General features: G+C 68.2%; 54 protein-coding genes (2 of these 54 only partly in view). 27 read left to right on the plus strand and 27 right to left on the minus strand.

What is annotated here, in order from left to right; genetic code table 11:
- The 13 genes from E0H50_RS36845 to E0H50_RS36905 all read left to right on the plus strand — a co-directional run.
- Positions 1-978: the 3' portion of an extracellular solute-binding protein gene (locus E0H50_RS36845; RefSeq protein ID WP_131295683.1), read on the plus strand. 282 nt of this gene lie to the left of the window's left edge; only the last 978 of its 1,260 coding nucleotides appear in the window; the start codon falls outside the window, past its left edge; it ends in the stop codon at positions 976-978.
- A complete protein-coding gene (locus tag E0H50_RS36850) occupies positions 975-1,871 on the plus strand; it encodes a carbohydrate ABC transporter permease (protein WP_131295685.1) in 897 nt (298 codons plus the stop codon). The genes E0H50_RS36845 and E0H50_RS36850 overlap by 4 nt, the downstream gene beginning before the upstream one ends.
- Positions 1,868-2,686: a carbohydrate ABC transporter permease gene (locus E0H50_RS36855; protein ID WP_131295686.1), complete on the plus strand. Its 819-nt coding sequence runs from the start codon at positions 1,868-1,870 to the stop codon at positions 2,684-2,686. The genes E0H50_RS36850 and E0H50_RS36855 overlap by 4 nt, the downstream gene beginning before the upstream one ends.
- 13 nt (positions 2,687-2,699) lie before the next feature.
- Positions 2,700-3,698 (plus strand): LacI family DNA-binding transcriptional regulator, encoded by a 999-nt coding sequence (locus E0H50_RS36860; protein WP_131295688.1) that lies wholly within the window; start codon positions 2,700-2,702, stop codon positions 3,696-3,698.
- Positions 3,699-3,736: 38 nt separating this feature from the next.
- Complete coding sequence (locus E0H50_RS36865; protein ID WP_131295690.1) at positions 3,737-6,265, plus strand: ATP-binding protein; 2,529 nt, start codon at positions 3,737-3,739, stop codon at positions 6,263-6,265.
- Positions 6,266-6,457: 192 nt separating this feature from the next.
- Positions 6,458-7,306: a DUF11 domain-containing protein gene (locus E0H50_RS36870; RefSeq protein WP_131295692.1), complete on the plus strand. Its 849-nt coding sequence runs from the start codon at positions 6,458-6,460 to the stop codon at positions 7,304-7,306.
- 166 nt (positions 7,307-7,472) lie between these two features.
- A complete protein-coding gene (locus E0H50_RS36875) occupies positions 7,473-9,095 on the plus strand; it encodes a type 2 periplasmic-binding domain-containing protein (RefSeq protein WP_131295694.1) in 1,623 nt (540 codons plus the stop codon).
- A gap of 3 nt (positions 9,096-9,098) precedes the next feature.
- Positions 9,099-10,058 (plus strand): ABC transporter permease, encoded by a 960-nt coding sequence (locus E0H50_RS36880; protein ID WP_238151610.1) that lies wholly within the window; start codon positions 9,099-9,101, stop codon positions 10,056-10,058.
- Entirely contained in the window at positions 10,055-10,930 is an 876-nt protein-coding gene (locus E0H50_RS36885) for a carbohydrate ABC transporter permease (RefSeq protein ID WP_131295696.1), read from the plus strand. Before E0H50_RS36880 ends, E0H50_RS36885 begins: the two co-directional genes overlap by 4 nt.
- A 28-nt stretch (positions 10,931-10,958) precedes the next feature.
- A complete protein-coding gene (locus E0H50_RS36890) occupies positions 10,959-11,951 on the plus strand; it encodes a LacI family DNA-binding transcriptional regulator (protein ID WP_202868497.1) in 993 nt (330 codons plus the stop codon).
- Positions 11,948-13,414: an arylsulfatase gene (locus tag E0H50_RS36895; RefSeq protein ID WP_131295697.1), complete on the plus strand. Its 1,467-nt coding sequence runs from the start codon at positions 11,948-11,950 to the stop codon at positions 13,412-13,414. Before E0H50_RS36890 ends, E0H50_RS36895 begins: the two co-directional genes overlap by 4 nt.
- The gene (locus E0H50_RS36900; RefSeq protein ID WP_131295699.1) at positions 13,395-14,147 is read left to right on the plus strand and encodes an aminoglycoside 3'-phosphotransferase; all 753 of its coding nucleotides are present in this window, start codon (positions 13,395-13,397) and stop codon (positions 14,145-14,147) included. Before E0H50_RS36895 ends, E0H50_RS36900 begins: the two co-directional genes overlap by 20 nt.
- A 534-nt stretch (positions 14,148-14,681) precedes the next feature.
- Positions 14,682-15,170, plus strand: a complete 489-nt coding sequence (locus tag E0H50_RS36905) for a class E sortase (RefSeq protein WP_131295790.1) — start codon at positions 14,682-14,684, stop codon at positions 15,168-15,170.
- 31 nt (positions 15,171-15,201) lie between these two features.
- Here the strand turns inward: E0H50_RS36905 and E0H50_RS36910 are convergent, their stop codons facing one another.
- The gene (locus E0H50_RS36910; RefSeq protein WP_131295701.1) at positions 15,202-15,624 is read right to left on the minus strand and encodes a hypothetical protein; all 423 of its coding nucleotides are present in this window, start codon (positions 15,622-15,624) and stop codon (positions 15,202-15,204) included.
- Positions 15,625-15,644: 20 nt separating this feature from the next.
- Positions 15,645-16,373 carry an SAM-dependent methyltransferase gene (locus tag E0H50_RS36915; RefSeq protein WP_238151611.1) on the minus strand — a complete coding sequence of 243 codons (729 nt, stop codon included), beginning with the start codon at positions 16,371-16,373 and terminating at the stop codon, positions 15,645-15,647.
- Between the two features lie 63 nt (positions 16,374-16,436).
- On the opposite strand from E0H50_RS36915, the gene E0H50_RS36920 reads away from it, so the two are divergent.
- The 4 genes from E0H50_RS36920 (at position 16,437) to E0H50_RS36935 (ending at position 20,729) form a co-directional block, all read left to right on the plus strand.
- Positions 16,437-17,228, plus strand: coding sequence for a class I SAM-dependent methyltransferase (locus tag E0H50_RS36920; RefSeq protein ID WP_131295703.1), 792 nt, complete (start codon positions 16,437-16,439; stop codon positions 17,226-17,228).
- 172 nt (positions 17,229-17,400) lie between these two features.
- Positions 17,401-18,597: a neutral zinc metallopeptidase gene (locus E0H50_RS36925; RefSeq protein ID WP_131295705.1), complete on the plus strand. Its 1,197-nt coding sequence runs from the start codon at positions 17,401-17,403 to the stop codon at positions 18,595-18,597.
- Positions 18,598-18,615: 18 nt separating this feature from the next.
- Positions 18,616-19,872 carry a neutral zinc metallopeptidase gene (locus tag E0H50_RS36930; protein ID WP_131295706.1) on the plus strand — a complete coding sequence of 419 codons (1,257 nt, stop codon included), beginning with the start codon at positions 18,616-18,618 and terminating at the stop codon, positions 19,870-19,872.
- A gap of 2 nt (positions 19,873-19,874) precedes the next feature.
- A complete protein-coding gene (locus E0H50_RS36935) occupies positions 19,875-20,729 on the plus strand; it encodes a neutral zinc metallopeptidase (RefSeq protein ID WP_131295708.1) in 855 nt (284 codons plus the stop codon).
- On the opposite strand, the gene E0H50_RS36940 is transcribed toward E0H50_RS36935, so the two are convergent.
- On the minus strand, positions 20,722-21,177 hold the full coding sequence (locus E0H50_RS36940) for a GNAT family N-acetyltransferase (protein WP_131295710.1): 456 nt from the start codon (positions 21,175-21,177) through the stop codon (positions 20,722-20,724). The two genes, E0H50_RS36935 and E0H50_RS36940, sit on opposite strands and share 8 nt — an antisense overlap.
- 233 nt (positions 21,178-21,410) lie before the next feature.
- On the opposite strand from E0H50_RS36940, the gene E0H50_RS36945 reads away from it, so the two are divergent.
- Positions 21,411-22,265 carry a mechanosensitive ion channel family protein gene (locus E0H50_RS36945; protein ID WP_131295712.1) on the plus strand — a complete coding sequence of 285 codons (855 nt, stop codon included), beginning with the start codon at positions 21,411-21,413 and terminating at the stop codon, positions 22,263-22,265.
- A gap of 197 nt (positions 22,266-22,462) precedes the next feature.
- Here E0H50_RS36945 and E0H50_RS36950 read toward each other — a convergent pair whose 3' ends face one another.
- From E0H50_RS36950 to E0H50_RS36985, 8 genes are all read right to left on the minus strand, one after another.
- Complete coding sequence (locus E0H50_RS36950; protein WP_131295714.1) at positions 22,463-22,987, minus strand: hypothetical protein; 525 nt, start codon at positions 22,985-22,987, stop codon at positions 22,463-22,465.
- Between the two features lie 39 nt (positions 22,988-23,026).
- Positions 23,027-23,737 (minus strand): hypothetical protein, encoded by a 711-nt coding sequence (locus E0H50_RS36955; RefSeq protein ID WP_131295716.1) that lies wholly within the window; start codon positions 23,735-23,737, stop codon positions 23,027-23,029.
- A gap of 90 nt (positions 23,738-23,827) precedes the next feature.
- A complete protein-coding gene (locus E0H50_RS36960) occupies positions 23,828-24,832 on the minus strand; it encodes an N-acetylglucosamine kinase (RefSeq protein ID WP_131295718.1) in 1,005 nt (334 codons plus the stop codon).
- Positions 24,820-26,076, minus strand: a complete 1,257-nt coding sequence (locus tag E0H50_RS36965; protein WP_131295720.1) for a 6-phospho-beta-glucosidase — start codon at positions 26,074-26,076, stop codon at positions 24,820-24,822. The genes E0H50_RS36960 and E0H50_RS36965 overlap by 13 nt, the downstream gene beginning before the upstream one ends.
- Positions 26,073-26,957, minus strand: coding sequence for a carbohydrate ABC transporter permease (locus tag E0H50_RS36970; RefSeq protein WP_131295722.1), 885 nt, complete (start codon positions 26,955-26,957; stop codon positions 26,073-26,075). The genes E0H50_RS36965 and E0H50_RS36970 overlap by 4 nt, the downstream gene beginning before the upstream one ends.
- The gene (locus E0H50_RS36975; RefSeq protein ID WP_131295724.1) at positions 26,954-27,883 is read right to left on the minus strand and encodes a carbohydrate ABC transporter permease; all 930 of its coding nucleotides are present in this window, start codon (positions 27,881-27,883) and stop codon (positions 26,954-26,956) included. Before E0H50_RS36975 ends, E0H50_RS36970 begins: the two co-directional genes overlap by 4 nt.
- On the minus strand, positions 27,880-29,202 hold the full coding sequence (locus E0H50_RS36980; RefSeq protein WP_131295726.1) for an ABC transporter substrate-binding protein: 1,323 nt from the start codon (positions 29,200-29,202) through the stop codon (positions 27,880-27,882). Before E0H50_RS36980 ends, E0H50_RS36975 begins: the two co-directional genes overlap by 4 nt.
- An 11-nt stretch (positions 29,203-29,213) precedes the next feature.
- Positions 29,214-30,401 carry an ROK family transcriptional regulator gene (locus E0H50_RS36985; protein WP_131295728.1) on the minus strand — a complete coding sequence of 396 codons (1,188 nt, stop codon included), beginning with the start codon at positions 30,399-30,401 and terminating at the stop codon, positions 29,214-29,216.
- Positions 30,402-30,597: 196 nt separating this feature from the next.
- Here E0H50_RS36985 and E0H50_RS36990 point away from each other — a divergent pair, with 196 nt between their 5' ends.
- Both E0H50_RS36990 and E0H50_RS36995 read left to right on the plus strand, forming a co-directional pair.
- Positions 30,598-32,199: an ABC transporter ATP-binding protein gene (locus E0H50_RS36990; RefSeq protein ID WP_238151612.1), complete on the plus strand. Its 1,602-nt coding sequence runs from the start codon at positions 30,598-30,600 to the stop codon at positions 32,197-32,199.
- The gene (locus E0H50_RS36995) at positions 32,196-33,983 is read left to right on the plus strand and encodes an ABC transporter ATP-binding protein (protein WP_131295731.1); all 1,788 of its coding nucleotides are present in this window, start codon (positions 32,196-32,198) and stop codon (positions 33,981-33,983) included. Before E0H50_RS36990 ends, E0H50_RS36995 begins: the two co-directional genes overlap by 4 nt.
- Here the strand turns inward: E0H50_RS36995 and E0H50_RS37000 are convergent.
- The 8 genes from E0H50_RS37000 to E0H50_RS37035 form a co-directional block, all read right to left on the minus strand.
- On the minus strand, positions 33,931-34,896 hold the full coding sequence (locus tag E0H50_RS37000) for a DUF2891 domain-containing protein (RefSeq protein WP_131295733.1): 966 nt from the start codon (positions 34,894-34,896) through the stop codon (positions 33,931-33,933). The genes E0H50_RS36995 and E0H50_RS37000 overlap by 53 nt on opposite strands.
- A gap of 8 nt (positions 34,897-34,904) precedes the next feature.
- Entirely contained in the window at positions 34,905-35,876 is a 972-nt protein-coding gene (locus E0H50_RS37005; RefSeq protein ID WP_131295735.1) for a DUF979 domain-containing protein, read from the minus strand.
- Complete coding sequence (locus tag E0H50_RS37010) at positions 35,873-36,574, minus strand: DUF969 domain-containing protein (protein ID WP_131295737.1); 702 nt, start codon at positions 36,572-36,574, stop codon at positions 35,873-35,875. Before E0H50_RS37010 ends, E0H50_RS37005 begins: the two co-directional genes overlap by 4 nt.
- 152 nt (positions 36,575-36,726) lie before the next feature.
- Entirely contained in the window at positions 36,727-37,404 is a 678-nt protein-coding gene (locus E0H50_RS37015) for a uracil-DNA glycosylase (RefSeq protein ID WP_131295739.1), read from the minus strand.
- 141 nt (positions 37,405-37,545) lie between these two features.
- Positions 37,546-38,091 (minus strand): DUF1990 family protein, encoded by a 546-nt coding sequence (locus E0H50_RS37020; protein WP_131295741.1) that lies wholly within the window; start codon positions 38,089-38,091, stop codon positions 37,546-37,548.
- A complete protein-coding gene (locus E0H50_RS37025; RefSeq protein WP_131295743.1) occupies positions 38,091-38,867 on the minus strand; it encodes a YndJ family protein in 777 nt (258 codons plus the stop codon). The genes E0H50_RS37020 and E0H50_RS37025 overlap by 1 nt, the downstream gene beginning before the upstream one ends.
- Complete coding sequence (locus E0H50_RS37030; RefSeq protein ID WP_131295745.1) at positions 38,864-39,880, minus strand: LCP family protein; 1,017 nt, start codon at positions 39,878-39,880, stop codon at positions 38,864-38,866. Before E0H50_RS37030 ends, E0H50_RS37025 begins: the two co-directional genes overlap by 4 nt.
- Before the next feature lie 84 nt (positions 39,881-39,964).
- Entirely contained in the window at positions 39,965-40,768 is an 804-nt protein-coding gene (locus tag E0H50_RS37035) for a helix-turn-helix domain-containing protein (protein ID WP_131295747.1), read from the minus strand.
- A 71-nt stretch (positions 40,769-40,839) separates the two neighbouring features.
- Between E0H50_RS37035 and E0H50_RS37040 the strand changes: the two genes are divergently transcribed.
- Both E0H50_RS37040 and E0H50_RS37045 read left to right on the plus strand, forming a co-directional pair.
- Complete coding sequence (locus E0H50_RS37040; protein ID WP_131295749.1) at positions 40,840-41,625, plus strand: phytanoyl-CoA dioxygenase family protein; 786 nt, start codon at positions 40,840-40,842, stop codon at positions 41,623-41,625.
- Between the two features lie 90 nt (positions 41,626-41,715).
- Entirely contained in the window at positions 41,716-42,009 is a 294-nt protein-coding gene (locus E0H50_RS37045; RefSeq protein ID WP_130383055.1) for an HU family DNA-binding protein, read from the plus strand.
- Between the two features lie 3 nt (positions 42,010-42,012).
- On the opposite strand, the gene E0H50_RS37050 is transcribed toward E0H50_RS37045, so the two are convergent.
- A complete protein-coding gene (locus tag E0H50_RS37050) occupies positions 42,013-42,957 on the minus strand; it encodes an SMP-30/gluconolactonase/LRE family protein (RefSeq protein ID WP_131295751.1) in 945 nt (314 codons plus the stop codon).
- Between the two features lie 52 nt (positions 42,958-43,009).
- Positions 43,010-43,924: an SMP-30/gluconolactonase/LRE family protein gene (locus E0H50_RS37055; RefSeq protein ID WP_131295753.1), complete on the minus strand. Its 915-nt coding sequence runs from the start codon at positions 43,922-43,924 to the stop codon at positions 43,010-43,012.
- Positions 43,925-44,054: 130 nt separating this feature from the next.
- Here E0H50_RS37055 and E0H50_RS37060 point away from each other — a divergent pair, with 130 nt between their 5' ends.
- Positions 44,055-46,001: a M13 family metallopeptidase gene (locus E0H50_RS37060; RefSeq protein WP_131295754.1), complete on the plus strand. Its 1,947-nt coding sequence runs from the start codon at positions 44,055-44,057 to the stop codon at positions 45,999-46,001.
- Between the two features lie 9 nt (positions 46,002-46,010).
- Here E0H50_RS37060 and E0H50_RS37065 read toward each other — a convergent pair whose 3' ends face one another.
- Positions 46,011-46,823, minus strand: coding sequence for a class I SAM-dependent methyltransferase (locus E0H50_RS37065; RefSeq protein WP_131295756.1), 813 nt, complete (start codon positions 46,821-46,823; stop codon positions 46,011-46,013).
- An 85-nt stretch (positions 46,824-46,908) separates the two neighbouring features.
- On the opposite strand from E0H50_RS37065, the gene E0H50_RS37070 reads away from it, so the two are divergent.
- The 4 genes from E0H50_RS37070 (at position 46,909) to E0H50_RS37085 (ending at position 50,608) form a co-directional block, all read left to right on the plus strand.
- Complete coding sequence (locus E0H50_RS37070) at positions 46,909-47,541, plus strand: TetR/AcrR family transcriptional regulator (protein ID WP_202868498.1); 633 nt, start codon at positions 46,909-46,911, stop codon at positions 47,539-47,541.
- Between the two features lie 43 nt (positions 47,542-47,584).
- The gene (locus tag E0H50_RS37075) at positions 47,585-48,289 is read left to right on the plus strand and encodes a GntR family transcriptional regulator (protein WP_131295760.1); all 705 of its coding nucleotides are present in this window, start codon (positions 47,585-47,587) and stop codon (positions 48,287-48,289) included.
- Positions 48,290-48,437: 148 nt separating this feature from the next.
- Positions 48,438-49,895, plus strand: a complete 1,458-nt coding sequence (locus tag E0H50_RS37080; RefSeq protein ID WP_131295762.1) for an NCS1 family nucleobase:cation symporter-1 — start codon at positions 48,438-48,440, stop codon at positions 49,893-49,895.
- A gap of 5 nt (positions 49,896-49,900) precedes the next feature.
- Complete coding sequence (locus tag E0H50_RS37085) at positions 49,901-50,608, plus strand: aspartate/glutamate racemase family protein (RefSeq protein ID WP_131295792.1); 708 nt, start codon at positions 49,901-49,903, stop codon at positions 50,606-50,608.
- Here the strand turns inward: E0H50_RS37085 and E0H50_RS37090 are convergent.
- From E0H50_RS37090 to E0H50_RS44100, 5 genes are all read right to left on the minus strand, one after another.
- Positions 50,605-52,041, minus strand: coding sequence for an aminopeptidase P family protein (locus tag E0H50_RS37090; protein ID WP_131295764.1), 1,437 nt, complete (start codon positions 52,039-52,041; stop codon positions 50,605-50,607). The genes E0H50_RS37085 and E0H50_RS37090 overlap by 4 nt on opposite strands.
- A gap of 48 nt (positions 52,042-52,089) precedes the next feature.
- Positions 52,090-52,518, minus strand: a complete 429-nt coding sequence (gene panD / locus E0H50_RS37095; RefSeq protein ID WP_131295765.1) for an aspartate 1-decarboxylase — start codon at positions 52,516-52,518, stop codon at positions 52,090-52,092.
- Between the two features lie 495 nt (positions 52,519-53,013).
- On the minus strand, positions 53,014-55,197 hold the full coding sequence (locus E0H50_RS37100; RefSeq protein ID WP_131295766.1) for an MMPL family transporter: 2,184 nt from the start codon (positions 55,195-55,197) through the stop codon (positions 53,014-53,016).
- An 84-nt stretch (positions 55,198-55,281) separates the two neighbouring features.
- A complete protein-coding gene (locus tag E0H50_RS37105; protein WP_131295767.1) occupies positions 55,282-55,959 on the minus strand; it encodes a response regulator transcription factor in 678 nt (225 codons plus the stop codon).
- On the minus strand, positions 55,862-56,581 hold the 3' portion of the coding sequence (locus tag E0H50_RS44100; protein WP_131295768.1) for a sensor histidine kinase. Its footprint extends 558 nt past the window's final position; only the last 720 of its 1,278 coding nucleotides appear in the window; the start codon falls outside the window, past its right edge; it ends in the stop codon at positions 55,862-55,864. The genes E0H50_RS37105 and E0H50_RS44100 overlap by 98 nt, the downstream gene beginning before the upstream one ends.

Raw genomic sequence — 56,581 nt, forward strand, 5'->3', positions numbered from 1 at the left:
TTCAGCGACTACGCGGGCCGGAGTGCGCTGAAGGACCTTGGTTCGCTGGGGATCGACACGTCGGGTCTGGACAAGGACGTCGCCGCCAGCGGTGTTGCCGACGGCAAGGACTATGGGATCGGCCAGAGCTCGATCAGCTACTCGATGTACGTCGACGAGGGCGCGATCAAGAAGGCCGGCGGGACCGTGCCGGCGGCGGGTTGGACCTGGGAGAAGTTCGCCGAGTTCGCCCGCGACTACGCGGGGTCGGTACCGGGCTCGTTCGGGTCGAGCGATCAGGCCGGAAACTTCCAGCTGTTCGAGGTGTACGCGCGTCAGCACGGCACGGAAATGTTTTCCGACGACGGCGGAAAACTGCTCACCACCAAGGACACCGTCCAGGAATGGTTCCAGTACTGGGCCGACCTGCGGACCGCGAAGGCCGCGCCGCCGCAGAATGTCAGCGGTGAGACGACGGCGATCGAGAAGTCGCTGATCGCCACCGGAAAGTCTCCGCTGCAGTTCGGCTGGGTCCAGCAGGTCACGTTCTACCAGCCGCTGGTGAAGAGCCCGCTGGCCGTGCTCCCCGTCCCGCAGGGCAAGGCCGGAGATCTGAGCGGTCAGTTCGTCAAGGGCCTCGACCTGTGGTGCGTCTCGGCCGCCAGCAAACACCCCGAGGACGCGGCGAAACTGATCGGGTTCCTGCTGAACGACGAGAAGGCGATCAAGGCGATCGGCATCCTGCTCGGCGTACCGCCGTCGAAGAAGGCGCGGGACCTGGTGTCCGCGGACGCGGGGTCGGCCGGTGCGCGGGCGATCAAGTACGTCGAGGACCTGGCCGGCAAGGTCGGTCCGTCGCCGAAACCGTGGCCGAAGGGGTACGGCGAGCTGCTGACCGGGTTCGGCCGGATCGCGGAGAACATCGGCCTCGGCAAGAGCAACCCGGCCGCGGGCGCCCAGGAGTTCACGGAAATGGCCGGAAAGACTCTGGGACAGTGATCGGCCGACTTCGGCAGAGCGTTCCGGCGTACCTGTTTCTGCTGCCCTGGTTCGTCGGCATCGTCGGGCTGACGATCGGCCCGATGCTGCTGTCGCTCTACTACTCGTTCACCGACTACGCGCTGCTGAACACCCCCGAGTGGACCGGTCTGCACAACTACACGGCGCTCTTCCAGGACTCGCGATACCTGCAGTCGCTCAAGGTCACGTTCATCTATGTCGGCGTCTCGGTCCCGCTCGAGATGGCGTTCGCGCTCGCCGTCGCCGTACTCCTGAACCGAGGGCTCAAAGGTCTCGCCGTCTACCGAGCGCTGTACTACGTCCCGAGCCTGCTCGGCGGAAGTGTCGCGATCGCCCTGCTGTGGCAGCAGATCTTCGGCAGCGACGGTCTGCTGAACGACGTCCTCGGCCTGTTCGGCATCCATGGCCGCGGTTGGATCTCCGAGCCGGGTACGGCGTTGTGGACCCTGATCCTGCTCCGGGTCTGGCAGTTCGGCGCCCCGATGGTGATCTTCCTGGCCGGCCTCCGGCAGATCCCCGACGAGGTGCTCGAAGCCGCCGAGGTGGACGGTGCGGGCCGATGGCAACGATTCTGGCGGGTGACGCTGCCGCTGCTGTCGCCGGTGGTGTTCTTCAACCTGGTGCTGCAGATCATCGGCGCGTTCCAGGCGTTCACACCGGCGTTCGTGATCAGCGGCGGCAAGGGCGGCCCGTCGGACTCGACGCTGTTCTACACGCTGTACCTGTACCAGCAGGCCTTCGGGAACTTCCGGATGGGGTACGCCGCCGCGATGGCCTGGGTACTGCTGCTGATCATCGCGGTCTTCACCGGACTGAACTTCGTCCTCGGCCGCACCTGGGTGTTCTACGGAGACGAAGGGGTACGTCGATGAGACGCGTACTGGCCCACGCCGGCCTGACCGCGGGCGCGCTGATCATGCTCTACCCGCTGCTCTGGATGATCACCGCGTCGCTGCGGCCGAACACCGAGATCTTCCGGCATCCCGGCCTGATCCCGGAGCACCCGACGCTCGCGAACTACGCGCTCGGCTGGTCGTCTACCGGGACCAGCTTCGGCATCTACCTGATGAACTCACTGATCATCTGCGCGGCGGTGGTGATCGGCAACCTGCTGACCTGCTCGCTGACCGCCTACGCGTTCGCGCGGCTCACCTTCGTGGGCCGGAAAACGTTGTTCGCGCTGATGCTGGCGACGATCATGCTGCCTGGTCACGTGACCCTGATCGCGCAGTACTCGATTTTCCGGAAGCTGAACTGGATCGACACGTTCTGGCCGATGATCGTGCCGAGTTTCCTGGCCACGGACGCGTTCTTCGTGTTCCTGATGGTGCAGTTCATCCGCTCGATCCCGGTCGAGCTGGACGACGCGGCCCGGATCGACGGCTGCGGGGCGTGGGGCATCTACCGGCGGATCATCCTGCCGCTGCTGTCGCCGGCGCTGGTGACGACGGCGATCTTCTCGTTCATCTGGACCTGGAACAACTTCTTCAGCCAGCTGATCTACCTGTCGACCAGAACCCGGCTGACGGTGCCGGTGGCCCTGCGCGGCTTCCTGGACGCGACCGGCAGCTCGGAGTGGGGCGCGCTGTTCGCGATGAGCGTTGTCACGCTGGTGCCGGTCGTGGTGGTGTTCGTGGTCTTCCAGCGCCGCATCCTGGCCGGAATGGCCCACACCGGCCTCAAATGAGATCCTGCCATCCATGAGGCCGCGCCTGACCGATGTCGCCGAGGCGGCCGGGGTGTCGATGAAGACGGTGTCGAACGTCGTCAACGGCGCCGAGCACGTCCGCGAGGAGACCCGGCAGCGGGTGCTGGCCGCGATCGACAAGCTCGGGTACCGGCCGAACATCGCGGCCCGCAACCTGGCCCAGGGACGCAGCGGGGTGATCGCGCTCGCCGTACCGCAGCTCGACCGCCCGTACTTCGCCTCGCTCGCGGCCCGGATGCTAGACGAGGCCGAGGCGTTCGGGTGGATCGTGCAGTTCCACCAGACCGGCGGCCGCCGCGAGGCCGAGCTGGCGCTGCTCACCGAGCGGCATCCGGCCCGCCTCGACGGCATCGTGATGAGCCCGCTCGGGCTCACCGCGGAGGACGTGCGGAACCGCGATCCGGCGCTGCCGCTGGTCCTGCTGGGTGAGAAGGCCGGCACGGAGCACCACGCCGATCACGTCGGGATCGACAACCGGGAGGCCGGCAAGGTCGCGACCGAGCATCTGCTCGAACTCGGCCGGCGCCACGTGATGGCGCTGGCGCCCGGGCCGCGGATGGACGACGAGCGGATCAACGGGTACCGCGACGCCCTCGTCGCGGCCGGCCTACCGGTGGACGAGGACATCGTGCTCGCGACCGGCGGCCTCCGCGGCCAGGACGCCGAGCGCACTCTCGGTGACTGGCTGGACTCGGGGAACCCGGCGCCGGACGCGGTCTTCGCGGCCACCGACTGGCTGGCGATGGGCGCGATCCGCGCGCTGGTCCTGCGCGGCCTGCGGGTGCCGCAGGACGTGGCCGTGGTCGGTTTCGACGACATTCCGTACGACCTCGCCACCCTCCCGACGCTCACCACCGTCGCGCCCGATCGGGTCGCGATCGCCCGCCTGGCGCTGCAGGCCCTCCGCGACCAGCGCCCACAAAGCGAACCCCAGCGACTGCAGGCCCCCTTCAGCCTCGTCGTCCGCGAGAGCACGACCGGCATCGGCTGACACTGGCGCATCACCCGTACGCATCCCAGACTGGCGGCATGGGTGGGGGAATGGTGGCGATGCTGTTCTCGGACATCGAAGGGTCGACGCAGCTGCTGCGCCGGTTGGGGGACCGTTACCTGGAGGCGCTGGAAGATCACCGGCGGATCCTGCGGGCGGTCTGGACGGCGTACGGCGGGACCGAGATGGGGACCGAGGGCGACAGCTTCTTCGTGGTGTTCGGGACGGCCGGCGAGGCGGTCCGGGCGGCCGTCGACGGGCAGCGCCGGCTGGCAGCGCATCGATGGCCGGACGACGAGCGGCTGCGGGTGCGGATGGGGATCCACACCGGTACGCCGGGTGTGTTCGACGACGACTACTGGGGCATGGACGTCCATCTCGCGGCGCGGATCGGGGCCAGCGCCCACGGTGGGCAGATCGTGGTGTCGGCCGTCACCGGCCAGCTGACGCATCTGCCCGACGGGGTCACGCTGCGCGATCTCGGGACGCACCACCTCAAGGACATCCCGGAACCCGAGCACCTGCTCCAGGTCATCGTCGACGGGTTGAAGGCCGACTTCCCGCCACCACGCACTGTCGGCACGTCGACGAGCCTGCCCTCGCCCGCGACGCCGCTGCTCGGGCGCGCACCGGATCTCGGCCGCGTCACCGGTCTGCTCGAGCGGCCCGACGTACGGCTCGTCACGCTGACCGGACCGGGCGGGGCGGGCAAGACCCGCCTGGCGATCGGCGTCGCCGCGGAGCTGACCTCGAAGTTCCCGGGCGGGGTGTACTTCGTTCCGCTCGCGGCCGTCACGTCCGCGCCGGTGCTGTGGACGACGATCGCCGAGGCCCTCGACATCCCGCCGCGGGAGCGCGGCCGGATCGTCGCCTACCTCGCGCAGCGGACCCTGCTACTCGTCCTCGACAACCTCGAGCAGCTCGCGGACGCCGGCAAGGTCGTCGCCGAGATCCTCGAAGGCGCGCCGCACGTGAAGCTCGTCGCGACCTCCAGGCGAGCGCTCGGCCTCACCGGCGAGTACCAGCACCCGGTGCTGCCGCTCCCGATCGCGGATGCCGCCGTGGAACTCTTCGTCCAGCGCGCCCAGGCCGTCCGGCCGGCGTTCGCGCTGACCGACGAGAACACCGCTGACGTGGTCGCGATCTGCCGGCGGCTGGACGGACTGCCGCTGGCGATCGAGTTGTGCGCGCCGCGGATCCGGCTGCTCAGCGTCAAGGAACTGCTGGCCCGGATCGACCAGTCGCTCGACATCGCGTCGACCAGTACGGTGACCCCGGAACGCCAGCGAACGCTGCGGGACACGATCGCGTGGTCGTACGAGCTCCTCGGTCCCGAGCACCGCCGTACGTTCCGGTGTCTTGCGGTCTTCGCGGGCGGCGCCGACCTGGCCGCCGTCGAGAAGGTTGCCACGGGCATCGACCCGCTCGACGCGCTCGCCGAGTTGCACGACGCCAACCTGATCACGGTGTTCGACGGACCCGACGGCACCCGCGTCCGGCTGCTGGAGACCATCCGCCGGTACGCCGCTGACGAGCTGCACGCCACGGACGAGGACGCCGCCGTCCGCGGCCGCCACGCCGGCTACTACGCCGACCTTGCCGAGATGATCGAGGACACCAAGAAGACCACGTCCGACCTGCCGGTCGATCGCGCCGAGATCGACCTGGACAACTTCCGCACCGCTCTCGGCTGGGCGACCGCCCACGACCTACCGACCGCTCTCCGGCTGTGTTCGGCCCTGGCCTGGGTCTGGATCGTCGGCGGCTACCTGGCCGAGAGCCGCGCCTGGCACGAGCAGATCGTCGCCGCCGCCGGTACGACGTGCTCGCCGGAGCTGGCCGCGTGTCTGCGCGGATTCAGCAACGTCCTGTTCATCCAGGGGGAGGCGGAGCACGCCGAAGAGGTGGCGGCCCGCAGTGTCGAGATGGCCCGGGAGCTCGGCGATCCGGCCGGCATCGCCTACGGAATGACCGTGCTCGGCTCGATGCAAGGCCAGCGAGGGAACGCACCTGCGGCGCGGGCGACGCTGACCGAGGCCGTCGAGCGGCTCCGGTCCTTGGACGACGAGTGGCGGTTGGCCCGCGTGCTCAACCACCTGGGCGGGATCGAGGAGGAGCTCGGCAACTTCGAGCACGCGGAGAAGCTGCTCCGGGAGTCGCTGAGGATCACCGAGTCGCACGGGGACGCGTACGAGCTCGCCATCGTGGGGCAGAACCTCGCCTACCTGCTGACCCTCGCCGGCCGGCTCGACGAGGCCGGCGAGCTGGCCCGTGGGCTGGTTCCTACCGTGCTGGCGATCGGCAGCCCGACGCTCACGATGGCGTTCTCGAACACGGTGATGAACATTCTGCTGCGCCGCGGGGATCCCGTTCGCGCCGCGCACCTGTTCGGGGCGGAGGAGGCGATGGGGGAACGGCTCGAGATCCCCAACCCCCATCTGGACGAGGAACTCGCGGAAGCCCTCGAACTCGTCGGCGACACGCTGTCCGGCGAGGACTGGGAACGTCACCGGCAGGCGGGGAGGACGGAGCGCGTCGAGGAGCTGCTCGACCGCTTGGCACTCTGACCGTACGCCGGCCCCGCGCCGTCGCGACGCTCGCCGCAGCAAGATCTCCAACAGTCATGACGAAAGGTTGAGTACAGACTTCAAACGGTTGACCACGAACAGTGGCAACTACATACTGCTTGCACCGCCGTCGGCGGAGCTGTGGGGGCAGTTGGGGGCTGGGGTTCATGGAAGGAACAAGGGGGGCACGTCATGCATGCCTGGAAGTTGATTCGTGCTGCGCTGGGGACTGCAATCGTCGGCGCGACTTTGGCGGCGGTTCCGGTGACCGCCGATGCCGTACCACCGACCAGTGCGATCGAAGTGAACACGACGTCGGTCGCTCGTGGGCAGACGTTCACGATCACACAGACCGTGTACAACGATCGGGACTTCACGATCACCGGCGGGAAGGCCGGGCTGTACGCCAAGGAGACGTCGCTGCCGGCCATGGTGGAGTTGGTGTCGTGTCCGGGGGCGTTCGCCTGTGACACGCTCGGCACCAGTGTTCGTGGCGGGGTCGCGGACGTTCCGCCGGGTGAGTCCCGCACGGTCGTCTTCACGCTCCGGGTCAAGGCGGATGCTCCGCTCGGAACGATCACGCTGCAGCACCAGTTCATCGGAGAGAACTACGCGTTCGACGTCTTCGACGGACCGGCGCTCACGATCGTGCAGCAGCCGGCGGACGTTGCGGTGACGATGACCGCGGCGGTGAAGATGGTGACGACGGCGCGGATCACGTACACGATCACGGTGAAGAACAACGGTCCGGATCCGGCGACCGACGTACGCGTCGTCGCGACCGGTCCGGCGGCGACGGCGTACTACGCGTCGACCTGTACCCGGGTCGGCACCACGCGGACGGTGAACTGCGACATCGCCTCGCTGGCCAATGGCGCCAGCGTGACCCGGACGCTCACGGTGAACACCGGGATGCTCACGGCCGGCACGCTGACGGCTACTGCACAGCGGACGGCGAGTTCGCCGAACGACCCGGTGGCGACGAACGACAAGGCGACGCGCTCCTGCACGGCCGTCACCGGGCTGCTTGTGCGCTGCTGACAACACACTGAGGTAGTACGACGGCCGGCGGCCGCGGGTTCTCGAGTCCCCGCGGCCGCTGGTTCTTTTGTGTCTACGCCTTGCATCGAGGGGTGGGTCAGGTTTACGGTCCGGGTTAACGTTTAAGTGAGTGTTAGTGAGCACTTCTTCGAAACTTGGAGCAACTATGATCAGTCGGCGACGGTTCCTGCAGGTGACCGGTGCGGCGATTGCCACCTCCACGCTGGCGGCCTGTGGCGACGGCGGGGCGGGCGGAGGGGGCGCGAAGGCGTCGGGCGAGCTCACGCTGCCGACGTACAAGCCGTTCGAGGGTCTGCACCCGGACTTCCCGGGGGCCGAGTCCGGCCTCGAGCCCGGGTTCCTGAAGTTCCCGGCGGACGCGGTCTCGAGCGTGAAGGCGCCGCCGCTGAAGAGCGCGGTCACCGCGCTGACCGAGACGTTCGCGACGCCGCCGCCGCCGATGGGCAGCAACCCGATGTGGCAGGCGCTGAACTCCGCGCTCGGCGGTGAGCTCCGGCTGACCATCGGCACCGACCCGGGCTACCCGGAGAAGTTCGCGACGCTGCTGGCCAGCGACTCGCTGCCGGACCTGATGTGGCTGCCGCCGAACCAGGGCATCCCGAACGTCGGACCGATGCTCGAGGCGAAGTTCCAGGACCTGACCAAGTACCTGTCCGGCGACGCCGTCCTGGAGTACCCGAACCTGGCCGCGCTGAAGCCGGCCTCCTGGCGGACCGCCGTGGTGAACGGGAAGATCTGGGGCGCTCCGATCCCGTCCACGCCGTTCGGCCAGGTGATGATGGGCAACCCGAAGACCTGGGCGAAGGTCGGCGGTCTGCAGTGCACCACCGCGGACGAGTTCTTCGCCAAGTGCAAGGAGCTCACCAACGGTACGAACTACGCGCTCGAGCCGGCGATCATCAACATGCTGCACATGTTCGGCGAGTGGTTCGGTGCCCCGAACGGCTGGCGTGTGAACCAGGACCGGTCGCTGACGCACCTCTACGAGACCGACAACTACAAGGCCGCCGTCGAGTACGCCGCCAAGCTCTGGGCCGCGAAGGTGTTCTACCCGGACCTCAACCTGGCCGACGCCACGCCGAAGACCGTGAACGGCCAGATCGCCGCGCAGGTCGTCGTCGGCCCGCGTGCGACCGCCGACTTCCGGACCCTGGACCCGACGCTGTTCGTGGACACGATGATCCCGTTCGGCCACGACGGCAAGGCGAAGCCGGTCTACGACATGGGCTACGGCACCGTCGGGTTCACGCCGTTCAAGAAGACCGACGAGGGCCGGATCCGCGAGCTGCTCGCCTTGATGGACTACCTGTCGGCGCCGTTCGGCACCAAGGAGTACCTGGTCAAGAACTTCGGCGTCGAGGGGCAGCAGTACCAGCTCGACGCGCAGAAGAACCCGGTGCTGACGAAGGCCGGTCAGCAGCAGGCGCCCGGTCTGGTCAGTGCGCTGCAGATCATGAACTCTCCGGAGAGCGTGATCTTCAACCCGGCGAACCCGGACGACACGCGCAAGATCTACGAGACCGAGCAGAAGCTGCTAAAGTTCGCGATGCGCAACCCGACCGCGGGCACGTACTCCGACACGTCGAGCAAGGTCGGTCCGAAGCTGACCGCGGCGTTCCGGGACACGATCGTCGACATCGTCACGGGCCGGCAGAAGATGGACGCGTACGACGCGGCGCTCAAGCGCTGGAAGTCCGGCGGCGGTGACAAGATGCGCGGCGAGTTCGCGGCCGTCCTGCCGTCGAGCGTTCCGGTGACCGGGTCCTGATCGATGCTGAAGGCCAACTCGGAGAAGCGGCAGGCCAGGAACGGCCTGCCGCTGAAGGCGAAGTGGCGCCGGGACTGGCAGATGGTGCTGCTGATGATCCCCGGCGTCGTCTTCCTGCTGGTGTTCTTCTACCTGCCGGTGCTCGGAAACGTCGTCGCTTTCCAGGATTTCCAGCCGTTCCTCGGCATCATGCACAGCGAGTGGAACGGCCTGCAGAACTTCGTCAACCTGTACGCCAACCCGGACTTCTGGGACGCGTTGCGGAACACGCTGGTGCTGGCCGGCGTCCAGTTGCTGCTGTTCTTCCCGGTGCCGATCGGGCTGGCGCTGATCGTCGACTCGCTGGTCAGCAACCGTTTTCGGCGCTGGTTCCAGACGATCGCGTACCTGCCGCACTTCCTGTCCTGGGTGCTGGTCGTGACGCTGTTCCAGCAGTCGCTGGGCGGTGCCGGGTTCGTCAACAACCTCCTCCGGCAGGCGGGTCTGGACCCGATCCCGTTCATGACCAACCCGGACACCTTCCCGCTGCTCGTCGTCGCGCAGCTGATCTGGAAGGACGCCGGCTGGGCGATGATCATCTTCCTCGCGGCACTGACCACGGTCGACGTGTCGTTGTACGAGGCCGCCGCGGCGGACGGAGCGGGCCGGTGGCGGCGGTTGTGGCACATCACGCTGCCGTCGCTGCGGACCGTCATCGTGCTGCTGCTGATCCTGCGGATCGGCGACATCCTCAGCGTCGGGTTCGAGCAGTTCATCCTGCAACGCGATTCGGTCGGCTCGGGCGCGGCCGAAGTACTGGACACGTTCACGTACTACGCGGGTGTTGTCGGTGGTGACTGGAGTAGTGGCGCCGCCGCCGGACTGGCCAAGGGCGTGGTCGGTGCTCTGCTGCTGTGGGGCGCCAACTCCCTCGCCCATCGCCTGGGCGAGCCGGGGATCTTCCAGAAACGAGGGGCCTCATGAGACCGGTCTGGAAGGAGAACCCTTCTCCTGGGTACCAGGCGATCAAAGCAGTCGTGCTGGGCGGCTTCGCGCTCGCCATCGTCATCCCGATCCTGGTCGTGATCTCGACGTCGCTGGCCAGTGACGAGGACATCATCGACGCGGGCGGGTACGTGCTGTGGCCGTCGCATCCGACGTTCAAGGCGTACCAGACGCTCTTCTCCGGCGGGCTGATGGGCCGAGCGATCCTGGTCAGCGTGTTCGTGACGCTGGTCGGTACGGCGATCGCGCTCGCGGTCACCATCGCGCTGGCGTACGCGACGTCGCGGCCGGTGCTGTTCGGGCGGCCGGTGCTGCTGATGGTGCTGTTCACGTTGCTGTTCGCGCCGGGCATCATCCCGATGTTCCTGGTGGTGAAGCAGCTCGGGCTGCTCGACAGCCTGTGGTCGCTGATCCTGCCGGGCGCGCTGGGCGCCTTCAACTTCGTGGTGCTGCGGACGTTCTTCATGAACGTGCCGGGCGAGTTGCTGGAGAGCGCCCGGATCGACGGCGCCAGCGACTTCACCATCCTGCGCCGGATCATCATGCCGTTGTCGAAGGCGGTGATCGCGGTCGTCGGGCTGTTCTACGCGGTCGGGTTCTGGAACGCGTTCTTCAACGCGCTGCTGTACCTGAACGACACGTCGAAGTGGCCGGTCCAGGTGATCCTGCGGACCTACGTCCTGCAGGGCAAGTCCCTGTCCGCCGACCAGCTCGGCGTCCATCCGCCGCCGCAACCCCAGTCCCTGCAGATGGCCGTCGTCGTGGTCGCTCTGGTCCCGATCGCCATGGTGTACCCGTTCCTCCAACGGCACTTCACCAAGGGCGTCATCACCGGCGCCGTCAAAGGTTAGGCCGTGCCTGATCTGCAAGAATCGATATATGTCCTCACCTTTGGCTGAGCGGCCGACACTGCGGATGGTGGCGAAGGAGGCCGGCGTCTCCGTCGCAACCGTGTCCTACGTGCTGTCCGGACGGCACCGCAGCCACACGATCAAGGACTCGACCGCGGACCGGGTCCGCGAGGCCGCGTCGCGCCTGGGGTATCGGCGCAACGACGCGGCCCGCGCGATCCGGACCGGCAAGTCCGATCTCGTGCTGCTGTCGCTGAACGTGCTCGCGGACCCGTGGTCGCAGGCCGTCGCGGCCACGGTCAGTACGGCGGTGTCGCCGCTGGGGAAGACCGCGCTGATCGTCGCGGACGGGGACTGGCGGACCGTGCTGTCCAATCGGACACCGGACGTGATCTTCATCGACAGCATCACACCGGACCCGGAGCAGATCGCCGAACTGGAGGCGTTCGCGGCGCAGGGCGTGCAGATCGTGGCGTTCAGCGAAACCCTGGAACCGCAGGGCTTCGACGTGATCCGGTCGGGCGCCGAGCCGCGCTGCCACCTCGCGGTCGAGCACCTGCTGGAGCACCACGACCGCGTCGGCGCACTCACCTCCCGGACCAAGGGGTTCGCCCGCTTCGACGCGTACGTGAACACGTTGCGCGCAGCCGGAAAGCCGATCAGCAGTGACCAGATCGAGGTTTTCGAGCAGCACCCCGAAGGCGCGTACCGGGCCGCGATGGCGCTGCTGTCCAAGCCGGATCGGCCCACCGCGCTGTACTGCACCACCGACTTCGCCGCGATCGCCGCTGTCCGGGCGGCGCACCGGTTGCGGATCGACGTACCGGGCGATCTGGCGATCGTCGGCGTCGGCAACACGCCCGAGGGCGAGCATCTCGACCCGTCGCTGTCCACCGTCGGCCCGGTCGGGTTCAACGAGGCGCTCGCCCGGATCATCGTGAGCAGATTGACCGACCGGGAAGGCGCACCCGGTGAGGTGTTCGACTTCCCCTGGCAACTGATCGTCCGGGAGTCTTCTTGAGGCCGAACGTCGTACTGATCTGTGTCGACGAGTGGCGGGGCGATGCGATGTCGTGCGCCGGCCACCCGTACGTCGAGACTCCGCATCTGGACGAGCTGGCGCGGAACGGGGTGCGGTTCAGCCGCGGGTACTCCGCGACGCCGACATGCGTGCCGGCCCGGGTGGCGCTGTTCACCGGGCAGTCGCAGGAGCGGCACGGGCGCGTCGGGTACACCGACGGCGTACCGTTCGACGCCGCGCATCCGGTGACGGTGCAGGGCGAGTTCCGGCGCGCCGGGTACCACACGCAGGCGATCGGGAAGATGCACGTGTGGCCGGAGCGGGCCCGGCTCGGGTTCGACGACGTGATCCTGCACGACGGGTTCCTGCACCACTCGCGGCGTACCCACCGGCAGCAGTTCGGCTTCTTCGACGACTACGTGCCCTGGCTGCGACGACAGCCGGGTGTGTCGCCGGACGCGGAGTACTTCGACCACGGGGTGAACTGCAACTCGGTCGTCGCCCGTCCGTGGGACAAGGCGGAAGAGTTGCACCCGACGCACTGGATCGGCACGCAGACGATCGACTGGCTGTACCGGCGGGATCCGACGAAGCCGTTCTTCCTGTACCTGTCGTTCCATCGGCCGCATCCGCCGTACGATCCGCCGGCGTGGGCGTACGACCGGTACGACGCGCTGCCGCCGTACTCCCGGACGCTGGGTGACTGGGAGGACGACTGGGACGAGTTCCGGCAGGACGGGGACTATCAGGCGGCGATCGGGGACCTGCCGGATCGCGTCGTGCATCGCGCGCGGGCCGGGTACTACGGGCTGATGGCGCAGATCGACCTGCAGCTCAACCGGATCCGTGAGGCGCTGGTCGACTTCGGGGTGTACGACGACACGATCATCGCGTTCACGTCCGACCACGGCGAGATGATGGGCGACCACCGGATGTTCCGGAAGTCGGTGCCGTACGAAGGGTCCGCGCGGGTGCCCCTCCTTGTCGCGGACCGGGCTTCGGCCCCTTCGGTGCGCGGTGGCGTTGTGGACCAGGTGGTCGAGCTGCGGGACGTGATGCCGACGTTGCTCGATCTGGCCGGGGTGCCGATTCCGTCGTCGGTGGACGGGGTGTCGCTGGCGCCGTTCCTGCGCGGGGAGCCGGTGCCGGTGCGGGAGTGGTTGCACGGTGAGCATCTGCATTTCGGGCAGTCGATCCAGTGGGTGACGGACGGGAAGATCAAGTACGTCTGGGGTTCTGCGCTCGGAGTGGAGCAGTTGTTCGATCTCGTCGAGGATCCGGGGGAGTTGCGGAATCTGGTGAAGACGGAGCCCGAGCTGCGGGAGTTGTGGCGGTCGCGGCTGATCCAGGACCTGACCGGGCGTGCGGAAGGTTTCGTTGCCGACGGCAATCTGGTGACCGGGCGTCCGGTGACCGCGATCCTCGAGCACACCAGGGAACGCGTTGCACGCGCCGCCGGCTGACGACTGGGAGCCGGTCGACATCGGCGAGTCCGACACGTCCGTCTACCACCGAGGCAACCTCTTCGCCAAGTGCTGCGGCCCCTCAGGCGTCGCCGACCTGACCGCCGAACGCGACCGCATCACCTGGCTCACCGGAACAGGCTTGCCCGGGGCAACGGTTGTGGACTGGATCGAGTTGTCCTCGGATGGTGCTTGTCTGGTGACTTCCGCGGTGCCAGGTGTTCCCGGCGACACGCTTCCGCCGGCGTCGTACGAGCGTGCTATGCGGAGCCTCGGCGTGGTTCTTCGTGAGTTGCATTCGCTGACCGACTGCCCGTTCGAGCGGCCGCTGGCCGACGTGATCGCGAAGGCGACCGACGTCGTACGGCGTGGTGCCGTGAACCCGGCGTACCTGACCGACGAATGGCGCCGGCTGCACCCGACCGAGCTGCTCGACCAGGTGGTTGCCGAGCGCCCCTATGTCGAGAGCGTCCTGGAACCGGTCGTCTGTCACGGCGACGCCTGCCTGCCGAACATCTTCTTCGACCCCGAGACCCTAGAGGTCACCGGCCTCATCGACCTCGGACGCCTCGGCGTCGCCGACCGGTACACCGACCTCGCCCTCGCCACGATCCAGCTCCACGACGAGTGGTCCGCCGACCCGGCGCCGTTCCACGAGGCGTACGGCGTACCGGACCCGGACCCGCGCCGCCTGCACTTCTTCCGCCTCCTCGACCCACTCACCTGGGGCTGACCCTGAGAGTCGAGCGCGTCCTCACTCTGGACACGCCTCTCGACCCGCACCTCACCCGCACACAGCTCGGGCAGCACCCACCCCCATTTGCCTGGCTGACCCATGAATTTGCCTGGTCTGCCAGGCAAATGAGGGGTTCTACACCGTGGAAGTGGGTGTGGAACCCCTGAGCTGGTGGGTGGACCAGGCAAATGCAGCCGGGGAGGGGACGTTCTGCGCGGAGACGCGCGCCGGTGTCCGCCGAGGTGTGGGCGGCGCGGGACTTTCGGAGGGTTTTCGGTGGGAAGTGGTTAGCGTTGAGGGGTGAGGCTGGTGGGCGCCCTTGTCGTGTTGGCGGTGCTGGCCGGATGCAGCGACACGGCTCCGTCCGGTAACTCGACCCTGCCGCCAACCACCCCGACCGTCACGCCAACCACACCAACCGTCACGCCCAGCTCACCGGCAGGTCCCGCCACGACCCCCTCGCCCACGCCGGCCCCGACGCCCACCCGCACCACGCCCAGTCCGGCACCCACCGTGTCGGGGCCTGTGAGTATGTCGATCCCCGCGATCGGCGTACGCAACCTGCGGGTCGTCGCCTACACCGGCACCGCCGACGACCGCCCGGGCACCCGGATCCAGGACCGCGGCATCGCCGCCAGCCCCCGCGGCCGAGCCGGCGGGGTCGGCCCCGGCGAGATCGGGAACTTCATCGTGACCGGCCACCGCGTCAGCCACGGACGACCGCTGGAGCGAGCGCCGGAGCTGAGGAACGGCGACCACGTCCTGATCAGAGTCGGCAGCACGGTGTACGACTACGTGATCACCCGGACGATGACGATCTCGTTCCGCAAGCCCGCCGAGAAGGCGCAGCAGAACGCCGCCGTACCGGGCAGCCCCGGTGCGAAGCCGACCCAGCCGATGCTCACCATCTCCACCTGCGCGACCCCTGAGGACCACGCGGCCGGCAACTACTGGCACGACGAGCTCGGCAACCCCGAACACCGGATCAACAAGATCGGCACCCTGGTCGCGACCCGCTGACCCCCGGTGAGTTTCCCGGCCTCGCGGACACCTACTTACGGCCGAACTTCCACCACTTCGGCTTGTTCATCTTGATCTCGTCGGCCGTCATCGGCGGCGGGACCGGGGGCCGGGACTCCTCGGTGAGGAAGTCACCGGACTCGGTGTCGTACGGCGTGACGCCGAGCTGGCGGCTGATCTCCATCACGATCGGGATCGACCGCGGGCCGTCGTTCAGGTAGAAGGTGATGTCGCGGACCTCGACGCCCTTGCCGATCGTCATCTCGACGTCGTACTCCGGACTTCGCAACGCCAGCCAGGACGGTTTGCTCGTGTCCACGTCCGGCACCACTTCCCGGACCTTGGCCACCACGTCGGTCGCCAGACCGACCGCCGGCGGCTCGTAGTCGACCGGAATGTCGTCGAGGCGCCGTACGCCTCCTGGCCCACGCATCGCATAAACAGCCCAGCTCATGCCCCCAGCATGCCAGGCGGTCAGCGCTTGCGGGCGGCGAGGATGGCGAAGGTCAGGTATTGGCCGTTGTCGGCCTCGAGCATGTCGAGGGCGTCATCGCGTTCGCCGCGGTACTCCGAGACCGCGTGGGACCACTTGACCCAGTCGGCCCAGCCGTTCTCCTGCAGGCGCGCGGCGGTGACGTCGACGAGCTCGGTGATCTCCCACTGGAACCGCCACCAGTCCGCGGTGTGCCAGGCGAGCGCCTCCCAGCCGACCAGCTTCTTGATGTGCTCCGGAATATGGCCGAGCTCGCGGACCTCCCGGGTCATCGCCGGTGTCGCGACGCCGAGCTGCCCGCCGGGCTTGAGGAACGACGTGATGTAGGACAGGTAGTTGTCCGCGGTACCGAAGTACTCGTAGGCGTCGACGCAGACGATCGCGTCGAAGAACCCCTGCGCGAACGGCAGCGTGTGCGCCTCCGCCTTCAGCGTCACGACGTCGTCGCGATCGATGTGCGCGGCGGCGTCCGTTGGGTCCACCCACAGGTCGGCGGCCCAGACCTGAACGCCGTACTCCTTCGCGAGGAAGACGGCGGTCGCGCCCTTGCCGGAGCCGAGGTCGAGCACGCGCATCCCCGGTCGCAGGTCGAGGTCGCGGGCGAGATCCTCCAGCAACCACAGCGGATTCGGGCCCATGTCGCGGGCCAGCAGCCAGTCCGCGTCGTACCCGTTGGACCGCGGGTAGCCGTCGTGCTTCAGGTCTGCCACCGGCACAGGGTAGCGAGATCAAAACGGGATGTGCCCGGCATTTTCGGCGGGCAGAGTGGATGGATGACTCAACTTGATCCGGTGATTCGCTCCTACTATCGCGACCGGTACGTCGAGGACGATCGGCTGGTCGTCCACGGGCACGGTCGGCTCGAACTCCTGCGTACCCAGGAGTTGCTGCGGCGCTGGCTGCCGCCCGCGTCCGTCGTACTGGACGTCGGTGGCGCGACGGGTGTTCACGCGCGCTGGCTCGCGGCGGACGGGCATCGGGTCACGCTGATCGACCCGGTTCCGGAGCACGTGCAGCAGGCGGCGACGATCGGGACCTTCGCGGCCGAGGAAGGCGACGCGCGGGAGCTCCGGCAGGCCGACGCGAGCGTGGACGTGACCCTCCTGCTCGGTCCGCTCTACCACCTGGTCGACGCGGCGGATCGCGCGCGGGCGTTGGCCGAGGCGGTACGGGTGACGCGGCCCGGCGGCGTGGTGGCCGCCGCGGGCATCAACCGGTACGGCGGCCTGCTCGAGGCCGGCAGCAACGGCACGCTCACCGAGGAGAATCTGCACCTGTTCCTCGACGCCTTCGCGTCCGGCAGTATCGACGGCTCCAGTGGCTTCACTGTCGCCTACTTCCACCACGCCGCCGAACTCGCCACCGAACTCACCACCGCCGGCCTCACCGGCGTCGAGGTCCTCGGCATCGAAGGCCCCGCCAGCAACATCCTCGAGAACGCCGCCCCCGACCGCATAGAAACCCTGCTCCCCGCCGCCGTCCTCCTCGCCCGCCAGGTCGAATCCGACCCGAACCTCCGGGCCGCCAGCCCGCACTTCCTCGCCCACGGCAGGGTAGTCGGCTGACTGCGTTCCGTGGCGGCGGTCGCGGAATGATGTCAATAGGTGCAATCCGGTTCACCGGATGGCGGTCCAGGCCGTAATATCAGCCGGCGGCCGGCACTTGGGGGTGTACCGGCCCTTCTGATGCATCGGGTGGGACCGGCGGACTGCCGGTACTGGGGAGAAGCGGGAAGTTATGGCGGACAAGCCGGCACCCAAGCCTGGGCACTTCCTGCCAGGCGGCGACGGTGACCAGATCTCGAACGACGACCGGAAGCCGGCGGTTTCGGCGCCGTCGGGGGCTCCGTTGGCGGCACCCACGCCGCGGCTCGGCGGGGAAGCGCCGCCGACGCCGCCGCAGTTGAGCGGGTCCCGGATCGACTCCCGCCGTACGACGCTGTCCGGCAGCCGGCTCGGCCCGCCGCCGGCCGACGACCCCGCCGCCGCGGCGTACCGGCAGGTGTTCCACCCGGAGCCGGTGCCGTTCATCCCGAAGAAGCGGTCCAAGGGCCTGATCGCGCTGATGGTCGCCGCGGTACTGCTGTTCCTCGCCGGCGGCGCGACGTTCGCGGTCAAGGTGCTGTCGTCCGACGGGATCATCGCGACCCCGATGCCGACCACGAAGCCGAGCGACGCGCCGACGACCACGGAGCCCGTCGGCAAGGGCACCCCGGACACCGACATCGTCGGCAAGAACCCGGTGTACGCCGTCGGGCGGCTGGCGGCGGCGAAATGCCCGGAACCCGCGTTCCGGCCGACGTCCAAGGAGAACGTCCGTTCGTACTACCAGGCGCTGACCGCGTGCATGGACAAGGCGTGGGAGCCGATCATCACCAAGGCCGGATTCGAGTTCCGGTCGCCGAACCTGATCGTCTTCGACGACGGCGACGAGACCGCGTGCGGCGTCCAGCAGGAGCTCGCGCTGTACTGCCAGGACGAGCACGGCGGCAGCGCGACCATGCCGTGGCAGAAGACCGTCGAGGACTACCCGAAGAACAAGACCGAGATCCGCGCGGAGATGGCGCAGTCCTTCGGCTTCGTGTACGGCGTCCACGTGCAGAACCTGACCGGGATGGCCGACGCCTCCGACAACCTGGCCGCCACCGCGGCGAGCACGACCGCGAAGCTCGAGGTGAACCGGCGCGCCGCGCTGCAGGCGTACTGTTTCGGCGCGGTGTTCTTCGGCGCGGCCAAGGCGAGCTTCCCGTTGCGCGGCGATCTGCTCCGGCAGTGGAACGGTTTGATCCAGCGGCGCGGCGACGAGCACACCAAGGACAAGGTCCGCGACCACGGCTCCAGCAAGAGCCTCGCGCTGTGGATGAGCCAGGGCCTCGCGACAACCAACCCGGGGGCCTGCAACACTTTCGTCGCAGCATCCGCCAAGGTCAGCTGAGCGAGATGGGAACGATCGATGCCTGACTCCGACGAAGGTGCGCCGGGACCGTCCGGTGACCCGGCGGCCGGCACCCGCCCGCTGACCCTGAAGACTGCGCAGCCCGGCGGCCTGGGGCCGGCCCGTTCGGTCTCGCTCGACGACGCCCCGCTCCGCCGCAAGGCCCGTCCGCTGCCGACGGAGCCGGGTACGACGAGCGAGTACAGCGGCCCGCCCGCGGCGCCGCAGACCGGCGTACCGCTCACGCCCCTGACCGGCACCCGCCGCGTCGGCGGCCCCCGCGCGACCGGCTGGCATTCGAACCCGTCCCGCTCCGGCGCCCAGTTCACCACCGAACCGCCGCCGGCCGCCCCGCCGCGCCAGTACTCCCGCCCGATCATCGTCGGCCTGTCCATCCTGGTCGTCCTGATGCTCACCGGCGCCACCATCGGCGGCTTCAAACTGGTCAACTCCTACGGAGTAGAACGCCCCCTGTCCCAGCCTTCCGTCAAGAAGTCCCAGGCCCCACTCCCCGTCCCACCGAACCCCACGGTCACTGTCACCGCCTCAGTAGTCCCAGACCTCGTCCGCCTCCGCCAGAACGAGCTCTACGCAGCCGGCCAGGTCGCGAGCGTCAGCTGCAAGGAGCCGGCGATCAAGCCGGACTCGCAGTCGGCGATCCTCAGGTACTACCGGGCTCTGCTGCCCTGCCTGGACAAGGCGTGGGCGCCGGTCCTGAAGCGGGCGCACTACCCGTTCCGTTCGCCGAAGGTCGTGCTGCAGACGAACCAGACCACCGCCTCGAGCTGCACCGGTGAGAAGAACGTCGCGTACTACTGCCCGGCCGACGAGAGCATCTACGTCAGCTGGAAGGCGGACCTGAAGGACTACAAGGACGATCCGCTCTCGGCGCGGGTGTGGATGATCGACACGATGGCGCACGAGTACGGCCACCACGTGCAAAACCTCACCGAAATGCTCACGGCTGCCTGGTCCCGCGAGGGCTGGGCGAACTCGAAGGCGGAGGAGCTCGAGTGGAGCCGGCGCACCGAACTCCAGGCCAGCTGCCTCGGTGCCGCCTTCCTCGGCGCGAACAAGAAGCCCCTCGGGCTGAGCGGCCGGAAGCTGGAGATCTGGGAGTGGCAGACCCAGCACAGTGGCGACGAGTACAACCCGAAGAAGATCCGCGACCACGGCTCCCGCAAGAACCACTGGCTCTGGTCCGAACCCGCCTTCAAATCCGCCGACCCCAAACTCTGCAACACCTTCACCGCCCCCGCCGCCAAGGTGAGCTGACCATGCGCGTCGCCGTGATGGCGTTCGTGATGATGATCGGAGCGCTGTCGACCGGGGCGTGTACCCAGCAGCCCGACACCGCGGAGTCAGGAGCGCCCCGGACCAGCGGACCGGTCGTCACACCGTCGCGGGCTCCGGTGGGGAAGGCGGTGCAGGCGGCGGAGCCGGTTAAGGATGGGCTTCTGTTGGACAACCCGCTGTACCGGTCGGGGCGGGTGGTGGCTGTCAGTTGTTCGCTGCCGACTGCGAGGCTGGCGAACAAGCAGGCGATGATCCGGTACGCGAGCGCCTTTGTGGCGTGCCTCGACCGAGCCTGGGAGCCGGTGATCACGCGCGCAGGATTCGATTTCGTTCGGCCGTCCGCTGTGTATTCGTCGCCGGCTGGAACAAAGACGGACTGCACGGTGATGGACAAGGAGTACTACGGTCTCTATTGCTCCTCGAACCACGGCATCTACTTCAACTGGCCGGAGTACATCGTCGAGGGAGCGTCCCAGGAAGACACGCGGGCGTCGGTGCAGTGGCTGATCGCGCACGAGTACGGGCACCACGTGCAGGAGCTGACCGGCATTCTGGACCAGTACGGCGAGCGCTACTCCTCGGTCCAAGGGTCTGCGAAGGAGGTCGAGGAGAACCGGAGCGAGATGCAGGCGCACTGTTTCGCGGCGGCGTTCTTCGGGGCCAATCGGGAGACGTTCCGGATCCGCGGCGAACGGCTCGACCACAACGGCCACCCAGGGTACGACCGGCACGCCGACGACTCGGCCAACTTCGACCGCTGGTTGGGGCAGGCATTCAAGGCGAGAGGCCCGAGCGGCTGCAATACCTGGGCGGCGCCGGCCGGCAGTGTCAGTTGAGTTTGAGTTTGAAGCCTTCGTGGGTGTTGCCGAAGCCCAGGTTTGTGTAGAAGCGGTGGGCGTCGGTGCGGGTCTTGTCCGAGGTGAGTTGGACCAGGGTGCAGCCGCGGGTGCGGGATTCTTCGACGGCCCAGCGGATCAGGGTGCTGCCGAGGCCGGAGCCACGGGCGGGGGCGGCGACGCGGACGGCCTCGATCAGGCCGCGGGTGGAGCCGCGGCGGGACAGGCCGGGGATGATCGTGAGCTGCAGTGTGCCGATCACCTCGTCGTTGCGATCGGCAACCACCAGCAGCTGGTTGGGGTCGGCGTCGATCTGCTCGAACGCCGCCAGGTACGGCGTCAGGTCGTCGAGCGACTCGCGGGTGGCGCCGAGTTGGTCGTCGGCGATCATCGCGACGATCGCGGCAACATCGGAGGCGGTGGCGCGGCGGATCACGACATCGTTCATGGGGACAGGATCGCAAACGCCTGAAGCGGTTCAGTCGGCAGGGTAAGCAGCGAAGTACGGCGATGGTAATTGCCTTACGCAAACACTTTTCGTTGCCCGCCGCGCCTGGAACGTTGTTTGCCCAAGGCATCTGAGGGTACGAGTCATACTGGACACCACTGCATCCGCCCGTGCCGGGGTTGGTGCAGTCCTGTGCCGACAGCGGATGCGGGCCAGTCCGGAAGGAACATCCGATGTCAGCGTTAGCTATCGACTTCACCCAGCCGTTCGAGGATGCGTTCAGCAAACTGCTGTCGTTCATCCCGAACCTGCTGGGCGGCCTGGTCATCCTGGTCGTCGGCTACTTCGTGGCCAAGGTACTCGGCAATCTCGTCGGCCGGTTGCTCGGCAAGGTCGGCTTCGACGGCTGGATGGAACGGGCCGGCGTCTCCGGTGTGCTGCAACGGTCGGGCACGGGGCTGACCGCTTCGGCGATGCTGGGCAAGGTCGTGTTCTGGTTCGTCTTCCTGATCAGCTTCACGATGTTCGCCTCGGCGCTCGGCGTGCCGGAGATCTCGAACTTCATGAGCGACATGCTCGGCTACATCCCGCGGATCTTCGCCGCGATCGTGATCGTCTGCCTGGCGGCGCTGTTCGCCAACTTCCTGGCCGCGGTGATCCGCGGCGCGACCGGCAACGAGACCCTGGCCAAGGTCGCCCGGTACGCCGTCCTGGTGTACGCCGCGTTCGCCGCGCTGACCCAGCTCGGTGTGGCGGTTCAGCTGACCGGTAACACGCTGCTGATCGTCCTCGCGGGCGCCGCGCTGGCTCTCGGTCTCGCTTTCGGCCTCGGGGGCCGCGAGATGGCCGGCCGGGCACTGAACAACCTGTTCGACAAGGACAAGATGGTCAAGCCGGCCGCGCAGAACGGCATGGACAACGGGACGACGGCGTACCCGCAGCAGGGCAGCTACCAGGGCGAGTACCAGGGCGGCGGCTACCAGCAGCCCACCCAGCCGACTCAGCCCGAGCAGCACCCGGCCGCGCACAGCTCGGGTAACTGGTCCAACGGCACCCCGCCGAACGGCACCTGGCAGCAGGGTCAGTAACCACAAGAGATAGACAGAGGCAAGGCGAGCGGGCGGCAATCCATCCGGGTTGCCGCCCGCTCACCTCAGGCCGGGCCGCATGCGGACGCCCACCACTCACCAACCTCCGGTGATGGGCGCCGGCGCGGTGCGGGTGAGCGTGTGGCTGCTCCGACGACGTCGGTTGGTGAGTGGTGGGCGTCCGCAAGGCGGGCGGGTCAGTTGTTGTCGGGGCCGGCTTTGCGGACTTCTTCTACCTTGGTCATGGCTTCGCGGAGGTCGGCCAGCCAGGTTTCGCTGTGTTGGGCGACGAGTTTGACGCACCAGCCGAGGGCGTCGCTGCGGGAGCGGGCCACGCCGGCGTCGACGAGGGTGTCGAGGACCTGGCGTTCGGGCTGGCGGAGGCGGGTCATCACCGGTGCGGACAGTGAGGTGAACACGGTGCGGGTCTCGCCGCAGCGCAGACCCCAGGCGACCTTCCGGCGGGTGGCGTGCTCGAGTTCGCGGGCGATCTCGATCCGGCGCTCGCGGGTGTCCTCGCGGAACTGCTTGATCCGGCCGTCCTCGGCGGCGGAGCGCTCGGCGGCGCTCACGTCCTTGTTCTGCTCGGGTGCGGGGATCCGGCCGACGATCAGGATCTCGTCCCGGTCGATCTCCAGTTCGAGGTCGCCCTCGAACCAGTCGCCCGGCAACCGTCCGGTCAGCCAGCCCCGCACCTTCTCCTGCTCTGTCTGCGTACTCATGTAATCATGATTACACCCAAACGGGTCGAGCTCAAGCAGTCACCAGTACTGCACCGTGTACGCCGCGTGCGCATCCCCGTCCGACAACGCGACATGCGATATGCCGATCCGCAGCATGCGCCCGGTCGCATCGTTCTTGTATGTCGTGTACGTCGTCCCCGCCGCGCCCTCGGCCGAGACCCGCCGCCAGTGCGCTCCGCCCTTCGCGGCGATCGCGTGCAGTTGCTGCACTGCGCGAGGCGTCGCGTAGTACGCCGTCCACTTCGCGTCACCACGACCCCACGCGCGGACCAGATTGTCCGACCACTGCACCGGGCTCCACGCCTTCGGCTCGTTGACGAACTCGGCGGTGTACGCCGCGTGCCAGCCGCTCGCCGACCGCAGGTCGACGTTCTGGACGCCGATCGTCAGGTTCCCGCCGCGAGCGTCGTCGTGGTACGTCACGTAGATCGTGCCGGCGGCGCCTTCGGTGGAGACGCGCCGCCAGTGGATCCCGCCGCGCGTCGTCTGTGCGTACAGGGTGCGTGCTGCCGCCGTGGACGCGTAGCAGTTGGTCGCCGCGGTGTCGGCGCGACCCCACGCGCGGACGAGCCGGTCGGCGTACGTCACCGCCGAGATGTTCTTGGCGGACTGCAGCTGGCTGCAACTGGTGGCGGCTGCGTTGGCCGGCGCGGCGCCGGTGAGAAGGAGCGGTGCGGTGACTGCGAGTGCTGTCGTACTGCCTAGACCAATGATCCTGCGAATCATCATCGACCTCCCGAGTGGATGTGGTCCTACTGGTGGGACGCCGCACCGCACTCGGGAGTTTGCATCGGACTCCAATGAAACAGGTCTGCAATATCAGGCAGCCGGTGGCGGCGCGAACGCGGCGCGTAACCGTTCCTGAGCGCTCGCTCCAGCGGCGGTGTGGTCAAGACCGAGCAGTGCCGCGCCGACCACCGGCGGTACGTCGACCACGCGCGGGATCGCTTTCGGGGCGACGTCGGCGAGCAGTTTCGTGACCCGGTCGAGAAGGACCGAGTGGCCTGCCGTCAGCACGCCGCCGCCGAGGACCACGGTGACCCGCTCGCCGAGCAGGTCGAGCCGACGCAACGCACTCAACGCCATCGCGACGATCTCCTCGGCCTGCTGCTGAATGATGCCCAGGGCAACGACGTCGCCGGCGGCCGCGACCTGGAACAGTACCGGCGCGGCCTCCAGTTGCCGCTCGGCCGGCAGCTCGCCGAAGTGGAACGCCTCGATCACCGCCGTCAGCGACGGCATCCCGTAGTGCATCGGCAGTGCGGTGAGCAGTGCGGTGGCCGGACCGCGACCGTCGTCGGCCCGCGACGCCGACCAGAACGCTTCCTCGGCCAGCTGCGCTCCACCGCCCCAGTCGCCAGTCAGTTTGCCCAGTGCAGTGAACCGTGCAGTCCGTCCGTCCGGCAGCATTCCGGAGCAGTTGATGCCCGCACCGCACACGACCGCGACACCACGCGGCTCGTCCACGCCGGACCGCAGTAGAGCGAAGGTGTCGTTGGTGACGTACACCGACTCGGCCCAGCCGCGGTCCTCGAAGGCAGCGGTCAGTTGCTCGACCTCGATGGGCAGGTCGGCGTTGGCCAGGCACGCCGAGATCTGCTGCACCAGAGGTACGTCGCCGACGTGTAACCCGGCTGCTGCCGCCGCAGCGCGGACCAGTGGCTCCAGTCCGTCCACAGCAGCCGCGGCGCCGATCCGCTGCGGTTCGAACCCGCCGCCACGCGCCGTACCGAGTACTGTCCCGTCGGCCGCGACGAGAGCGACGTCGGTCTTGCTGTTGCCGGCGTCGAAGGCGAGAACACCGCCTGGGACTAGCGTGCCCACGGGAGGTAGTCCTTGTTGTGCGCCAGCAGCTTGTCCGTCAGCTCTTGTGCGATGGAGATCTGCCCGACCAGTGGATGCGCCAGCAGAGCTTGGAACACCCGCTCGGATCCACCCTTCACGGCAGCCTCCAGCGCCAGGTCCTCGTACGCCGTCACGTGTGCGACCAGTCCGGCGTACAAGGGCTCCAGTGGGGACACCGGCTCCGGTTTCGTGCCCTGTGCGTTCACCGTGGCCGGTACTTCAATGACGGCGTCATCGGGCAGGAACGGGAAGGTGCCGTTGTTGAGAGTGTTGACGACCTGCACGTCGCCGGTGTCGTTCAGCAGAGAGGACGCGAGTGCGACGGCCGCCTCCGAGTAGTACGCGCCGCCGCGCTTCTCGAGCAGTGCGGGCTTCTCGTCGAGCTGCGGGTCGGCGTACATGTCCAGCAGCTCTTTCTCGAGTGCAGCGACCTCAGCGGCTCGGGACGGCTTTGTCAGCAGCTCCTGCACCACGGCGTCGTGTGCGTAGTAGTAGCGCAGGTAGTACGACGGGACGACGCCCAGTTGCCGCACCACGTCGGCCGGGAGATGCAGGTCGTCCGAGAGCTCGGACAGGTGGTCTGCCAGCAGCTGCGGCAGGACGTCTTCACCGTTGACGCGGACCGCGCGCTCCCAAGTGAGGTGGTTCAGTCCGACGTGGTCGAGCGACACCTCCTCCGGCGTCACCCCCAGCATCGCGGCGAACCGGCGCTGGAACCCGATGGCCACATTGCACAGCCCGACTGCCTTGTGCCCGTGGGACAGCAGGGCCCGTGTCACGATCCCGACCGGGTTGGTGAAGTCGATGATCCACGCGTCCGGGTTGGTACGCCGTACTCGCTCGGCAATGTCCAGCACGACAGGGACCGTCCGCAGCGCCTTCGCGAGACCGCCGGCACCTGTGGTCTCCTGGCCGACACAACCGCACTCCAGCGGCCACGTCTCGTCCTCGTTGCGCGCAGCCTGCCCGCCGACGCGCAGCTGCAGCAGTACGGCGTCCGCACCGTCGATCCCCGCGTCCAGGTCGGACGTGGTGATCACCCGGCCGGCATGCCCTTGTTTGGCGAAGATGCGCCGCGCCAGACCACCGACCAGCTCGAGCCGGTCGGCCACCGGGTCGACGAGCACCAGCTCCGACACCGGCAACGTGTCCCGCAACCGCGCGAACCCGTCGACCAGCTCGGGCGTGTAGGTGGATCCACCACCAACGACTGTCAGCTTCATCCCTTGACTCCAGTCAATGTGACGCCTTCGATGAAGGCCTTTTGCGCGAAGAAGAACAAGATGATCACCGGTGCCATCACCAGCAGGGTCGCTGCCATGGTGAGGTTCCAGTTCGTGTGGTGTGCGCCCTTGAAGGACTCCAGACCGTAGCTGAGCGTCCAGGCGGCCGGGTTCTCGCTGGCGTAGATCTGTGGGCCGAAGTAGTCGTTCCAGCAGTAGAAGAACTGGAAGAGCGCTACTGCGGCAATAGCCGGCTTGGCCATCGGCAGCACGATCCGGACCAGGGCCTTGAACTCACCGCAGCCGTCCACCTTGGCGGCGTCGACGTAGTCCTTCGGAATCGTCAACAGGAACTGCCGGAGCAGGAACACCGAGAACGCGTCGGTGAACGCCATCGGGATGATCAGCGGCCACAGCGTTCCGGACAGGTGCAGCTGCTTCGCCCAGAAGAGGTACATCGGCACGATCACCACCTGTGGCGGCAGCATCATCGTGGCGATGACCAGCATCAGTACTGCGTTCCGGCCACGGAACTTGAAGCGGGCTAGTGCGTAGGCGACTGGGATGCTCGACAACAACGTGAGCGCTGTCCCGAGTCCGGCGTACAGCAGGGTGTTCTTCCACCACGTGAGAAAGCCTGGTGTCTCCCAGACGGTCCGTAGGTTCTCCCAGTGCCAGCTGTCCGGCCACAGGTCGCGGGTGAGCGCCTGCTGGTCGCTCATCAACGCAGTGAGGAAGATGAACACGAACGGCAGCACGAAGAACAGTGCGGCGGCGATAGCGAGTGAATGGACGCCGACCCAGTGCAGGAGGCGCGTACGGCGTGCTGTGCGGGCAGCCGGCGTCAGCGTGACCGGAGTACTGATGGCGGTCGCCGTCATGCGGCACTCCTTTCAGTCATGGAGCGCATCAGGAACCCGGTGAACACCATGGCCAGTGCGAACAGCACGAGGGCAATGACGGAGGCGCCGCCGGTGTCGAAGCGCTGGAAGCCCAGGTGATACACGAGTTGTGGCAACGTCAGCGTGGACTTCTCCGGGTACCCGGGCTCGAACTGCTGGCCCGCTCCGCCGATCACACCGCTCGCAACCTTCCCGGCGATGAGCGGCTGCGTGTAGTACTGCATCGTCTGGATGACACCGGTGACGACGGCGAACAGCACGATCGGCGAGATGTTCGGCAGCGTCACGAACCGGAACCGCTGCCACGCACCGGCTCCGTCCAATGACGCCGCCTCGTACTGCTCCTGCGGTACGTCGAGCAGTGACGCCATGAAAATCACCATCAGGTCGCCGATGCCCCACAACGCCAGCATGGTCAGCGCCGGCTTCGACCAGCTGGGGTCGTTGAACCAGCCGGGCTGTGGGAGTCCGATGCTGCCGAGGATGTTGTTCACCGGACCTGTGCCTGGGTTGAGCAGGAACGCGAACGCCATCGTGGCCGCGACCGGAGGAGCCAGGTACGGCAGGTAGAACGCCGTACGGAAGAACCCGGCGCCGGTCTTCACTTTGGTGATCAGCAGGCCGATGCCGAGACCGAACAGCACCCGCAGCGTCACCATCACGACGACCAGCCACAGGGTGTTCCGCAACGCCGGCCAGAAGAACGGGTAGTCGGTGAAGACGTACTGCCAGTTCCTCAGGCCGGTCCAGGTCGGCGGCGTGAACCCGTCGTACTTCATGAAGCTGAAGTAGACGGTCGAGACCAACGGGTACAGGAAGAAGACGCTGACGCCGATCAGCCAAGGCGACAGGAACGCCAGCGTACGAGCGGTTTCGCGACGGTGTTTCTGCCGAAGCGTGGTCATTTCGCCTGGACCAGATCCTTGTCGATCTGCTCGTCGGTCTTCGCCAGACCGGCGGCCAGATCGGTGACCTTGCCGGCCTCGTGCGCGTAGCCGAAGTCCTGCAGCGTGAGCTGGTAGGCGCCGCCGTTGGGACTGGCCGGAGTGGTGCTGCTCTTCGAGTGCTGCGCGATGCCGATGAAGGGCTTGAGGTCCGCGGTGAGCTTCGGGGACTTGAGTGCGTCCAGCGTCGACGGGACGTTGTGGATCGCGTTCGCGAAGCTGACCACGGCGTCGGTGTCGGTGGTCATGAACTTCACCAGTTCCCAGGCCGCGTTCTGCTTCTGGCTGGTGCCGGCGATCCCGATCACCGTGCCGGACAGGTAGCCCTTGCCGTAGCTGTCGGCCTGGTCGTCCGGCACCGGGAACGGCGCGACGCCGATGTCGAACTTCACCCCGGCCTCGCGTGCCATGCCGAGCCGCCACTCGCCGTCCATCGTCATCGCGACCTGGCCGGTGTGGAACGGGTTCTTCGCGCCGAACTCGTCACCGAACGTCGCGCGGTACTTCTCCAGCTTCGCGAATCCGCCGAGCTGCCCGACCAGGCTCTTCTGCCACTTCAGCATGCTCGCGAAGGCCGGGTCCTTGGCCAGGTTGGACTTGCCGTCGGGGGTGAAGTACGTCGGGTTCCAGAGTGCGGCGAAGTGCGTGGTGGTCGACTCGTAGCCGTGGAAGTTCGGCATGAAGCCGAGTTGGCTGTAGCTGTCGCCCTTGACCTTGGTGAGGTTCTTGGCGACCGCGTCGAACTCGGACAACGTTTTCGGCGGGGCGGCGATCCCGGCGGCCTTGAAGGCGGTCTTGTTGTAGTACAGGCCGTACGCGTCGTTCAGCAGCGGCAAAGTGCAGCGTTTTCCTTGGAACTGCGTGTAGTCCTGCAGCGGCTTCGGGAACGTCTTGTCCAGGTCGATGCCGGACTTGTCCAGGAACGGTTTCAGGTCGCTGAAAACGTTCGACGCGCAGAACGTTCCGACGTTGTCGGTGGTGAACGAGGACACCACGTCCGGTGCGTTCGCCCCGCCGGCCCGCAACGCCTGCTTGATCTTGTCGTCGTTGATGTTGCCAACGACCTTCACGTGGATGTTCGGATGCTTCGCCTCGAACGCCTTCACTTCTCCGTCGATGGCGGCCGCCTCGCTGGGGGCGCTCCATCCGTGCCAGAAGGTGAGGTTCACGTCCTTCGTGGCATCGTCGTCGGCCTGCGGTGTGCTCGAAGTTCCGGTGCAGGCCGTCGCCAGCAAGGCGACTGCGGCGGTGCCGATGACGGCACGGGTGAAGCTACGCATCCATTCTCCTACTAGGTAATTGGTGGACCCGCCGTGTCGAAGACCTCGTCGCGGGTGGTGCTCAGGGCGGACTGCAGTGCTCCGGAGAGCACGGGGTCGGTGCTGATCGCGGTCATCAACAGCTGCGGCCGCGGTACGGCGAGATCGGCGAGCTCGTCCTGGACCAGGCCCCGCAGGCGTTCGCCGCCCGCGGTGATCACGCCGCCGGCCAGCACGATCAGCTCCGGGTCGACGACCGCGACGATCGCGGCCAGACCGACCGCGAGCCGGTGCGCGAACTCGTTCAGTACGGCGTCGCCCGCGCCCTCGGTCTGGAGTGCGATCGTGATCGCGGCTTCCGGCGTACGGGCCTTCAGGCCGTGCTCGCGGGCGAGCTCCAGGACCGGTTCGCCGCCGGCGAGTTCCTGGAAACCGCCGGCGTTGTTGCGGCCGACGTTGCGGACCAGCGGCGTACCCGGAAGCGGCAGGAACGCCACCTCGCCGGCGCCGCCGGTCGCGCCGCGGTGCAGGCGGCCGTTGATGACGATCGCGGCGCCGATGCCTTCCTCGCCCCAGAGCAGCACGAAGTTGTCGTGCTCCTGGGCGTGGCCGACCCGCTGCTCCGCGATCGCGGCCAGGTTGACGTCGTTCTCGACCTCGAGCGGTACGGCGATCGCCGCGGCCAGCTCCTCGAGCAGGTGCGGGGCGTGCCACCCGGGCAGGTGGGTCGCGTACCGCAGCCGGCCGGTCGTCGGGTCGAAACCGCCAGGCGTGCCGATCGAGACCCGGTGCAGGCTCTCACGGCTCAGGCCCGCCTCGCCGGCCGCGCCCTCGATCGCCTTGACGACACGGTCGACCGTGCCCTTGGCGCTGCGGCCCGGGGTGGCCAGCTCGTAGTGGCCGACCACCTTGCCGGTCAGGTCCGCGACCGCGGCCCGGATCCGGGCCGGCGTGACGTCCAGCCCGCCGACGTACGCGATGCCGCCGTTGATCTCGTACAGCTGCGCGTTCGGGCCTGGACGGCCGGCGGTGGTACCGCTCGGGCGGACCAGCCGGGCCGCCTCCAGCCGCGCGAGCAGCTGGGACGCGGTCGGCTTGGACAGCCCGGTCAGGTTGCCCAGCGTGGTGCGGGAGAGCGGTCCCTGGCTGAGCAGCAGGTCCAGGGCGGCGCGGTCGTTCATCGCGCGCAGCAGGCGCGGCGTTCCGGGTGTTGTTGCCATGAGCCAACCCTGCCTCCCTTCGCCGCCCGCGGGTACTCGCCGCGCTGATCACACGAACTGTTAGGAAAGTTTCCTATTAACGCGAGACCGTACGGCGGACTTCCACGGGTGTCAATCCGTTGCCGTGAGTTAGGGTTGCCTAACTATGTCCACTGGGGAGCTGTTGAGGCGGGCGATTCGGCGGCATCGGGGCCGCATGGTCGCGGGAGTGCTGGTCCTGTCGTTGCACCAGGCGACCGAGGCGGCGGTGCCGGTCGCGATCGGGATCTTCGTGGACCGCGCTGTGACGACCGGCCACGTCCAGCCGCTGCTCTGGTGCGTGCTGATGATGGTCGTCCTGTTCGCCGTCCTGTCGAACGCCTGGAAGACCGGCGCGCGCCAGGTGGTGTGGGCGATCGAGTACGAGACGCACCTGCTACGGCTCGAGATCGCGCAGCGCGTGCTGGACCCACGTGGTCACCGGACCGGGCTGCGGTCGGGAGAGTTGTTGTCGATCGCCACCTCGGACGCGGAGAAGGCTGCGCTGGTCATGCGGTCTGTCTCGATCGGGGCGGCAGCGTGTACGGCGTTGATCGTGTCGTCGGTGTCGCTGCTACTGGTCGACGTACCGCTGGGGCTCGGGGTGCTCATCGGCGTACCGCTGCTGGTGCTGGGGATTCAGGCGCTGTCGCCGTTACTGACGCGTCGTACGTCGAGTCAGCAGGAGGCGGTCGCTCAGACGACCGCACTGGCGACGGATCTGGTCAGCGGGCTGCGGACGCTGCGGGGCATCGGAGCGCAGCACAACGCGGCCGCGCGGTACCGGCGGTCGAGTGAAGCGACACTGCGGGCCACACTGCGCGCTGCGTCGACGAACGGGCTCCAGGATGGTGTGACGACCGCACTGAGCGGTCTGCTCCTGGCCGCGGTTGCTGGAGTGTCTGGTTGGTTCGCGTTGAACGGACGGATCACGATCGGCGAGCTGATCACGGTGGTCGGGCTGGCGCAGTTCGTCGCCGAGCCGGTCGGGACACTCGGCTACGCGAGCCAGGTCCTCGCCATGTCCCGAGCGTCCGCCGAGCGTCTGGCCTCTGTCCTCTCCGCACCACCACTGACCACTACCGGCACCTCAACCGTCGTCGACTCGGCTCAACCGCTTCTCACCTTGGAAGGCGTTTCGCACGGGTCCCTCTCGTCGCTGACGCTCACCCTCCAGCCGGGTGAGTCTGTCGGCGTACTCTGCTACGACCCGCGCGACGCCGACGCCCTGCTCGCGGTGATCGCCGGCCGCGCACCAGAGCACACTGGCACCGTCCTCGTTGGCGGCACCGCTCTCGAAGAGCTGGACGTCGACGTCATCAGGCGCACGCTGTTGCTGGAGCGGCACGAGACGGACCTGTTCGAGGGAACGCTGCGCAGCAACCTCCTCGTGGATGCGGGGCTTGAGCGGGTAATGACGGCTGCTGGTGCTGCCGATCTGATCGAAGAGCTGGATCGCCCGTTGGCCGACCGGGGGCAGTCGCTGTCCGGTGGGCAGCGGCAGCGGCTCGGTCTGGCGCGTGCGCTGCTGGCTGAGCCGCCGTTGCTGGTGCTCCATGATCCGAGTACGGCGGTTGACGCTGTTACCGAGGAGCTGCTGGCCGAAGGGCTTGCTGAGGAGCGGATGGGCCGCACGACGCTGGTGTTGACGAGTAGCCCGGCACTGTTGGGAAAGATGGATCGGGTTGTGGTGATCAGCGACGGGGCGGTGGTTGCTGAGGGCATCCACTCCGAGCTCGCCGCGTCGGACCTGGCCTACCGTGAGGCGGTGCTGCGATGAACCTGTTGCCGGTTGCGGGGCCGCGGGCGACGTGGGGTGTTCTGTGGCGGGAGATTCGGCGGCTGCCGGTGCTGTCGGTTGTCGCGGCTCTGGTGATCACGGGGGCCAGTGCGGCCGGGCTGGTCGCGCCGTGGGCGCTGGGTGTGCTGATCGACAACATCGACAACATGGCCGACAAGGCGGCCATCGTGCGCGTCGTCGTGCTGATCGGGCTGGCGGCCGTGCTGGCCGGTGTACTGACGGCTCTGGGCGTGACACTGGTCGCGCGGGTCGGTGAGACCGTGCTGGCGCGGATCCGGGAGCAGGTCCTCGACCGGGTGCTGCAGCTTCCCGCGCCGGTGCTGGAGAAGGTACGGACCGGTGACCTGCTCTCGCGGGTCGGTGACGACGTGGCGTCGGTGGCGTCCGCGCTGACCGAGGTCGGGCCGTCGGTACTCGGTGCGGCGTTGACGATCGTGCTGACCGTCGGCGGGATGTTCGCACTCGACTGGCGGCTCGGTCTGGCCGGGCTGCTCGCGGTACCCATGTACTACCTGGCGCTGCGGTGGTACCTGCGGCGATCGGCGCCGTACTACAAGCAGGAACGCGTCGCGATGGGCGAGCGCTCCGAGGCGATCATCGCGTCGCTGCGGGGCAGCGCGACGGTCCGGGCCTACCGGTTGGAGGACCGGCAGTTGGCGAAGATCGGCGAGACCTCCGGTACGGCGCGGGACATCTCGATCACGGTGTTCCGGTTGTTCAGCTTCTTCTCGTCGCGGATCAACCATGCCGAGTTCACCGGGCTGACGGCGATCCTGGTCACCGGGTTCTTCCTGGTACGGGAGGACTCGGTGAGCGTAGGTGCCGTGACAGCGGCAGCCTTGTACTTCCACCGGTTGTTCAACCCGGTGAACGTCGTACTGATGGAGTTCGACCAGATCCAGACGGCAGCCGCGGGATTGTCCCGCCTGGCCGGTGTGCTCGAGATTGAGCCGGCGCCCGAACCGCCCGACCACGCCGGCCCGTCCGACGCATCCCTCGAGCTGCAGCAGATCACCCACCACTACGACGGTCCTGGGGTCCTCACCGAAGTCTCGCTGCGGCTGGAGCCCGGAGAACGGGTCGCGCTGGTCGGCGCGAGTGGTGCGGGTAAGACGACTCTGGCGGCAATCGCTGCAGGTGTTCTGGCGCCGTCAGCAGGCACGGTGCGGCTCGGGGGTGTCGACATCCGTGACCTGGGTGAGGATCGGACGCGCGCACAGGTCGCTCTGCTCAGCCAAGAGGTGCATGTGTTCTCCGGAACGTTGCTGGAGGACGTGCAGTTGGCCCGTCCTGAGGCAGCGGCGGCTGATGTGGAAGCAGCCTTGGACCGCGTCGGGGCGTTGGCGTGGGTACGTGCGCTGCCGGACGGGCTGGACACCGTCGTGGGGGAGAGCGGCCATCCGTTGACGGGTGCACAGGCGCAGCAGCTCGCCTTCGCGAGGCTGGTGCTTGCTGATCCGCCGGTCGCCGTACTGGACGAGGCGACGGCCGAGGCGGGTAGTGCCGGTGCGCGTGAGCTAGAGCGTGCTAGCGCAGCAGCGACGGCCGGACGGACCACACTGGTCGTCGCACATCGGTTGACTCAAGCCGAGCAGGCGGACCGGATCGTCGTACTCGACCATGGTCGAGTGGCCGAGTCAGGGACACATGAGGCGTTGCTGGCAAGCGGGGGCCGCTATGCGCAGCTGTGGCATAGCTGGACTGGTACATCTACGCCTGATCAGCCAGGAGAGCGAACGACACCAGCCAGTGCGTCGACATGAAGTCCCCGTCGGTGACCGTTGGCAGCACGGCATCGATCTGACGGTCCGCACCAGCGCGCAGTACGTCGGCAACATCTGGCAGCGCCGGCGCGATCGTCCGCAACTGCCACGCCCGTGACAACGCCAGCCCGGACAAGTGCGCCAACTGACCGTCACCGGAGTCATCCGTCACCGGCACCTCCAGCAGATGCTGGTGGGCGTCGATACCCAGCCCTGGGAGGAACGCCGACAGCCAGCTGACGAACTCGCCGTCCGGCAGCACCCGCCGCATGAGCTCCGCCTCGGACAGCGCCGGCGACAGGAAGTCAGTACCGGACGGTTCGAACCGCGTGTCGTACGCCGTGTCGCCGCCGAACCACTCCAGCGCGCGAACTCGGATCGCTTCCACCACATCAGCACGCCCCAGTTCGCCGTACGCCTCGTGCAGCAGTGCGAGCGCGAACGCCGAGTTGAGGTGTACGCCGTGCCGCACCGGGTACGCCTGTTTCGGCAGCCAGGCAAGCACGAGGTCGGCGATGACATCACCGAGCGGAGTGAGGGCGTCTGCCCACTGGGTCTTGCGGGTGGCTGCGACCAGCATCGCCGCCCAGGCCCAGCCGTACGGGCGTTCGTACGACGGCCGCTCCCGCAGGTACGCGGCCTCGGTGGCGATCGCGGCGGGTGTCAGGCGCTGGTCGAGCACCTCGATCGGGCGGCGGCCGACCTGGTCCGGCGCCAGCGTCAGCAACCGGACCAGGGACCACTGCATGTGCGCACTGGAGTGCCAGTCGTAGGACCCGTGGAACGCCGGGTGCAGGCGATCCGGGGTCACGTCCACGTCCTCCGGGCCCTGCGACGCGTGGCCCGTGCCGTACGGGTACGGCGTCTCGAGCACCTCACAGGCGATGTCCGCCCAGGCAGCGGCGTACTTCATGGAACTCCTTAGAATGCGAAGAAATACATGATGAGGATGTTGCAGCCCAGCAGCGGGATCGCGGTCGGGATCTGCGCCTTGATCGGCCCGTACTGATCCTTCATCTCCAGCAGCGCCGCGGGCACGAGATTGAAGTTCGCCGCCATCGGCGTGCACAGGGTGCCGCAGAACCCGGCCAGCATGCCGACCGCGAACACGACCGCGGGCGTGCCGTGGAACTGCTGCACCAGCAGCGGCCAGCCGATGGCCGCCGTCATCACCGGGAACGCCGCGAACGCGTTGCCCATGATGATCGTGAAGATCGCCATACCGACGCAGTACAGCGCGACCGCGGCGATCAGCGAGCCCTTGGGAATCAGGTGATCGGTGACGCGGCCGACGGCCTTGCCGACGCCAGAGGTGTTGAACAGCAGCCCGAGCGTCGCCAGCATCTGCGGCAGGATCGCCGCCCAGCCGATGTGTTCGAGCAGCCGGCGTCCTTCGTGCAGCGGGACGGCGGGCGACTTCGGGCGGAGCAACGCCATCCCGACGATCAGCGCCAGGATCGAGGCGACGCCGAGGCCGATGATCGTGGCGGATCCGGTCTGCAGCAGCAGCTTGCCGTCACCGAGCTTCACCTTGGCGAGCCAGGCCCCGAAGATCGCCGCGACCACCGGGATCACCAACGCCGGCAGGAACAGCTTGTTGCCGAACCGGTCGGCGAAGTGCACGCGCTCGGCCGGGGTCGTCGTCCGCTCCTCGCCCTTGCCCGGGAAGCCCGAGCCGGCCAGGACCGCCAGGCCGATCACCGCGATACCGAGCAGCCAGGCCGGCGCCTGCTTGTTCACGACGAACGTGCCGTAGCCGAACGAGACGCCGAGGATGCCCCAGAACGCCGCGCTGCCGAGCCGCTTGGCGTTGCTGCGGTCGTTGAGCACCTGCAGCGCGATCAGGACGAAGAAGATGCCGCACAGCCAGTAGAACCACTCGACCTTGATCATCGCGTGGCCTCCTTCGCCGCGGCCCGGTCCGCGGCCGCGAGCTTGTCCAGTTGGCGATCGAGCAGCAGCAGCCGGGTGCCGTGGATGAGCAGCGCGCAGATCCCGGTCGGGATCGCCCAGAGCGCGATGTCGATCGCCTCCAGGTGCAGGCCGTACGTCGCGTCGACGAAGCCGGTGATCAGCAGGATCGAGCCGATCGCGACGAAGATGTCCTCACCGAAGAACAGCCCGACGGTGTCGGCACTGGCCGCGAAGCCCTTGATCTTCTCCTGGAGTTTCTCCGGGAGCTTGCCGTACCGGCGTTCCGCGGCCCCGGCGGCCATCGGGTGGATCAGCGGCCGGACCGCCTGCGCGGGACCGCCGATGCTGGTCAGGCCGAGGGCTGCGGTGCCTTGCCGGATCAGCAGGTAGATGGCCAGCAGGCGGCCGGTCGTGACGACCTTGAGCTTGCTGATCAGCTTGCGGGCCTGGTGCTGCAGGCCGTAGCGCTCGATCAGCCCGATGACGGGCAGCGTGACGATGAAGACGGTGACGGACCGGCTGCTGGCGAAGCCGTCACCGAACGCGTTCAGGATCTTGACCGGAGACAGTCCGCCGATCAGGCCGGCCACGATACCGGCCGCGGTGACGACGAGCATCGAGTTGATCCGGAGGGCGAACCCGACGACCACCACCGCGATGGCGAGCAGAACCCACATGGTTCCTCCCGGGAGGGACAGGGCGATTCCGCTCACCATAGGAGATTGTTGAACGATCCTGCAATGGATCATTCGAACAAATCTTTCCGAAACACAACAACGCACCGTGACCGCGTGGGTCCGGCGCGTCGTCGTACGGCTGTTTGGAGCGGTTAGGGGAGGCGCCAGTCCACCGGCTCGGCGCCCTGCTCGGCGAGGAGCGCGTTGACCCGGCTGAACGGGCGTGAACCGAAGAACCCGCGATCGGCGGACATCGGGCTCGGGTGCGCGCTCTCGACGTACGGCGTGCTGCCCAGCATCGGCTTGAGCGTCTGGGCGTCGCGGCCCCAGAGGATCGCGACCAGCGGGCCCCCGCGGTTCACCAGTGCGTGGATCGCCTGCTCGGTGACGCTCTCCCAGCCCTTGCCGCGGTGTGCACCGGACTTGCCGGGCTGCACGGTCAGCACTCTGTTGAGCATGAGTACGCCCTGGTCGGCCCACGGGGTGAGGTCGCCGTTGGACGGTGCCGGTACGCCGACGTCCGCCATCAGCTCGCGGTAGATGTTCGCGAGGCTGCGGGGGATCGGCCGTACGTCGGGGGCCACCGAGAAGCTCAGCCCGACCGGGTGTCCCGGGGTCGGGTACGGGTCCTGCCCGACGACGAGCACCTTCACCTGGTGAAGCGGCCGGTGGAACGCGCGCAGCACGTTCTCCCCGGCGGGCAGATAGGCCCGCCCCGCGGTGATCTCCCCACGGAGGAACTCACCCATCTGCGTCACAGTGCCTTCGACCGGAGCCAACGCCTCAGCCCAGTCCGGCGCCACCAGATCCGACAACGTCTTAGGACTCACCCGCCACAGTCTCGCAGTACCCCGGCTCGTAGTGCACCTCGGGTTGTCGCCCGTTGTTCGCGTGTCGCTCAAACGCTGGTGTGGTTGCAGACGGTACAAAGGTCGCGGCCCCGCACAGGTATGAGCTTTGCGGGGCCTTTGCTATCCGGCCAGGCGGCGCAGGGCGCCGGCGTAGCGCGTGGCGGCGTAGTGCTGGGCCCTGCGGGTGATGGGGCCGGCCAGGCGGGTGTACCAGGTCGCGGGGCGGCTGTACGCGCGGATGGTGGCGTAGATGCCGCCTGACTCGCGCGTGATGAGGAAGCACTCCTCGCCGGCTTCAGGGTGGCCTTCCAAGGTGCCGTACGCGAAGCCGATCCGATCCGGTTCGTTGACGACCCAGACGACCCTGCACGGGACTGGCAGCCCTCGCTGTGTCCGGAGGCGGCGAATCAGCATGCCGGGTCCGAGGCGGGCCAGTGAGTCGGTGCCGACCTGCGGTGGAGTGGCGGTCGCCGTCACCGGTATGCCGGCCGCGCGATGCATCCGCCACGACAGCAACGCGTCAGCGGCCCGCTGGAACACCTCGTCCCCGGTGCCGATCCGCTCCCGGTACTCCAGCCGGTGGTAGCCCTCGGGCGTCTCGTCGTACTGCGTCGAGCCCACTTCGTCGTACGTGAACCGCAACCCCGCAAGGTCTTCCAGCTTCATCAGGCTCCTTCCCGTCGCATTGCCAGTACGCCGCACAGTGCAAAGCCAACCGCATTCGCCACACCGTGGGTGGCAACCATCCACTCCAACGGCAGGTACGGCGTGTCCGCTACATGTCCCAGTGCCCAGCTGACGGCCAGCAGCATCGTCAGCACGAGCACGGAGCCCGACACCATCAACAGGATCGCTGTAGTCCGGTCCGCGCGCCGCGACCGCTTCCACAGGTTCCAGCCGACCAGCCACATACCTGTGGTCAGTACGACGGCTCCTGCGAGCTCCACCGGGTCGCCGAGAAAGAACCCGAGCAGAACGATCGCAGTACCCAGTGGAACACTCACCGCCGCTAGACCATCCGCAGCCAGGTAGGCCATCAGTGCCGCCGCGAAGCCCGCGAAATGGAAGTGGGCGACCGTCAGCGACAGCACGGTCAGGTTGAAGCCGAACAGCTCGTACGACGAACGCTCGGCGACCAGTGCGAGCGCTGCGATCGACGGCGTGGCGAGTGCGGTGTAGAGGGCCACCTGTCGCGTGCTGACCGCCCTGTGCTGGAAGAAGTGCCGTGCAGCCAGTGCGATGAGGACCAGCGTGCCGGCGAAGTACACCGACGCGAGCACGATCGAAACCGCGCCACGCGGCAGCCACAGCGCAATCGCACCAGGTACAGCGAACGCGAACCACCAGCGGTTGCTGGTGGTTCGCGTCGGCAGGAGAGTGAGTCCGAGGGGTACGACGATGAGCATCCCCAGGCTCACCACCGCGTGGACGAGGACGGTCAACTGCTCTTCAGGCCGCTGGTGTTGTCTTCCTTGAGCGCGTTGAAGAGCGCCTTCGCCTTGGCGGTGTCCCATTTCACGGCGTCACCGCGGTTGCAGCACAGCTGGAAGTTGTCGTCGCTGGTCGGCACGCTCAGCGCGACCCCGCCGCTGCCGGAGATCGCCTGCATGCCGCGGGCGAACCGGATGAAGTCGAACAGGCTCATGTCCTTGTCGACGGTCAGCGCGTCGACGCCCTTGGTCGCGACGTTGTAGTACCGCACCGGGTTCAGGAACGTGGACGGCGAGGCGGCCTTCTTCGCGACCGCGCCGACCATCTGCCGCTGCCGTTCGGTCCGGCCGAAGTCGTTCTTGCCGTCGGCCTTCCGGGACCGTACGTACCCGAGCGCGTTGACGCCGTCGAGCTTCTGGCAGCCGGCCGGCAGGTCGATGTGCGCGTCCTTGTCCTTCATTGCCTTGGGCAAGCACATGTTGATACCCCCGACACTGTCGATGACGCTGGCGAAACCGCCGAAACCGACCTCGACGTAGTGGTCGATGCGCAGCCCGGTGTTGTTCTCGATCGTCTGGATCAGCGCCGCCGGGCCCTTGTTGAAGGCGGCGTTGATCTTCTGCTTGCCCTCGACGCCGGGGATGTTGACGGCGCTGTCGCGCGGGATGCTGATCAGCACGGTCGGGCCGGAGCTCGGGACGTGCATCAGCATGATCGAGTCGGTCCGCGGCGGGCCGGCGTCGCCGCCGGTGTGCAGCCGGGCCCGCTCGGCCCGGCTGAGGTCCTCGCGGGCGTCCGATCCGACCATCAGGTACGTCGTACCGGGGGTCTCGGCCGGCCGCTCGCCGGTGGGCATCGCGTCGAGCTTGTCGATCCGGCTCCAGGCGTAGAGCGGGACGGCGATCAGCATCAGAACGAACAGCAGGACGATCAGTCCGACGGTCCGGAGGAACCAGTTGCGGCGCTTCTTCGGGCGTCGCGGCGGGTTCGCCTGTCGCGGGTCGATGGGCTGCGTTTCACTCATAGCCATGACCGTATCGGTGACCGGCCCCCGAACACGTCACCCCAGTGAATGGTTTTACACGTCGGAAAGTCGATGGCGCCTCCTTCAAAGGGAGGAAATCCGCCCCGAGATCGAACCGGACCGCCGGAACGCGACCGGCGACATCCCAACTCTGGCGGCGAACAGGCGGCTGAAGTACGCCGGGTCGTCGTACCCGACCCTCCGTGCGACCGCGGACACGGACAGGTCCTCCTCGGCGAGCAAAACCTTTGCAGAGCTGAGTCTGGTGCTCAGAACGAGCTCATGCGGGGTTGAGCCCGTCGTACGCCGTACTGCGTCGCGTAACTCGTTGACGGTGAGTCCTAGCTCACTGGCGTAGTCCTGAATGCTCATCGGCGTACACGCGAGCTCAGCAAGCCGTGCGGCCACTCCGTCACCGGAACTCGTTCCAGCCTGACCAATCAGGTCGTAGAGCGCTCCCGTCAGCTGTACGGCGTTGTGCTGCGTGCTCACGCGGAGCAGGCGGGTGAATGCGCGGTCGACCGGACGCGGGTCGCCGTACCTGCGGACTGGACGGCTGGGGTCGAGGTGCCCGAGTGAAGTGAGTGCTGCGGTCGCAGGCCCGCTGAACAGGGTCCAGGCCTGCCGCCAGCGTGTTGAGGGGCGGTAGCCGTGGAGAACGCCAGGGAAGAGCCAGAGCATCGCCGGCGCGCGTACCTCGTGCAGTTGACGGTCAGGCCCGTGCAGCAGGTGGCCGCGACCTTCTCTCAGCCAGACGAGGGCGTGACAGCCCAGCGCACGGTCCGGCGCGGGCTCGGCGCCATGCGTCTGTTCACCGGCGCCAAGACAGAAGAGTCCAAGTTGGATCTCGACAGCGCCTGGTGTCAGGTAGGTCGACCAGTTCTGCACGCTGACAAGAGTCCAAGAAGCCGGTGCGGGTGTCCATTCCGTTGAGCGCCGTACGCCGGTGGAATGGAGGTGTGCTGACGTCTAACGGATATGTGCTCGATGAGCAGCGGTTGGGTGAACTGGTCGCGGTCCCCGAGGAGGAGCGTGGTGATCGGGCGCAGTTGCGCGCCCGGTTGCAGCGGGACGGGTACCTGTTCCTCACCGGTCTGCTGGACCCCGCGGCGGTGCTGGCGTTTCGGGAGTACTACTTCGGGTTGACGGGGTCCGCTGCGGACGGAGCGTCGTACCGGAAGGTGCTGTTCGAGGAGATCGTGCCGGGGCCCGAGTATGCGGCCTTCTGTGCGCAGCCGGCGCTGAAGGGCTGGTTCGAGTGGTTCCTCGGTGGTGAGCCGTTCCTGCACCGGCGGAAGATCATCCGGCAGACAGCGCCGGGCGAGAACGGCATCGGTACGGCGACGCAAGCGCACTACGACCTCGTGTACCTGCGCGGCGGCAGCGACCAGGTGCTGTCCGCGTGGATCCCGCTGGGTGACTGCCCGGTCAGCCGCGGCGGACTGACCTACCTGGAGGGCAGTCACCACCGGGTGCTCGAGGAGGAGGCTGCCGGCCGGCTGAAGCGCCCTGCGGCGTCCATTACCGCGGACCTGCCCGCTCTGGCCGCGCAGTACGACGCCAACTGGCTGGTCGCGGACTACAGGGCCGGGGACGTCGTCGTACACACCGCGCACACCGTCCACGCGGCGCTGGACAACGTGTCGACCGAGCTCCGCCTGTCGACCGACATCCGCTACCAGCGTGCGGACGACGCGATCGACGACCGCTGGCAGAACCACTGGCACGACCGCGACGGACTCTGACGCTGACCGGATTCCGGAACCCTTCTCGCTAACGACAATCATTTCGGTTAAGGTGCGGAGCGGAAGGTCGAACCGAGTCTGAGGAGAGCCGTGAACCGGAACGAACTGATCGCCGGCGTGGCGCAGAAGGCGGGGATCCCGCGGGGCCAGGCCGAGAAGGTCATCGACGCGCTGGGCGACGTCGTCACCGAGGCCGTGCAGCGCGGCGACAAGGTGTCGCTGACCGGCCTGCTCAGCATCGAGCGGGTCATGCGCGCCCCGCGCACCGGCCGCAACCCGCAGACCGGCGAGCCGCTCAACATCCCGGCCGGCTACTCCGTGCGCCTGTCGTGCGGAAGCCGCCTCAAGGCCGCGGCCCGAGGCGACCTCCGCACCGTCCGCTGACCCTCAGCGTCGGACTGCCGTTGCCCAGTACGGCGTCGTCGGAGTCGGCGGGGTGCTGAACCGGGCGTTGGCCAGGTAGAGCCGGTGCCCGAACGCGGCCGCGGTCGTCGGGATGTCGAAGCCCGGATCGGTGATGGCCCGGGTCTGCGTGCCCGTCGTCCCGGCCCGGTTCAGCCGCACCACCGCGACCTGGTTGAGGAAGTTCTGCACGACGTACAGCGTCCGGCCGAGCAGCAGCATGCCGTCGCCGTTCGTCATCAGCGTGCCGCCGAGGTCGACGCGTTGGGTGACACCGGTCCGCGGGTCGACCCGGAACAGGAACCCGGTCGACGACTGCACGATGATCACCGCGCGGCCGTCCGGCGTCAGCGTGATGCCGTTGCCGTTGAACCCGGTCGGATCGTGCACGTAGTCGCCGGTCAGCGGCACGGTCCGTACCCGGTTCAGCAGTTGGCCGTGGCGACCGATCGGCACCTGGTAGACGACGGCCCGGCTGGAGTCCGTGAACCACGCGCTGGTCTTGCTCAGCACGACGTCGTTCACGAACGTCGCCGGCTCGGTGGTCAGCGGGTAGCTCTTCAGGATCTTCCCGGTGCGGATGTCGACGACACGCGCCGTACCGCTCGAGCCGCCGGCGATCCACAGCCGCCCGCGGTTGTCCGCCTTCAACCCGACGGACGGCGTACCGGGTCCCTGGCTGATCACCTTGCCGCGTCCAGTGCGCAGTGACGCGGCATAGATGTCGCCATCGGCCAGCGAACCGAAGTACGCCGTACTGCCGCTGATCGCGATCCCTTCCGGCTGGAACCCGTTCGGCAGGTCGATCCGCGCCGGGAACGTGTGCTTGACGGCGTGCCCCGAGGTACCGGTGGCGTTCGCCGACGTGGAGACGAGGCCCATCAGCAGGACGGGCAAGCTCAGAACGGCTGTCAAACGACGAATGTTCATGTTTCCTCCCCTTCGGCACACCGTAGGACGGGCGGCGGCGGCCGGGAACGGTTCAGCGTTCGACTGCGGTGACCCAGTACTCCGTGGTGGGAGTCGGTGACGTGGTGAAGCGGGCGTTGGGCAGGTACAACCGGCTCCCGAAGGCGGCGACGGTCGTCGGTACGTCGAAGTCCGGGCTGGTCAGCTCGCCGACCACCTCGCCCTTCGTGCCGGTGTGGTTCAGTTCGAGCACCGCGATCTTGTTCAGGCGGTTCTGGACGACGTACAGGGTGCGACCGAGCAGGAGCAGGCCGTCGCCGTTCGTCATCAGCGCGGCGCCGAGGTCGATCCGCCGGGCCACCCCGGTCCGCCGGTCGACGCGGAGCAGGAAGCCGGTCGACGACTGCACCATGATCAGCGCGCGGCCGTCCGGGGTCAGCGAGATGCCGTTCGCGTTGTTGCCGGGCAGGTGCTGGTAGTCGCCGGTGAGGGGGATCGTCTCGGGCTTCGCGCCGGCGACGCGGTAGAACACGGGTCGCTGTGAGTCGGTGAAGTACGCGCCGTCCTTGGCGAGGATCACGTCGTTCACGAACGTCGGCGTCGTGGTCGTGAACGTGTAGCTGGCCAGGACCTCGCCGGTACGGGTGTCGATCACCCGGCCGTTCCCGCCGGCGGCCCCGGCGACGAACAGGCGGCCGAACGGGTCGACCTTCATCCCGAGCGAACCGGTGCCCGGGCCCTGGCTGATCACCTTGCCGCGTCCGGTGCGCAGCGAGGCGGCGTAGATGTCCCCGTCGGCACGGGAACCGAAGTACGCCGTACCGCGGGCGATCGCGATGCCCTCGGGCTGGAATCCGTTCGGCAGGCTGAACTTGGTCGGGAACGGGGCGGCGGCTGGTGCGGCGTTCGCTGCCGAGGTGCTCGCCAGGCCCAGCAGTACGGCGGGCACTCCGGCGAGAGCGGTACGTCGGCGGACGAGGTGTGACATGGCGGGGTCCTCCCTGATCCGTGGTCTTTACCCGGGAGAACGGGAGGGTCCTGTGGATAGTTCAAAACGGCGGATTCGCGAACCGGGTATGTTCGCTGGCAGCAACTCGACTTGGGACAAGGGGTCAGGGATGACAGCAGGAATCGACGACTCGGGGGCGGTTCGCCCGCAGGACGATCTGTACCGGTTCGTGAACGGGACATGGCTGGCGGAGCACGAGATTCCGGCCGACAAGGCGATCCACGGCGCGTTCCACGCGCTCTGGGACACCGCCGAGCAGGATGTCCGCGCGATCGTCGAGAAGACCGTCGCGGCCGGGCATCCGGAGGGCAGCGAGCCGCGGAAGATCGCCGACCTCTACACCAGCTTCATGGACACCGAGCGGGTCGAGCGGCTGGGCGCCGAGCCGATCGCCGACCAGCTCGCTCTCGTCGCGGGCGTGACGGACCTGGCCGGGCTGGTGTCCGTGCTCGGGCAGCTCGAACTGCAGGGCGTGCCGGGGGTCTTCTACTACTGGGTCGACGCCGACGCGAAGAACTCCGACGAGAACATCGTCCACCTGACCCAGGGCGGCCTCAGCCTGCCCGACGAGTCGTACTACCGCGAGGACAGCTTCGCCGCGATCCGGACGGCGTATGTCGAGCACGTGGAGACCCTGCTGGAGCTCGCGGGGCTGTCCGACGGGAGCGCGGCCGCCGAGCGGATCCTCGAGCTGGAGACGCGGATCGCCGGCGCGCACTGGGACCGGGTGAAGGAGCGCGACGTCCAGCTCACCTACAACAAGCTCGACCGGGCCGGGCTCGAGGAGCTGACGCCGGGGTTCGACTGGGCGGCCTGGCTGGCCGGCGCCGGTGTGCCGGAGAGTGCGTTCGCGCAGGTCGTGGTCCGCGAGCCGGACTTCCTGACCGCGGCCGCGGCCGCGCTGCAGGAGATCGACATCGACCGGTGGAAGGAGTGGCTGAGCTGGCGGATCGTGCACAGCGCCGCGCCGCTGCTGAGCCAGGCTTTCGTCAACGAGAACTTCGCCTTCTACGGCAAGACCCTGACCGGTGCGCCCGAGCTGCGCGAGCGCTGGAAGCGCGCCGTCGGTGCGGTCGAGTCGGCGCTGGGCGAGGCGCTCGGCAAGCTGTACGTCGCGGAGCACTTCCCGCCGGACGCCAAGGCCCGCATGGTCGAGCTCGTGCAGAACCTGGTCGCCGCCTACCGGCAGCGGATCGAGGCCCTGGACTGGATGGGCCCGGACACCCGGCAGCGGGCGCTCGAGAAGCTCGGCACGTTCGTCCCGAAGATCGGGTACCCGGACGAGTGGAAGGACTACTCGGCGCTCGAGATCGACCCGGCCGACCTGTTCGGCAACGTCCGTCGGTCGGTCGCGGTGGAGACCGCGCGGGACCTCGCCAAACTCGGCAAGCCGGTCGACCGGAACGAGTGGCGGATGACGCCGCAGACGGTCAACGCGTACTACAACCCGCGGATGAACGAGATCGTCTTCCCGGCCGGCATCCTGCAGCCGCCGTTCTTCGACCTGGTCGCCGACGACGCCACGAACTACGGCGCCATCGGTGCGGTGATCGGCCACGAGATCGGCCACGGCTTCGACGACCAGGGCTCGCGGTACGACGCCGCCGGCAACCTGAACGACTGGTGGACCGACGCGGACCGCGAGTCGTTCGAGCAGCGCACCGACAAACTCGTCGCGCAGTACGACGCCCTCGAGCCGGCCGAAACCCCCGGCCAGCACGTGAACGGCAAACTCACCCTCGGTGAGAACATCGGCGACCTCGGCGGCCTGTCCATCGCGTACGTCGCCTACCAGCTGTCCCGGGACGGCGCCGACCAGGCCGACGCCGACGACCAGGCCGGCAGCGAGCGCTTCTTCGCAGCCTGGGCCCACGCCTGGGCCACCAAGACCCGCCCCGAAGAAGCCGCCCGCCGCCTCACCATCGACCCCCACTCACCCCCGGAGTTCCGCTGCAACGCGGTGGTGAAGAACATCGACGCCTTCCACGACACCTACAAGACAACCCCCGACGACACGATGTGGCTGGCCCCCGAAGACCGCGTGCGCATCTGGTAACCCCAGCCGTCAGGGGCTGACCAGGCCGACGGCCTGGATCGCTCGGAGGCGGCCGTCCGAGAGCGCGTCGACGAGGTTGTCGAGGCGCTCTCGGAAGTTGGGCACGAAGGCGTGCAGGCCGAGTGGGCCGGGTGGCTGCGACTGGATCATTCGCATCATGGCGGCAACCTGCTCGGTCAGGTCTGACCATCGGCCGACGGTGAGTCCGGCAGCTTCGATCGCGGCGCGGAGGGCCGGCGGGGTGATCAGGTGGGTGTGCTCAGGGACGTCTGCCCACGGCAACGGGTAGTCGAGCTCACCGCGGTCGCCGGTGCAGATGTCCCACACCGCGAGTCGCCCGCCCGGCTTCAGCACGCGCCGAGCCTCTCGGTACAGAAGGTCCTTGGCGGCCACGTTCATCTGGACGTGCTGGCTGAACACGACGTCGTACGACGAGTCAGCGACCGGTAACGCGGTGACATCGCCTTGGCGTACGTCGATCCGGTTGTCGAGGTCGACCAACTGGTCGAGCCAGCCGGCGATCTCGCAGTACTCGGCGGAGAGGTCGACGGCTGTCACGCGGCAGCCGAAGCGGGAGGCGACGTACCGGGCCGTTCCGCCGATTCCCGCGCCGGCGTCCAGGACCGCGCTGTCCGCGCTGATGCCGGCCAGGTCCGCGAGTTGCATCGTCGCGAGCCGTCCGCCGGTGTGGTAGTCCTCGAGCATCGCGAGATCCGCGGCCTGGAGCTCGTCCAGCTTCTTGCCTGCGGCAACGAACGCCTGCTCGATGCCGGCCCGCGACCGACCGGTCGTGTACTGCGACGGAACTGTCTGCTCGCTCATGGTGAACCCCTCACTGGAGCGGTTGGTGGACACTGTCCACATAACCATATCTAGTGGACAGTGTCCACATTGTTATCCTGGGCCGGTGACGACAGCGGAGGAAGCACCACGCTCGCGGCGACGACCGCGGGGCGACGTACGGGCCGGTCTGGTCGCGGCGGGGGTGGAGCTGGCCCGCGCAGGCGGGCCGGACGCGGTGGTCCTGCGGGAAGCGACCCGGATCGTCGGCGTCGTACCCAACGCGGCCTACCGGCACTTCGCGGACCGCGACGAGTTGCTCGCCGAGGTCTGTACCGCGGCCATGCACGAGCTGGCCGACCGGATGGCAGCCGGTATCGCCCGCGTCCGCGGCAAACGCGGCAACCCGGCGGCCGCACAACGCCGCCTGGGCGCGATCGGCGCGGCCTACCTCGAGTTCGCCCGTGCGGAGCCCGGACTGTTCGCCACCGCCTTCGCCGTGCCGCGGCAGCACGAGTACGCCGCCCGCGATACGACCGACCGAACTCCGCTGGGTCTGCTGTGCGCTGCCCTGGACGAACTGGTCGAAGCCGGCGTTCTCGATCCGCAACGACGCGAAGGGATCGAGTACCCGATCTGGTCCCTCGTCCACGGGACCGCCGTCCTCACCGGCCGGGGGCCGCTCCGGGACGCCTCCGACGCCGAACTCCGCCGGATCGAGGCCCGGACCCTCACGTTCATCGCTGCCGGCCTGGCCTGAGACGCTGCTCGACAGATGATTCGGTGAGGCTTATCGTCCGGAGATGCGTAGACCGTCGGACTTTACGTCGCGGCTGGTTCGGACTGCTGCCGCGGCGGGCGAGATGCCGCCGGTCGAGAGTGATCTGCGGCATGCGATTCTGACCGGTGATCAGCCGCCGGGGACGTCGGTGCCGATCGACGAGGTCGCGGCGTTCTTCGGGGTCAGTGCGATTCCGGTGCGCGAGGCTCTGAAGACGTTGTTCGGCGAAGGGCTGGTCGAGCATCGTCCGCATGTCGGGTACCGGGTGGCGAAGCTGACGTTCCTGGAGTTCCGCGAGCTGTACGACGTACGGCAGGCGCTGGAGTCCGCGGCGCTGCGTGCGGCGGCGGTCAACGCGACCTCCGTCGACCATGACCGGATCCGGGACGCCCATGGTTCACTGGCCGATGCGGGCGCCGCGGGGGACCGTGAGTACGCCGCCGCGACCCGCCGGTTCCACTTCGCGCTGATCGAGCCGTCGGGGATGCACCGGCTGATCCGGATGTACGAGACCGCGTGGAACATCACCGAGCCGGCCCGGCCGATGTCGCGGGTCCGCACGCACGAGCGAGCCGGTTTCCACGCGGATCACGAGCGGCTGATCGCGGCGTACGTCGCCCGGGACACGGAGACGCTGATCGCCGAGTCGGAGCGGCACTACGCGCATCTGAAGAGCGCGATCTCGGAGTTCGCCGACGACCCGGAATGCTTCGCCGACCCGGCCTGAAGCACGTTTCCTATATTTGCGCCGCTTTTCCTATATTTGAGCGGAAACCGGGCGTTCACCGTGGACGTCATTCCGCGCAACACGCTATTCCTAGCTTCGGTTCACTGGCCGCGCGATCCGCCCGCGGCCCGGTCCGGAGGAGCACAGCATGGTGACCGAACTAGCGGCGAAGCGCGACTACCACCCGCGGCTGACCAACGAGGACCTCGCGCCGCTGAAGCAGCAGACCTGGCGCAGTTACAACATCTTCGCGTTCTGGATGTCCGACGTGCACAGTGTCGGCGGTTATCTCACCGCGGGGAGTTTGTTCGCGCTCGGCCTGACCAGTTGGCAGGTATTCGTCTGCCTGATCGCCGGTATCTGCATCGTGCAATTCTTCTGCAACCTGGTCGCAAAACCGAGCCAGCTCGCGGGTGTTCCGTACCCGGTGATCAGCCGGGTCTCGTTCGGCGTCCTGGGGGCGAATATCCCGGCCATCATTCGCGGCCTGATCGCCGTCGCCTGGTACGGCGTGCAGACCTTCCTGGCGGCCGAGTCGCTGAACATCGTCTTCCTCAAGCTCTGGCCCGGACTGGCTCCGTGGGCGGACAAGGACGTGCACGGCTTCGCCGGTCTGTCGGTGCTCGGCTACGTCAGCTTCGTGATCCTGTGGGTCGCCCAGGCCGCGCTGTTCTGGCGCGGGATGGAGAGCATCCGGAAGTTCATCGACCTGGCCGGCCCGGCCGTCTACGTGACGATGCTGCTGCTGTGCGTGTACCTGTTGGTCAAGTCCGACTTCACCATCGATCTCAACCTGTCGAACCACAGCCTGTCCGGGTGGGCCACGATCGGCACGATGCTGAGCGCGATCGCGCTGGTCGTCTCGTACTTCTCCGGCCCGATGCTGAACTTCGGCGACTTCGCCCGCTACGGACGCAGCTTCCAGAGCGTGCGGAAGGGCAACTTCTGGGGCCTGCCGATCAACTTCGTCTTCTTCTCACTCCTCACCGTGCTCACCGCGGGCGCGACGGTTCCCGTGTACGGCGAGCTTCTGACGGACCCGATCAAGACCGTGGAGCGGATCGACAGCACGTTCGCGATCCTGCTCGGCGCGGCGACCTTCGTGACCGCGACCGTGGGGATCAACATCGTCGCGAACTTCATCTCGCCGGCGTTCGACTTCTCGCACGTCAGCCCGCAGAAGATCAGCTGGCGGATGGGCGGCATGATCGCGGCCGTCGGCTCGGTCCTCCTGACGCCGTGGAACTGGTACAACAACGACACGGCGATCCACTACACGCTGGGCATCCTCGGCGCGTTGATCGGCCCGCTGTTCGGCATCCTGATCGCGGACTTCTACCTGATCCGTCGGCAGAAAGTGGTTGTCGACGACCTGTTCACCCTCGACGAGGACGGCGCGTACTACTACCGCAAGGGCTACAACCCGGTCGCCGTCCAGTCCGTGATCGCCGCCGGTGTGGTCTCGGTGGCGTCGGTCCTCGTGCCCCGCTGGGTCGGCGACGGACTCTGGATCAGCGACTACAGCTGGTTCATCGGCTGCGGTGTCGGCTTCGCCGTCTACACGGTCCTCGCGCGCCGGGCCGGTGTGGCGGCCGAGCAGGCGTGACGACGATGCGGATCAAGGTCATCAACCCCAACACCACCGCGTCGATGACCGCCCTGATCGGCGACTGCGCTCGTGCGGTCGCCGGTCCGGGGGTGCTCGTCGACGCGGTCAGTCCCCGGCAGGGACCGCCGGCCATCGAGAGTCACGTCGACGACGCACTCGCCATACCGGGTCTGCTGCAGGAGATCGCGGACGGTGAAGCGGCCGGGTACGACGGGTACGTCATCGCGTGCTTCGGCGATCCGGGGCTGAAGGCGGCGCGGGAGCTCGCCCGCGGGCCGGTCGTCGGCATCGCCGAGGCCGGCATGCGTACGGCGTCGTACCTGGGCCGCGGGTTCAGCGTCGTCACGACGCTGGCCCGGACCGTCGGTCATGCGCACGATCTGGCCGAGGAGTACGGCGTTGCGCGGCAGTGCCGGGGAATCCACGCGTGCGAGATCCCCGTCCTTGCTCTGGAGACGGATCCGCACGCGCGGGGCACGATCCTCCGGGCGTGTGAGGAGGCGCTGGCGCTCGACGGTTCGGACGCCATCGTGCTGGGCTGCGCCGGTATGGCCGATCTGTGTCACGACCTGTCGGCCGCGCTCGGGGTGAGCGTGATCGACGGGGTGGCGGCGGCGACGACCACGGTCGAGATGCTGGTCCGCATGCGGCTCAGGACCGGCAAACTCGGCGAGTTCGCCCCACACCACCGCCCCGAGCGCGTCGGCTAGGAGGCCATCCAGTCCTGGATGCCCTCGACGGTGCGGGGCATGGCTTCGGAGAGGTTTTCCGGGGTGCCGTCGGTGATGAGGATGTCGTCCTCGATGCGGATGCCGATGCCGCGGAGGTCCTCGGGGACGGTGAGGTCGTCGGACTGGAAGTACAGGCCGGGTTCGACGGTGAGGACGTAGCCGGGCTGGACGGGACCCTTGCGGTAGTTCTCGTCGCGGGCCGCGGAGCAGTCGTGGACGTCGAGGCCGAGCATGTGGCTGACGCCGTGCAGGGTGTAGCGCTGGTACAGGCGGCCCTCGGGGTCGAGCGCCTCCTCCGCCGGCACCGGCAGCAGTTCCATGGCGTCCAGGCCGCGGACGATGACCTCCATCGCCGCCTCGTGCCCGGCGCGGAAGTTCGCACCCGGCGTGAGTGCCGCGATCCCGGCGTTCTGCGCGTCCAGCACCAGCTGGTACAGGTCCCGCTGGCGCGGCGTGAACTCACCGCTCACGGGCAGCGTCCGGGTGATGTCCGCGGTGTACAGCTGCCGGTTCTCCACGCCCATGTCGAGCAGCATCAGCGTGCCGTCGTTCACCGGGCCGTCGTTCTCGATCCAGTGCAGCGTGGTCGCGTGCGGACCGGCCGCGGCGATCGACGTGTACCCGACGTCGTTGCCCTCGGCCCGGGCCCGGCGCCAGAACGTGCCCTCGATCCAGCGTTCGCCGTACTGCCGGACCTTGTCCATCTCGGCGAGTACGTCGGAGAAACCACGGTGTGTGATCCCGACGGCGTCCCGGAGTTGCTCGAGCTCGTACGCGTCCTTGACCAGCCGCAGCTCGGACAGTGTCGCCGCCAGCTCCTTGTCCTTCGGGTCCTCGGTTCGGGCACCGCTCAGCAGCGCGGCGATCGACTGGTCCTCGCCCCGCCGTACCCGGGTCGGTACGTCGCCCTTGAGCGCGTCGGCCAACTGGTCGACGTACCGCGTCTCGATCCCGAACTCCTTGGCGGTCTCGGTCAGCGACGGGCGCCGGCCGGCCCAGAGCTCGCCGTACATCCGGTCGCGCCAGAACTCCTCGCCCTGCGAGCGGTCGGCGCGCGGGCGGAAGTACAGCACCGAGTCGTGGCCGGTGGTGCCGTTCGGCTCCAGGACGAGGACCGCGTCCGACGTCTGGTTACCGGTCAGCCACACGTAGTCGGTGTGCGGGCGGAAGACGAAGTCGGTGTCGTTCGAGCGGACCTTGTAGGTGCCGGCCGGGATCACGAGCCGCTCGCCCGGGAAAGCCTGCGACAGCGCGTCGCGGCGCTTCGCCGCCCACACGCCGACGTCGCTCAGGGACAGGTCGGTCCGCTCGGAGTCCGCCCAGCCGGAGTTCATGAACGCACGCAGCTTCGCGCTCGGCTCGTTGTCGTGCGAGGCCGTCTTCGGAGCGTCCTGCGCGGTGGTGTCGGTCATCGTCGACCAGTCCTCTTCTCGGCGCGGCGGTGGTGGCGCCGGTCGTGGCTACGGGTGCAGTTGGTCCCCGCGCAGCGTGCCGCTGCCGGTGCCGTTGTCCGGCAGCGCCTCGGCGGGGTCGGAACCGATGCGGGTGATCGCATTGTCCTCGTCCACGAAGACTACGCTCGGCTCGAAAACCTTCGCCTCGGCGGTGTCGAACATCCCGTACGCGATCAGGATCACCAGGTCACCCGGGTGGATCAGGTGCGCCGCGGCCCCGTTGATCCCGACGATCCCGGACCCGCGCGGCCCTTCGATCAGGTACGTCGACAGCCGCTGACCGTTGGTGACGTCGACGATGTCCACCTTCTCGCCGGGCAGCAGGTCGGCCGCGTCCATCAGGTCGGCGTCCAGCGTGCACGACCCGACGTAGTCCAGGTCGGCCTGCGTCACCGTCGCCCGGTGCACCTTCGACTTCATCATTTCCCGCCACATGGCCGCCATGATCCGGCCCACGCCGCGTCCTGTCAGTGGCCACCGTCACCCAACCGGTTCAGCCCGCTCGCACCGGGTGCGGTCGGCAGCTGTCACCACGGGGGATATCCACTCGCGTGGTGGGTTCTCCCCTCGCATAACAGCAGAGAACCCCCAACCCGAGGGGATATCCGGCCTTGTGTTGGTTGTGTGGGCGTGGGTGCTGCCGGGTTGGTGCTTGGGTGGTTGTGCTGTGGGTTTGTGCAGGTCGACAGTACGTATACGTCCACTGTCCGGCGATCAAGCCTGCCGGCCGGTGCGGACAGGCAGGTAGTAGATGCATACGTACTGTCGAGTTGCCGGTTTCGGCGGGCTGTGGCTGCCCGTGAGCGTGGTCAGCCGGTTGCCGGGGGAGCAGACACCTTCTGGGTGCGGCGGACAGGTCAGCCGGATGACCGGCTCTTGTGACTGAGCAGCTGATATGGAGTGAGCGGCGGTGGGGGCGCTGGCGCGGGGTCAGTGGTTGGCGAGTTGGGGGTTGGGGGTGTGGTCGGTGGTGGGCCGGCGGCGGAGGGAGTCGCCTTCTACGTCGACGTTCGGGAGGAGCCGGTCCAGCCAGGTGGGGAGGTACCAGGCGCGGCGGCCGAGCAGCGCCATCACGGCCGGTACGACGGTCATCCGGACCACGAACGCGTCGATCAGGACCGCGAGGGCCAGTGCGAAGCCCATCTCCCGGATCAGCGTCTCGCCGGACAGGATGAACCCGGAGAACACCGCGGTCATGATCACCGCGGCCGCGGTCACCACCCGGGCCCCGTGCGCGAACCCGTCGACGACCGCCGCCCGCGGTGCGGCTCCGTGGACGTGTTGCTCGCGCATCCGCGTCACCAGGAAGATCTGGTAGTCCATCGCGAGCCCGAACACCACCCCGATCAGGAAGATCGGCAGCATGCTGATCACCGGCCCGGTCTGTCCTGTGATGCCGAACAGCCCGGCCAGCCAGCCCCACTGGAACACCGCGACCAGCGCGCCGAACGTCGCCACGACGGTGAGCAGGAACCCGAGTGTCGCCTTCAACGGCACCAGGATCGAGCGGAACACCAGCATCAGCAGCAGGAACGCGAGCCCGATGATCAGCGACAGGTACGGCAGCAGCGCGCCACCGAGCTTGTTCGAGATGTCGATGCTGACCGCGGTCGCCCCGGTGACCGCCACCTCGGCGCGATCGCGGTCGGGCATCGACCGGATCGCCTCGACCAGGTCCTTGGTCTGCTGCGTACTCGGGCCGCTCGACGGGATCACGGTCAGCAACGCCGTGTTCCCGGCCGGGTTGAAGACCGGTGGTGTCACCATCGTCACGTCCGGCAGCCCGCGGACCGCGGCTGCGGTCGCGGTGGCGGCCGTCTGCGGATCGGTGGACGCGCCGGCGTCCACGACCACCATCAGCGGCCCGTTGAAGCCGGGCCCGAAGCCCTCGGAGAGCATCTCGTACGCCTTGCGCTGGGTCGAGTCGGGTGCGGCCGTGCTGTCGTCGGGCAGCCCGAGTTCGAGGTCGGTCGCCGGGATCGCGAGCGTGCCGAGGCCGATCACGGTCACCACCAGCACCGCCAGCGGACGGCGGGTGATGAAGCCTGCCCAGCGGCGGCCGATCGTCGTCCGTCCGGCCGCTTCCGGATCGCCGCCGCGGAGGCCGGGAATCCGGCCGCCGAGAACCCGCCGCCCCGCGAACCCGAGCAGCGCCGGCAGCAGGGTGAGGGCGATCGCGACCGCGACGACCACGGTGAACGCCGCCGCCAGGCCCATCTGGGTGAGGAACGGGATGTCGACCACGAACAGTCCGGCCAGCGCGATCACCACGGTCAGACCGGCGAAGACCACGGCCGAGCCGGCGGTACCGACCGCGCGCCCGACGGCCTCCTCGGGCTCCAGCCCGGTGCTCAGCTCGTGCCGGTAGCGGGACATGATGAAGAGCGCGTAGTCGATCGACACCGCGAGGCCGATCATCAGCGCGAGGATCGGCGTACCGGATCCGATGTCGACGAAACCGCTGATGGTCGAGATGGCGGTGACGCCGAGGCCTACCCCGATGATTGCCGACAGCAACGGTAGGCCGGCGGCGATCAGCGAGCCGAACGTGATCAGCAGGACGACGGCGGCCACGCCGATACCGATCACTTCGGTGAGCGGCTGCTCGCCCTGCCCTTGCAGCGCGTCGCCGCCGAACTCGACGGTGAGGCCGGCCGCGCGCGCCGGTTCGACCGCGTCGGCGACCGCCTGCTGCGCTTCGGGGGTGATCTCCTGAGCGGTGACCTTGTAGGTGACCTGCGCGTAGCCGGTGCGGCCGTCGGCGGAGATCGCCTTGGCGGCAAAGGGATCCACGACGCGGGCGACCTGGGGCGCGACCGCGATCCGGTCCAGGGTCTGCCGCACCTGTGGCGAGTCGGTGAGCTTCTGACCGGCAGGCGCCTGGAACACGATCCGGGCGGTCGCGGCATCGGCGCCGGCCTGTGGGAAGCGGTCGTTGAGCAGGTCCGCGGCACGCTGCGACTCGGTGCCGGGGATCGAGAAGCCGTTGGCGGTCGGGCCGGAGAGCGTGCCTGCACCGACTGCTCCGGCAGCCAGGAGTCCCAGCCAGATCAGGAGCACCAACCGGCGGCGGCGGAACGCGAATCGGCCGAGCCGATAGAGGTACGTAGCCATGCGACCGATGCTCCCGGCGCGGGGCCGTCGCTCGCGTCTGCTCCCGGTGGGCTTCTCGCCGTACCGCGTTCGCCGTACCTGCTACTACGCCTGCGGTACGCCGGGACGCACGAGGCCGGTCTGGTACGCCAGGACGACGAGCTGCGCGCGGTCGCGGCAGTCGAGCTTCACCATCGCGCGGTTCACGTGGGTCTTCGCCGTCGACGGGGAGAGCACGAGGCGTTCGGCGATCTCGTCGTTGGACAGGCCGAGGGCGACCAGGCCGACGATCTCGCGTTCGCGGTCGGTGAGGGCGTCGAGGACCGTGGGCCCGACCGGGGTGCCGGGGGTGGGTTCGGCGAGGAAGCGGTTGATCAGGCCGCGGACGGCCTTCGGGGACAGCAGGGCGTCGCCGCGCGCGACCACGCGGATGGCGTCGATCAGCTCGGCCGGCTCGACGCTCTTGCCGAGGAAGCCGCTGGCGCCGGCGCGGATCGCGTCGAACACGTACTCGTCGACCTCGAACGTGGTCAGGATCAGCACCTTCACACCCGCCAGCGCCTCGTCCGCGGTGATCATCCGGGTCGCCGCGAGGCCGTCGACCTCGGGCATCCGGATGTCCATCAGCACCACGTCGGCCCGCTCGGACCGCGCCAACTCGACCGCTTCCCGCCCGTCCGCCGCCTCAGCAACGACCTGCAGGTCCGGCGCCGATCCGACCAGCACGCGGAACCCGCTCCGGATCAACGTCTGGTCGTCCGCCAGCAACACTCTGATCGTCACCCACAACTCCCGTCTCCAGAGGCAGCACAGCATGTACGGCGAACCCGCTCGACGGGCCCGGCCCGGTGCGTAGTGTGCCGCCGACGGCGGCGACCCGCTCTCGCATCCCGATGAGCCCATGGCCGCCACCCGGTTGGGTAGTCGACTCCCCAAGCGGGGAAGCCTGGCCGGTATCGGTGACCTCGACCGTCAGACCACCTGCAGCGCGGGTGATGCGGACGCGGGCGGACGCACCGGGAGCGTGTTTGAGGACGTTGGTGAGGGACTCCTGGACGACGCGGTACGCCGTGAGTTCTATGACGTCCGGGAGTGTGCCCGTGGACGCAGGTGGTATCCAGTCGACCTTCACGCCGGCTGCGGTGAAGGAGTGGATGAGGGTGTCCAGTTCGTGCAGCGACGGCGCGGGGGCCGTAGGCAGCGGCGAACCAGACCTACGCAGTACGCCGAGGAGCACTGTCAGCTCCTGGAGCACGGTGCGGCCGCCGGAGCGCACCAGGGCCATGGCTCGTTCGGCCTCGTCGGGCTGACTCCGAAGTACATGTGCCGCGACGCCGGCCTGCACGTTCATCAGCGCGATGTGGTGCGCGATCACGTCGTGGAGTTCGTGGGCGATACGCAGTCG

It is taken from the genome of Kribbella sindirgiensis (assembly GCF_004331435.1).
In the GTDB taxonomy this organism is placed as follows: Bacteria; Actinomycetota; Actinomycetes; order Propionibacteriales; family Kribbellaceae; genus Kribbella; species Kribbella sindirgiensis.

Coding starts and splice junctions, on each gene's coding strand:
- E0H50_RS37085 (WP_131295792.1), top strand. CDS start 49,901: ATGCGGATCAAGGTCATCAACCCCAACACCACCGCGTCGATGACCGCC.
- E0H50_RS37100 (WP_131295766.1), bottom strand. CDS start 55,197: ATGGCTACGTACCTCTATCGGCTCGGCCGATTCGCGTTCCGCCGCCGC.
- E0H50_RS37005 (WP_131295735.1), bottom strand. CDS start 35,876: ATGATCAAGGTCGAGTGGTTCTACTGGCTGTGCGGCATCTTCTTCGTC.
- E0H50_RS36985 (WP_131295728.1), bottom strand. CDS start 30,401: ATGGCAACAACACCCGGAACGCCGCGCCTGCTGCGCGCGATGAACGAC.
- E0H50_RS36870 (WP_131295692.1), top strand. CDS start 6,458: ATGCATGCCTGGAAGTTGATTCGTGCTGCGCTGGGGACTGCAATCGTC.
- E0H50_RS37080 (WP_131295762.1), top strand. CDS start 48,438: ATGGTGACCGAACTAGCGGCGAAGCGCGACTACCACCCGCGGCTGACC.
- E0H50_RS36975 (WP_131295724.1), bottom strand. CDS start 27,883: ATGACCACGCTTCGGCAGAAACACCGTCGCGAAACCGCTCGTACGCTG.
- panD (WP_131295765.1), bottom strand. CDS start 52,518: ATGTGGCGGGAAATGATGAAGTCGAAGGTGCACCGGGCGACGGTGACG.
- E0H50_RS36860 (WP_131295688.1), top strand. CDS start 2,700: ATGAGGCCGCGCCTGACCGATGTCGCCGAGGCGGCCGGGGTGTCGATG.
- E0H50_RS36990 (WP_238151612.1), top strand. CDS start 30,598: ATGGTCGCGGGAGTGCTGGTCCTGTCGTTGCACCAGGCGACCGAGGCG.
- E0H50_RS36955 (WP_131295716.1), bottom strand. CDS start 23,737: ATGATGATTCGCAGGATCATTGGTCTAGGCAGTACGACAGCACTCGCA.
- E0H50_RS37000 (WP_131295733.1), bottom strand. CDS start 34,896: ATGAAGTACGCCGCTGCCTGGGCGGACATCGCCTGTGAGGTGCTCGAG.
- E0H50_RS36875 (WP_131295694.1), top strand. CDS start 7,473: ATGATCAGTCGGCGACGGTTCCTGCAGGTGACCGGTGCGGCGATTGCC.
- E0H50_RS36950 (WP_131295714.1), bottom strand. CDS start 22,987: ATGAGTACGCAGACAGAGCAGGAGAAGGTGCGGGGCTGGCTGACCGGA.
- E0H50_RS36890 (WP_202868497.1), top strand. CDS start 10,959: ATGTCCTCACCTTTGGCTGAGCGGCCGACACTGCGGATGGTGGCGAAG.
- E0H50_RS37030 (WP_131295745.1), bottom strand. CDS start 39,880: ATGAGTGAAACGCAGCCCATCGACCCGCGACAGGCGAACCCGCCGCGA.
- E0H50_RS37050 (WP_131295751.1), bottom strand. CDS start 42,957: ATGAACATTCGTCGTTTGACAGCCGTTCTGAGCTTGCCCGTCCTGCTG.
- E0H50_RS36930 (WP_131295706.1), top strand. CDS start 18,616: ATGCCTGACTCCGACGAAGGTGCGCCGGGACCGTCCGGTGACCCGGCG.
- E0H50_RS37055 (WP_131295753.1), bottom strand. CDS start 43,924: ATGTCACACCTCGTCCGCCGACGTACCGCTCTCGCCGGAGTGCCCGCC.
- E0H50_RS37060 (WP_131295754.1), top strand. CDS start 44,055: ATGACAGCAGGAATCGACGACTCGGGGGCGGTTCGCCCGCAGGACGAT.
- E0H50_RS36885 (WP_131295696.1), top strand. CDS start 10,055: ATGAGACCGGTCTGGAAGGAGAACCCTTCTCCTGGGTACCAGGCGATC.
- E0H50_RS36995 (WP_131295731.1), top strand. CDS start 32,196: ATGAACCTGTTGCCGGTTGCGGGGCCGCGGGCGACGTGGGGTGTTCTG.
- E0H50_RS37020 (WP_131295741.1), bottom strand. CDS start 38,091: ATGAAGCTGGAAGACCTTGCGGGGTTGCGGTTCACGTACGACGAAGTG.
- E0H50_RS36945 (WP_131295712.1), top strand. CDS start 21,411: ATGTCAGCGTTAGCTATCGACTTCACCCAGCCGTTCGAGGATGCGTTC.
- E0H50_RS37065 (WP_131295756.1), bottom strand. CDS start 46,823: ATGAGCGAGCAGACAGTTCCGTCGCAGTACACGACCGGTCGGTCGCGG.
- E0H50_RS36855 (WP_131295686.1), top strand. CDS start 1,868: ATGAGACGCGTACTGGCCCACGCCGGCCTGACCGCGGGCGCGCTGATC.
- E0H50_RS36925 (WP_131295705.1), top strand. CDS start 17,401: ATGGCGGACAAGCCGGCACCCAAGCCTGGGCACTTCCTGCCAGGCGGC.
- E0H50_RS36980 (WP_131295726.1), bottom strand. CDS start 29,202: ATGCGTAGCTTCACCCGTGCCGTCATCGGCACCGCCGCAGTCGCCTTG.
- E0H50_RS36935 (WP_131295708.1), top strand. CDS start 19,875: ATGCGCGTCGCCGTGATGGCGTTCGTGATGATGATCGGAGCGCTGTCG.
- E0H50_RS36965 (WP_131295720.1), bottom strand. CDS start 26,076: ATGAAGCTGACAGTCGTTGGTGGTGGATCCACCTACACGCCCGAGCTG.
- E0H50_RS36940 (WP_131295710.1), bottom strand. CDS start 21,177: ATGAACGATGTCGTGATCCGCCGCGCCACCGCCTCCGATGTTGCCGCG.
- E0H50_RS36865 (WP_131295690.1), top strand. CDS start 3,737: ATGGGTGGGGGAATGGTGGCGATGCTGTTCTCGGACATCGAAGGGTCG.
- E0H50_RS37090 (WP_131295764.1), bottom strand. CDS start 52,041: ATGACCGACACCACCGCGCAGGACGCTCCGAAGACGGCCTCGCACGAC.
- E0H50_RS36905 (WP_131295790.1), top strand. CDS start 14,682: ATGTCGATCCCCGCGATCGGCGTACGCAACCTGCGGGTCGTCGCCTAC.
- E0H50_RS36910 (WP_131295701.1), bottom strand. CDS start 15,624: ATGAGCTGGGCTGTTTATGCGATGCGTGGGCCAGGAGGCGTACGGCGC.
- E0H50_RS36970 (WP_131295722.1), bottom strand. CDS start 26,957: ATGACGGCGACCGCCATCAGTACTCCGGTCACGCTGACGCCGGCTGCC.
- E0H50_RS37075 (WP_131295760.1), top strand. CDS start 47,585: ATGCGTAGACCGTCGGACTTTACGTCGCGGCTGGTTCGGACTGCTGCC.
- E0H50_RS37010 (WP_131295737.1), bottom strand. CDS start 36,574: ATGTGGGTTCTGCTCGCCATCGCGGTGGTGGTCGTCGGGTTCGCCCTC.
- E0H50_RS36920 (WP_131295703.1), top strand. CDS start 16,437: ATGACTCAACTTGATCCGGTGATTCGCTCCTACTATCGCGACCGGTAC.
- E0H50_RS36880 (WP_238151610.1), top strand. CDS start 9,099: ATGCTGAAGGCCAACTCGGAGAAGCGGCAGGCCAGGAACGGCCTGCCG.